This is a genomic window from Sphingobacterium sp. IITKGP-BTPF85 (assembly GCF_001006065.1).
Classification (GTDB): domain Bacteria; phylum Bacteroidota; class Bacteroidia; order Sphingobacteriales; family Sphingobacteriaceae; genus Sphingobacterium; species Sphingobacterium anhuiense.
Genome location: NZ_ASZT02000017.1, coordinates 1 through 57671, shown reverse-complemented (window position 1 = coordinate 57671; position 57671 = coordinate 1). Strand labels below are relative to the sequence as shown.

General features: G+C 34.1%; 65 protein-coding genes and 3 pseudogenes. 37 read left to right on the top strand and 31 right to left on the bottom strand.

The window, feature by feature from the left end:
• Positions 1–398: 398 nt before the first annotated feature.
• Both L950_RS05595 and L950_RS05590 read right to left on the bottom strand, forming a co-directional pair.
• Positions 399–785 (bottom strand): hypothetical protein, encoded by a 387-nt coding sequence (locus tag L950_RS05595; protein WP_156169544.1) that lies wholly within the window; start codon positions 783–785, stop codon positions 399–401.
• Positions 786–1839: 1054 nt separating this feature from the next.
• Positions 1840–4251, bottom strand: a complete 2412-nt coding sequence (locus tag L950_RS05590; RefSeq protein WP_021188362.1) for a TonB-dependent receptor — start codon at positions 4249–4251, stop codon at positions 1840–1842.
• Between the two features lie 101 nt (positions 4252–4352).
• On the opposite strand from L950_RS05590, the gene L950_RS05585 reads away from it, so the two are divergent.
• From L950_RS05585 to L950_RS05575, 3 genes are all read left to right on the top strand, one after another.
• On the top strand, positions 4353–4652 hold the full coding sequence (locus L950_RS05585) for a hypothetical protein (protein WP_021188361.1): 300 nt from the start codon (positions 4353–4355) through the stop codon (positions 4650–4652).
• Positions 4653–4815: 163 nt separating this feature from the next.
• Entirely contained in the window at positions 4816–5145 is a 330-nt protein-coding gene (locus L950_RS05580; protein ID WP_021188360.1) for a hypothetical protein, read from the top strand.
• Between the two features lie 8 nt (positions 5146–5153).
• Positions 5154–5441 (top strand): hypothetical protein, encoded by a 288-nt coding sequence (locus L950_RS05575; protein ID WP_156169542.1) that lies wholly within the window; start codon positions 5154–5156, stop codon positions 5439–5441.
• Between the two features lie 67 nt (positions 5442–5508).
• Here the strand turns inward: L950_RS05575 and L950_RS05570 are convergent, their stop codons facing one another.
• Positions 5509–5841, bottom strand: coding sequence for a winged helix-turn-helix transcriptional regulator (locus L950_RS05570; protein ID WP_021188358.1), 333 nt, complete (start codon positions 5839–5841; stop codon positions 5509–5511).
• A 119-nt stretch (positions 5842–5960) separates the two neighbouring features.
• Between L950_RS05570 and L950_RS37110 the strand changes: the two are divergent.
• The 4 genes and pseudogenes from L950_RS37110 (at position 5961) to L950_RS05560 (ending at position 8295) form a co-directional block, all read left to right on the top strand.
• Positions 5961–6475, top strand: a pseudogene (locus tag L950_RS37110) (MFS transporter).
• A gap of 169 nt (positions 6476–6644) precedes the next feature.
• Positions 6645–6929: a hypothetical protein gene (locus tag L950_RS25945; RefSeq protein ID WP_021188355.1), complete on the top strand. Its 285-nt coding sequence runs from the start codon at positions 6645–6647 to the stop codon at positions 6927–6929.
• Entirely contained in the window at positions 6851–7369 is a 519-nt protein-coding gene (locus tag L950_RS25940) for an MFS transporter (RefSeq protein WP_410528096.1), read from the top strand. The genes L950_RS25945 and L950_RS25940 overlap by 79 nt, the downstream gene beginning before the upstream one ends.
• Positions 7370–7470: 101 nt before the next feature.
• Positions 7471–8295, top strand: a complete 825-nt coding sequence (locus L950_RS05560; RefSeq protein WP_021188353.1) for a hypothetical protein — start codon at positions 7471–7473, stop codon at positions 8293–8295.
• Positions 8296–8508: 213 nt separating this feature from the next.
• On the opposite strand, the gene L950_RS05555 is transcribed toward L950_RS05560, so the two are convergent.
• Both L950_RS05555 and L950_RS05550 read right to left on the bottom strand, forming a co-directional pair.
• The gene (locus tag L950_RS05555; protein WP_021188352.1) at positions 8509–9762 is read right to left on the bottom strand and encodes an MFS transporter; all 1254 of its coding nucleotides are present in this window, start codon (positions 9760–9762) and stop codon (positions 8509–8511) included.
• A 70-nt stretch (positions 9763–9832) separates the two neighbouring features.
• The gene (locus L950_RS05550) at positions 9833–10699 is read right to left on the bottom strand and encodes an SGNH/GDSL hydrolase family protein (RefSeq protein ID WP_037524996.1); all 867 of its coding nucleotides are present in this window, start codon (positions 10697–10699) and stop codon (positions 9833–9835) included.
• A gap of 423 nt (positions 10700–11122) precedes the next feature.
• Here L950_RS05550 and L950_RS05545 point away from each other — a divergent pair, with 423 nt between their 5' ends.
• From L950_RS05545 to L950_RS05495, 12 genes are all read left to right on the top strand, one after another.
• Positions 11123–11500, top strand: coding sequence for a hypothetical protein (locus tag L950_RS05545; RefSeq protein WP_021188350.1), 378 nt, complete (start codon positions 11123–11125; stop codon positions 11498–11500).
• Positions 11501–11757: 257 nt separating this feature from the next.
• Complete coding sequence (xpt, locus tag L950_RS05540; RefSeq protein ID WP_231576899.1) at positions 11758–12201, top strand: xanthine phosphoribosyltransferase; 444 nt, start codon at positions 11758–11760, stop codon at positions 12199–12201.
• 56 nt (positions 12202–12257) lie between these two features.
• A complete protein-coding gene (locus L950_RS35045) occupies positions 12258–12392 on the top strand; it encodes a hypothetical protein (RefSeq protein WP_021188349.1) in 135 nt (44 codons plus the stop codon).
• Positions 12393–13084: 692 nt separating this feature from the next.
• Positions 13085–13372, top strand: a complete 288-nt coding sequence (locus L950_RS05535; RefSeq protein WP_021188348.1) for a hypothetical protein — start codon at positions 13085–13087, stop codon at positions 13370–13372.
• Positions 13373–13558: 186 nt separating this feature from the next.
• Complete coding sequence (locus L950_RS05530) at positions 13559–14686, top strand: NAD(P)/FAD-dependent oxidoreductase (RefSeq protein WP_021188346.1); 1128 nt, start codon at positions 13559–13561, stop codon at positions 14684–14686.
• Complete coding sequence (locus L950_RS05525; RefSeq protein ID WP_021188345.1) at positions 14683–15396, top strand: methyltransferase domain-containing protein; 714 nt, start codon at positions 14683–14685, stop codon at positions 15394–15396. The genes L950_RS05530 and L950_RS05525 overlap by 4 nt, the downstream gene beginning before the upstream one ends.
• On the top strand, positions 15393–16445 hold the full coding sequence (locus tag L950_RS05520) for a type III polyketide synthase (protein ID WP_021188344.1): 1053 nt from the start codon (positions 15393–15395) through the stop codon (positions 16443–16445). Before L950_RS05525 ends, L950_RS05520 begins: the two co-directional genes overlap by 4 nt.
• 170 nt (positions 16446–16615) lie before the next feature.
• The gene (locus L950_RS32075; protein ID WP_316930540.1) at positions 16616–16885 is read left to right on the top strand and encodes a hotdog fold domain-containing protein; all 270 of its coding nucleotides are present in this window, start codon (positions 16616–16618) and stop codon (positions 16883–16885) included.
• Positions 16882–18153, top strand: coding sequence for a beta-ketoacyl-[acyl-carrier-protein] synthase family protein (locus L950_RS05510; RefSeq protein WP_021188343.1), 1272 nt, complete (start codon positions 16882–16884; stop codon positions 18151–18153). Before L950_RS32075 ends, L950_RS05510 begins: the two co-directional genes overlap by 4 nt.
• Positions 18143–18412 (top strand): acyl carrier protein, encoded by a 270-nt coding sequence (locus tag L950_RS05505; RefSeq protein ID WP_021188342.1) that lies wholly within the window; start codon positions 18143–18145, stop codon positions 18410–18412. The genes L950_RS05510 and L950_RS05505 overlap by 11 nt, the downstream gene beginning before the upstream one ends.
• Positions 18409–18915 (top strand): 4'-phosphopantetheinyl transferase superfamily protein, encoded by a 507-nt coding sequence (locus L950_RS05500; RefSeq protein ID WP_021188341.1) that lies wholly within the window; start codon positions 18409–18411, stop codon positions 18913–18915. Before L950_RS05505 ends, L950_RS05500 begins: the two co-directional genes overlap by 4 nt.
• Before the next feature lie 79 nt (positions 18916–18994).
• On the top strand, positions 18995–19441 hold the full coding sequence (locus tag L950_RS05495) for a DUF1572 family protein (RefSeq protein WP_021188340.1): 447 nt from the start codon (positions 18995–18997) through the stop codon (positions 19439–19441).
• Positions 19442–20132: 691 nt separating this feature from the next.
• Here the strand turns inward: L950_RS05495 and L950_RS05490 are convergent.
• The 4 genes from L950_RS05490 to L950_RS32065 form a co-directional block, all read right to left on the bottom strand.
• Positions 20133–20663 carry a DUF1697 domain-containing protein gene (locus tag L950_RS05490; protein ID WP_021188339.1) on the bottom strand — a complete coding sequence of 177 codons (531 nt, stop codon included), beginning with the start codon at positions 20661–20663 and terminating at the stop codon, positions 20133–20135.
• A 76-nt stretch (positions 20664–20739) separates the two neighbouring features.
• Positions 20740–21237, bottom strand: coding sequence for a GNAT family N-acetyltransferase (locus tag L950_RS05485; protein ID WP_021188338.1), 498 nt, complete (start codon positions 21235–21237; stop codon positions 20740–20742).
• A gap of 21 nt (positions 21238–21258) precedes the next feature.
• Positions 21259–21528 carry an Lrp/AsnC family transcriptional regulator gene (locus L950_RS32070; RefSeq protein ID WP_231576897.1) on the bottom strand — a complete coding sequence of 90 codons (270 nt, stop codon included), beginning with the start codon at positions 21526–21528 and terminating at the stop codon, positions 21259–21261.
• Entirely contained in the window at positions 21462–21710 is a 249-nt protein-coding gene (locus L950_RS32065) for an Lrp/AsnC family transcriptional regulator (RefSeq protein ID WP_231576896.1), read from the bottom strand. The genes L950_RS32070 and L950_RS32065 overlap by 67 nt, the downstream gene beginning before the upstream one ends.
• Before the next feature lie 131 nt (positions 21711–21841).
• Here L950_RS32065 and L950_RS35040 point away from each other — a divergent pair, with 131 nt between their 5' ends.
• The 10 genes from L950_RS35040 (at position 21842) to L950_RS05445 (ending at position 28739) form a co-directional block, all read left to right on the top strand.
• Positions 21842–22501, top strand: coding sequence for an aminotransferase class III-fold pyridoxal phosphate-dependent enzyme (locus L950_RS35040; RefSeq protein ID WP_262507001.1), 660 nt, complete (start codon positions 21842–21844; stop codon positions 22499–22501).
• Positions 22402–22878 carry an aminotransferase class III-fold pyridoxal phosphate-dependent enzyme gene (locus L950_RS35035; protein WP_316930541.1) on the top strand — a complete coding sequence of 159 codons (477 nt, stop codon included), beginning with the start codon at positions 22402–22404 and terminating at the stop codon, positions 22876–22878. The genes L950_RS35040 and L950_RS35035 overlap by 100 nt, the downstream gene beginning before the upstream one ends.
• Complete coding sequence (locus L950_RS35030; RefSeq protein ID WP_262507000.1) at positions 22853–23107, top strand: aminotransferase class III-fold pyridoxal phosphate-dependent enzyme; 255 nt, start codon at positions 22853–22855, stop codon at positions 23105–23107. Before L950_RS35035 ends, L950_RS35030 begins: the two co-directional genes overlap by 26 nt.
• Before the next feature lie 36 nt (positions 23108–23143).
• A complete protein-coding gene (locus L950_RS29540) occupies positions 23144–23425 on the top strand; it encodes a hypothetical protein (RefSeq protein WP_197086267.1) in 282 nt (93 codons plus the stop codon).
• Positions 23404–24069 (top strand): arginase, encoded by a 666-nt coding sequence (locus L950_RS05470; RefSeq protein WP_197086270.1) that lies wholly within the window; start codon positions 23404–23406, stop codon positions 24067–24069. The genes L950_RS29540 and L950_RS05470 overlap by 22 nt, the downstream gene beginning before the upstream one ends.
• A 479-nt stretch (positions 24070–24548) precedes the next feature.
• The gene (locus L950_RS05465; protein ID WP_052764318.1) at positions 24549–25364 is read left to right on the top strand and encodes a sensor histidine kinase; all 816 of its coding nucleotides are present in this window, start codon (positions 24549–24551) and stop codon (positions 25362–25364) included.
• Positions 25354–26040 (top strand): LytR/AlgR family response regulator transcription factor, encoded by a 687-nt coding sequence (locus L950_RS05460; RefSeq protein WP_021188335.1) that lies wholly within the window; start codon positions 25354–25356, stop codon positions 26038–26040. The genes L950_RS05465 and L950_RS05460 overlap by 11 nt, the downstream gene beginning before the upstream one ends.
• Before the next feature lie 165 nt (positions 26041–26205).
• Complete coding sequence (locus tag L950_RS05455) at positions 26206–26421, top strand: hypothetical protein (RefSeq protein WP_156169540.1); 216 nt, start codon at positions 26206–26208, stop codon at positions 26419–26421.
• Positions 26422–26651: 230 nt separating this feature from the next.
• Positions 26652–26861, top strand: coding sequence for a hypothetical protein (locus L950_RS05450; RefSeq protein ID WP_021188333.1), 210 nt, complete (start codon positions 26652–26654; stop codon positions 26859–26861).
• A gap of 141 nt (positions 26862–27002) precedes the next feature.
• Positions 27003–28739 carry an outer membrane beta-barrel family protein gene (locus L950_RS05445; protein WP_021188332.1) on the top strand — a complete coding sequence of 579 codons (1737 nt, stop codon included), beginning with the start codon at positions 27003–27005 and terminating at the stop codon, positions 28737–28739.
• 123 nt (positions 28740–28862) lie between these two features.
• On the opposite strand, the gene L950_RS05440 is transcribed toward L950_RS05445, so the two are convergent.
• Positions 28863–29495 carry a hypothetical protein gene (locus tag L950_RS05440; RefSeq protein ID WP_021188331.1) on the bottom strand — a complete coding sequence of 211 codons (633 nt, stop codon included), beginning with the start codon at positions 29493–29495 and terminating at the stop codon, positions 28863–28865.
• A 958-nt stretch (positions 29496–30453) separates the two neighbouring features.
• On the opposite strand from L950_RS05440, the gene L950_RS05425 reads away from it, so the two are divergent.
• The 3 genes from L950_RS05425 to L950_RS05420 all read left to right on the top strand — a co-directional run bounded on the left by L950_RS05425 (position 30454) and on the right by L950_RS05420 (position 31878).
• A complete protein-coding gene (locus L950_RS05425) occupies positions 30454–30990 on the top strand; it encodes a YfiT family bacillithiol transferase (protein ID WP_021188328.1) in 537 nt (178 codons plus the stop codon).
• Between the two features lie 88 nt (positions 30991–31078).
• Positions 31079–31348: a hypothetical protein gene (locus tag L950_RS32060; protein ID WP_231576895.1), complete on the top strand. Its 270-nt coding sequence runs from the start codon at positions 31079–31081 to the stop codon at positions 31346–31348.
• A gap of 5 nt (positions 31349–31353) precedes the next feature.
• Positions 31354–31878 carry a hypothetical protein gene (locus L950_RS05420; protein WP_231576894.1) on the top strand — a complete coding sequence of 175 codons (525 nt, stop codon included), beginning with the start codon at positions 31354–31356 and terminating at the stop codon, positions 31876–31878.
• Positions 31879–31942: 64 nt separating this feature from the next.
• On the opposite strand, the gene L950_RS05415 is transcribed toward L950_RS05420, so the two are convergent.
• The 16 genes and pseudogenes from L950_RS05415 to L950_RS05350 form a co-directional block, all read right to left on the bottom strand.
• On the bottom strand, positions 31943–32269 hold the full coding sequence (locus L950_RS05415) for an ArsC/Spx/MgsR family protein (RefSeq protein ID WP_231576893.1): 327 nt from the start codon (positions 32267–32269) through the stop codon (positions 31943–31945).
• A 34-nt stretch (positions 32270–32303) separates the two neighbouring features.
• Positions 32304–32477 (bottom strand): YceI family protein, encoded by a 174-nt coding sequence (locus tag L950_RS37105; protein ID WP_410528095.1) that lies wholly within the window; start codon positions 32475–32477, stop codon positions 32304–32306.
• Positions 32435–32845 (bottom strand): YceI family protein, encoded by a 411-nt coding sequence (locus L950_RS05410; protein ID WP_231576892.1) that lies wholly within the window; start codon positions 32843–32845, stop codon positions 32435–32437. Before L950_RS05410 ends, L950_RS37105 begins: the two co-directional genes overlap by 43 nt.
• A 111-nt stretch (positions 32846–32956) precedes the next feature.
• Positions 32957–34642 carry a GAF domain-containing protein gene (locus tag L950_RS05405; protein WP_156169538.1) on the bottom strand — a complete coding sequence of 562 codons (1686 nt, stop codon included), beginning with the start codon at positions 34640–34642 and terminating at the stop codon, positions 32957–32959.
• 101 nt (positions 34643–34743) lie between these two features.
• Positions 34744–35295 carry a hypothetical protein gene (locus L950_RS25935; RefSeq protein WP_052764316.1) on the bottom strand — a complete coding sequence of 184 codons (552 nt, stop codon included), beginning with the start codon at positions 35293–35295 and terminating at the stop codon, positions 34744–34746.
• A gap of 74 nt (positions 35296–35369) precedes the next feature.
• Positions 35370–36479, bottom strand: a complete 1110-nt coding sequence (locus tag L950_RS05400) for a metallophosphoesterase (RefSeq protein ID WP_084825382.1) — start codon at positions 36477–36479, stop codon at positions 35370–35372.
• A 3-nt stretch (positions 36480–36482) separates the two neighbouring features.
• Positions 36483–37124 carry a hypothetical protein gene (locus L950_RS05395; RefSeq protein ID WP_021188325.1) on the bottom strand — a complete coding sequence of 214 codons (642 nt, stop codon included), beginning with the start codon at positions 37122–37124 and terminating at the stop codon, positions 36483–36485.
• 233 nt (positions 37125–37357) lie between these two features.
• A complete protein-coding gene (ppk1, locus tag L950_RS05390) occupies positions 37358–39406 on the bottom strand; it encodes a polyphosphate kinase 1 (RefSeq protein ID WP_231576891.1) in 2049 nt (682 codons plus the stop codon).
• A 3-nt stretch (positions 39407–39409) separates the two neighbouring features.
• Positions 39410–40431: pseudogene (locus L950_RS05385) on the bottom strand (Pycsar system effector family protein).
• A gap of 392 nt (positions 40432–40823) precedes the next feature.
• Entirely contained in the window at positions 40824–42041 is a 1218-nt protein-coding gene (locus tag L950_RS05380) for a hypothetical protein (RefSeq protein WP_021188324.1), read from the bottom strand.
• 11 nt (positions 42042–42052) lie between these two features.
• The gene (locus L950_RS35025) at positions 42053–42289 is read right to left on the bottom strand and encodes a RagB/SusD family nutrient uptake outer membrane protein (RefSeq protein ID WP_021188323.1); all 237 of its coding nucleotides are present in this window, start codon (positions 42287–42289) and stop codon (positions 42053–42055) included.
• The gene (locus L950_RS05370) at positions 42277–43506 is read right to left on the bottom strand and encodes a RagB/SusD family nutrient uptake outer membrane protein (protein ID WP_021188322.1); all 1230 of its coding nucleotides are present in this window, start codon (positions 43504–43506) and stop codon (positions 42277–42279) included. The genes L950_RS35025 and L950_RS05370 overlap by 13 nt, the downstream gene beginning before the upstream one ends.
• A gap of 10 nt (positions 43507–43516) precedes the next feature.
• On the bottom strand, positions 43517–46645 hold the full coding sequence (locus L950_RS05365; protein WP_021188321.1) for a SusC/RagA family TonB-linked outer membrane protein: 3129 nt from the start codon (positions 46643–46645) through the stop codon (positions 43517–43519).
• Between the two features lie 179 nt (positions 46646–46824).
• A complete protein-coding gene (locus L950_RS25930) occupies positions 46825–47247 on the bottom strand; it encodes a hypothetical protein (RefSeq protein ID WP_021188320.1) in 423 nt (140 codons plus the stop codon).
• A 93-nt stretch (positions 47248–47340) separates the two neighbouring features.
• Positions 47341–47715 carry a DUF1304 domain-containing protein gene (locus L950_RS05355; RefSeq protein ID WP_021188319.1) on the bottom strand — a complete coding sequence of 125 codons (375 nt, stop codon included), beginning with the start codon at positions 47713–47715 and terminating at the stop codon, positions 47341–47343.
• Positions 47716–47793: 78 nt separating this feature from the next.
• Positions 47794–48636, bottom strand: coding sequence for a universal stress protein (locus L950_RS05350; RefSeq protein WP_021188318.1), 843 nt, complete (start codon positions 48634–48636; stop codon positions 47794–47796).
• 391 nt (positions 48637–49027) lie between these two features.
• On the opposite strand from L950_RS05350, the gene L950_RS05345 reads away from it, so the two are divergent.
• Entirely contained in the window at positions 49028–49702 is a 675-nt protein-coding gene (locus L950_RS05345) for a hypothetical protein (RefSeq protein ID WP_021188317.1), read from the top strand.
• A gap of 155 nt (positions 49703–49857) precedes the next feature.
• On the opposite strand, the gene L950_RS05340 is transcribed toward L950_RS05345, so the two are convergent.
• From L950_RS05340 to L950_RS32045, 4 genes are read right to left on the bottom strand one after another with little or no spacing between them, the layout of a single operon-like run.
• Positions 49858–51273 (bottom strand): Gfo/Idh/MocA family oxidoreductase, encoded by a 1416-nt coding sequence (locus L950_RS05340; protein WP_031287222.1) that lies wholly within the window; start codon positions 51271–51273, stop codon positions 49858–49860.
• A gap of 11 nt (positions 51274–51284) precedes the next feature.
• The gene (locus L950_RS32050; RefSeq protein ID WP_262506999.1) at positions 51285–51650 is read right to left on the bottom strand and encodes a DUF1080 domain-containing protein; all 366 of its coding nucleotides are present in this window, start codon (positions 51648–51650) and stop codon (positions 51285–51287) included.
• Between the two features lie 35 nt (positions 51651–51685).
• Positions 51686–51820, bottom strand: coding sequence for a family 16 glycoside hydrolase (locus L950_RS35020; protein ID WP_021188315.1), 135 nt, complete (start codon positions 51818–51820; stop codon positions 51686–51688).
• Between the two features lie 14 nt (positions 51821–51834).
• Positions 51835–52674, bottom strand: a complete 840-nt coding sequence (locus L950_RS32045; RefSeq protein ID WP_231576888.1) for a DUF1080 domain-containing protein — start codon at positions 52672–52674, stop codon at positions 51835–51837.
• 685 nt (positions 52675–53359) lie between these two features.
• Here L950_RS32045 and L950_RS37100 point away from each other — a divergent pair.
• Positions 53360–55298 (top strand): annotated as a pseudogene (locus L950_RS37100) (oleate hydratase).
• A gap of 90 nt (positions 55299–55388) precedes the next feature.
• Here L950_RS37100 and L950_RS05325 read toward each other — a convergent pair.
• The gene (locus tag L950_RS05325; RefSeq protein ID WP_021188314.1) at positions 55389–56189 is read right to left on the bottom strand and encodes a helix-turn-helix domain-containing protein; all 801 of its coding nucleotides are present in this window, start codon (positions 56187–56189) and stop codon (positions 55389–55391) included.
• 68 nt (positions 56190–56257) lie between these two features.
• On the opposite strand from L950_RS05325, the gene L950_RS32025 reads away from it, so the two are divergent.
• The 3 genes from L950_RS32025 to L950_RS32015 are packed head-to-tail and all read left to right on the top strand — an operon-like array spanning position 56258 to position 57395.
• Entirely contained in the window at positions 56258–56470 is a 213-nt protein-coding gene (locus L950_RS32025; protein ID WP_231576884.1) for a hypothetical protein, read from the top strand.
• Complete coding sequence (locus L950_RS32020; protein WP_231576883.1) at positions 56440–56847, top strand: NAD(P)H-dependent oxidoreductase; 408 nt, start codon at positions 56440–56442, stop codon at positions 56845–56847. The genes L950_RS32025 and L950_RS32020 overlap by 31 nt, the downstream gene beginning before the upstream one ends.
• The gene (locus L950_RS32015; protein ID WP_231576882.1) at positions 56781–57395 is read left to right on the top strand and encodes a RidA family protein; all 615 of its coding nucleotides are present in this window, start codon (positions 56781–56783) and stop codon (positions 57393–57395) included. The genes L950_RS32020 and L950_RS32015 overlap by 67 nt, the downstream gene beginning before the upstream one ends.
• Positions 57396–57671 lie beyond the last annotated feature (276 nt).

The window sequence follows — 57671 nt, the reverse complement described above, 5'->3', positions numbered from 1 at the left end:
AATTGTCAATTCGGAAAAATTTGCATGTAAAATATAGAATAAACAAAAAAGCCCGAATTATCTTCGGGCTTTTAATATAATGATTTGATAGAATCCTTTATATCTGGGCACGAAGAACCATGACCGCATCTTTTGCAGTAATGTTAATGGATGTTATAGTAACTATAGACATTTTTGTGTTCTCCGTTTAAAGGGTTATTATTATTTATCGTGACAAATATATTATTTATTTTGAATTAAGTAAAAATTATTTTAAAAAAAATAATACGGCAATGCCTTCTTCTTCAAAATATTCTAAAAAAGTGCTTGATATACACTATTACAATTTATATTTTAATAGAAAAAATGCTAAAATCACTTTCCGAAATTTTTCACTAAATAGATTTATTACAAATTGATCAATTAATGTCTAAAGTCTGATATGCTTTTGCAAGATTGACTAGCTCTGGTAAAGCTCTGAAAGTAAAATAAGCGATATCATCATCTTGTCTTTCCCGAAGAAGTTTGGTATAAGCATTGACACTTGCATTAATATGTTCCAAAAATAACTTGTTCCACTTACTTTCGGACTCATCACTGTAATATAAAAAAGATTTCTCTCCTGCTTTCCAGATCTGCTCAAACTGATTTTGATCTAGATCAATGGTTTTACCCTTGATAATGTCGACCAATATCGGTTGTGTATTTTTATAATAATTTCTGATCTGTTTGCATAATACAAGTATATCCTTATTCTTACTGTGTTTTTCCATCAACTGTGTCATCACCAGCCCCTCAGTTCTCATAAAAACAATGTCTCGCAGTATATGCTCATCTTTATAATCCTGCGAAATAACAGCCGAACTTTGAAAAAGTAAAAATATAGTTATGATAATTGAGTATGTTTTTGAATGTGCTTGCATACGATTTGAATTAATGATAAATATTGGGTTGTCACTATTTTACTATAATGGAAGCAATAAATGTGCTTTCTTTTGACAATTATCATTAAAACAGGTATTTATAATAATAAATAAAGAGTTTACCACCTTTAAATGTATTTTTACTTAGAAAATTTTTTAAAGTCCAATTTACAAGTCTACTACACGACATCAAGACCAAGCTACAATTCTATTATCTTCCTATATTTTCATCATTATATGTAATTATCCTAGATTTAATAATTTCTATAAAATTCATGAACATAAATTCATTAATAAACGAATACTAAAATATATAGCAACTGCATTGCGGTTAATAAAGACAAATTTACAACTCAATTTAATACTAATTATTTTAGTTTTATTTCATTTTTCAAATTAAATTTAGAAGGATTTTTGCATCCAAAAATTAAACTAATTTATTTAGTATTCGGAATCTCATTTTCTCTCACAAATGAGATTAAAAGAGAAATTAAAATAGCTAACATTTTTAGTTTAATTGATAAACTAACTTATTTTCAATAAATTATAATCACAAATACTTGTGTTTTATTTTTAAGTCATGTTATTAAAAGCACTATGAATCCCTTTAAAATTTATATTTAAAATATGTATAATAAGAAGATTTGCCAATGTTATTTTGAACAAAAAAATATGTGGTCGAAAGACAAGTTCATCCATTTAATTTAGATACTTTGCCAGTACTTCACCTATCACCATCTACTCCGCTATAAAAATATTTTACCCTCTGATGCAAGTAAATTCCATTTGAAAAATTTAAAGTCCTTTTTTTTCAACTTCAACACAGGTCACAGGAAAGCTTATAATTATATTTTCGATGTTTTTGTCGTAAACATAACAAGTAGCGTCAGAGGGTTTAAAACAATATAATATCGTAATCAAAAAAAATCAACCTAGACTATAACTGTATTTTGATACCTAATGAAATATTACGCCCCGGAAGCGGCGCGAGGTATTTCAACAATGAGTTTTGAGGGCGTGCTTCTACATTTAGCAAATTATGACCCGATAAGTAATATGTAAAAACATACTCCCTAATTTTAAAAGAATAACCAACTTGTGCGGCGAGTAATGAATAAGATGGCATCGCTGGCTCAAGATTTATATTTTTCCCAAGGTAGCGTTGCTTTAAATAATGATCAAAAGTTGTATTCCAGTAAAAACTGTTCAAAGTCATCGTAGTAGATACGCCATATCTACTTGTTGGCAAATTAGGCATATAGTCACCCTCCGCCCAAGTACGCATTTTATCATCAGCAGTATTTTTATTTTTGACAAGATCTGCAAAAGTATTTAACTCAAAACTATGTTTATCTTTCCATTTAAAATTATAGGAAGCTTCCAATTCCCATCCTTTGATTTCTGTATCAGAAGCACGCCACTCTTTCACCAGAAAACCGCCAGAACGAGATATACCGGTGTGACCGAGGTAAATATAATTATCATAATTGCTACTGAAGTATGTTGCTGCCAGATGGAATCCACCTAAATTTAATCCCGTACCAAGCTCATAAGATCTTGCCGTTTCTTTACTCAAACGATCATCTCCATTTTCCTCTACCAAAATTGCAAAATGGTCATTTCCCGCATACAGTTCGTTGACCTCTGGAGCACGCTCAGCATGAGAATATGACGCCTGAACATAAGCAATATTTAATAGATGATAACGAATATCACCAGAAAACTGATTCAGATCAAAATCTCTTGGTGTCAATTTTCCACCGGCCATGCCTCTACTGGGTGTGTAACTGTTATCAGAAAGAACACGTCTTGCCACCCAGTCATGACGATAACCGAAATTGACTGTAAATAAATTATGTTCATATTTCTGCAATACAAAAGCTCCCAATTCTCTACTTAGATTGTTGGGAAGATATTTCTGTTCCCCTACCCCATCCATCCGTATAAATGAAAAATCTAAACCACTTATAGCTGTCCAATCTTTACTGAACTGATGAAGTAGTTCTGATCTTGTCGTATGTCTACGTGTATTAAATTTGTTCACCTGATAAATACCGACAAGTTCACGATCATCAGCAAATTGCATCGAATAATTAAATTTTATTTCCGTGATTTGTGAAAAAGATGGTTTAATAGCGCTTTCCATTGATAGGATATGTGACCAAGCACGGGTATTGACGGGTTCATATATTGGAGCTGGCAAAACAACATCATGACTATGTTTTGGTTTTGCCGCTTGTGCAAATCCTGGCACACCATAATAACCTTCTAGAGCCCGGTAACCAATTCCCACGCTGTAGTTTTCTTTAATAAAGCTACTCCCAACATTAACCGAGCGGCTTTCAGCATGACTATTAGGCATAATTCCACGAGTAACCGGAACATAATCTGTTATACCGTGAATAACTTGTGTGTAAAGGGCTGTTGCTGGGTCCTGTCCAGCAATGTATTGGTCATTAGTAGGATTAGGAACCTGCTTACCACCAATAAACGAGTATTGCTGAAAAGTATAAAGATCGGCCTCGGACAATCCCCAATCGGGGTCATTCATATGGTCTTTTACAAATTGACTAATATACGGATATAAGGACAGGTTGCGGATAGTTTCCCTATCCACGTGTACCTGTGCCATTGCTTCTGTCAAGTGATCGATAGTCGAGTCGTACGCAATAGGAGCTTTTGTATTTGCGGGAATCTTCAGGTTTTTATGACTCTGATTCATTCCTCCTATATTCCACACCCAGTGTTTCCCAAGATTGCCGGCAATTTGTAAGGCCTGGCGATTACCATTATTTGTTCCAATTTCAACAATTGCTCTTCCTGACGATTTTTTTGAAAGTAATGATTGTGGAACGGTATTATCCTTGAGATCAACAGCTCCACCTATTGCCTTGCCACCATATCGTACACTTGCAGAACCTTTATAAATATCAATACCACTTAAATTATCCATATCCAGATTGACATTCAAATTAGGACTCATCCCAGAAAGGTCATGCATGGAAATTCCATTGCTAAGTATTTTTACTCTATTACCGCTTAAGCTCCGAATCATAACGCTTCCAGAATTTGGTCCAAAAGAAGCATTTTGCACACCAGAAATATGACTGAGACTCGCACTCAAAGTTTGTGTCTGGATCTGATCTAGCTTTTGTCTATTAATTTCTACGCGACGAATATTGTTTGTTTTTATGCCTATAACCTGTGCACTTGGAAGTTTTATATTTTTCAAAGTGTCGAGAGGTGTCCTACTTTGTCCAGAACTTTCTTCACACAACAGTAATAAAGCGACGAAAAGCGGATAAGCAATAGTTTTATTTGAAGTCATCATACCTTGTTTTACATACATTTTGTTGCAAAGGTATAAAACAATATCATTAATGCAACAAGATTGCATTTGCAACAAACAATTATTACCTTCAACAAAATTTATCAATCAAAATGAATTACATGAACAGATTTCTTGCCCTAACCGCTTTCGCGGCATTATTGCTTTCCGTTGTAACCTCTTGTAAAAAACAAATTGAGGAGCCCGTGGAAACAATTCATTTCCAGCTCCCTCAAAACCTGAATCTTGTGTATGGCGAAACTTACAAAATCAATCTACCTGAAAATTTAAAGAATTTAGACGCATTATCGCTAAGTTTAGATTTTTCCCAAACGCCAAATCTAGCAATAGGCTCAGCTAGCAGACTTCACGACAAACTCATTGCCGGCATTACTGTTGATGCTGAAAAAATCAGATTATAATCAACACGACCCTTCTTTACCCCAGTGGCGCACCATCAATTTCCGGTCTACGCATTCCAGACAACTATAATATTACGGTTATAGCAAAGTCATCAGATGATGCACAGATTGGAAAAGAAGTTTAAATTTTAAAATCGCTCCAGGTAAAATCGCTATAAAAGGATTGGAAAAAAAAGATGAACTACCATATTCCTATATGCTCTATAGCGATAAGGGCGCAAGTTTCGAACTTGACGCTCTGGCTACACCAACGGCAGGGACTAATTGGTACATGCCAACGGCTTCTGGGAATGAGAACATGGTAAAGATCGAAGGATCGCGTATCCTGATCAGTAATTCGGCGGGTGATCCAGCACAAAAGGAAGAACATGCATACGACCTCACTCCTATTTTGCAAAAAATGGCTTTCAGATCGCGTCAACTGTATTTAGAGTTGTATTTATTCCACATATCAAGTTTTTCTATGGAACATATTATCCAGATCTTAATCTGACTTTAAACTTGAACCTTATCCACATAGCAGTGTCTAACGGTTATCGTTCTGCTTCACCGACGCTATATCCCGAAAAATATAAAGCAAGTTTTACACTTGTATCCGTAGCTAAAGATGGAAATAGATATGACAATACTGCGGGTACATTTTCGGTCAATACCGATACAGGTGCAGTTTTAGTACAGAAAAGCGAGTCATTGCAAGCTGGAAGTTATAAGATTTTAGTTAAAGCCCATACAACTACAGATTTGGAGTTTACCACGGATCTTACTTTGGTTATGTCAGCTGGAGAGTAAACTGAAAACCCATACTATATTATTGGCAAAAATAACATTCCAAGCAGGTAACCCCTCGGTTACCTGCTTATCTCATTTTATAGGCATCCCACCATTCATCAAGCATATCGATAACTGGCAGAAGCGTTTTTCCCATTTCACTCAATTTATATTCCACTCGAGGTGGCGATTCCATGTACACTTGTCTGCAGATAATCCCATCACGTTCCAGCTCGCGCAATTGTAACGTTAATGTCGTCTGTGCCATATCTTCCATATCTCTTCGTAACTCACCGAAACGTTTTGGACACTGCTGTGCAATGGTCTTAATCAGTAATGCTTTCCATTTCCCCCCAATAATCTTGAAAATGCCGTTGACATCGCAACAGCTTTCCGAATTTTTGATTTTTTTTTCTTCCATAAAACCTTTATACTGAGCATTAGTACATAAAACGATACTAAGTATGCTTCTTATAACTACTTGATAACGACAATTAACACGCTTAAATTTGATGGATAAAATTACTAAAAACTATCCATATGCGTTTCCAAATTACTGATCTGCTCAAAGTTTCCGTGCTCTCTGCCGGAATATTTTTATTTGTGACAGATCTGTTCATTATTAATGTTTCTTTACCCTCCATGCAGCAATCACTGCAACTCAGCACCAGCGAAACTCAGTGGATCATTATTCTCTACGTCATCGGTTATGCCAGTCTACTTATAAGTTCTGGAAATGCAGGGAATTACTATGGCAGAAAAAAATGTACCTCATAGGCATGTTGGGGTTCACGATTTCCTCGGTCATCTGCGGTGTTTCCGAACATATATATATCCTGCTTTTTGGCAGACTTTTGCAGGGTGTCAGCTCAGGACTGATGGTTCCACAAGGTATTGCTCTGATAACTTCGCTCTTTAAGCAACAAGAAAAAAGAACGCTAGCACTTGGTATTTATGGAAGTATAGCTGGTATAGCATCCGTACTCGGGCAATTGTTGGGCGGTATCCTGCCCGATCAATCCTGGATCAATGAAAGCTGGAGGTTGATTTTTTAGTCAATATTCCTGTCGGTATCGTTGCCCTTATATCGGTATATAGTCTTATTCCCCGCATCGAACCTGATGTCAACGCAAAAATTAGTTACCTACCTATGTTCCAATTATTTGGTTTATTGATCGGTTTGGTTTGCCCTTTAATTCTGGGTCCAGAATTGCATTGGCCATTATGGAGCATACTACTTTTAATAGGTTCTCTTTTACTTTTATTTATATTCCTGAAGCAACAAAAAAACGCGAACAGAATAGTCTTTTATCTCTGATCAATTTCTCATTATTCGACAATAAAATCTTTAATTTAGGTTTGGCAGCGGCATTTGCTTATTACATGGTACAGGATGCGTATTTCATTATCAACTCCAATTACCTCCAGCTATACAAAAACTTTACACCTACTATGACCGGTGTTGCATTTGTTTATCAGGCATCGGCTATGTCATTGCCAGTATTGTAGTCAGCAAACTTGTACAAAGAAATGGAAAATCAGTCATTTTATATGGGTTAACCATTATGATCAGTGGTTTAATCGCACATCTATACGTTTATAATCAACCCGCAGTTTTCATCCATCAGGTACATGTCCTATTTTTCTATTATGGCCTAGGGTGTGGTACCGTACTACCTTCCCTTATGACAATGGCAATAAAAGATATCAAGACAGATTTGATCGGTACTGCGTCCGGGATTTACCTCACCATTCAGCAACTTTCTATCTGTATGGGTATAGCACTGGTAGTGGGTATTTATTTTCACGATCAGAATAGTGTATTTTTAAGCATGGAAAATCTGAATCATGCTTACGGTATTTCTTCTGTTATTTCTATTATATTATTGGTAGTTGCTGGTCTTTTTATAACACTTTTACCTATTCGAAAAACAGGAACTGTAAAATGAAGAAGTTATCTTCAATAACTATACAGAATAAATTAATACTTCATAATCTACATTTTTTTATTTATTTTCAACATTTGAACCATCTTAAAACAAAAGTAATTATGAAAAAATCACTCAGTCTAGCACTAGCATCACTATTAGGGCTATCTGTTCAGGCCCAACACAAACTTGATAAAATATGGGAAACAGATAGTATCATCAATCTGCCTGAATCCGTACTACCGGATACCAAAGCAGGTATTTTATATGTGTCAATCATGGGTAACAGTTCAGATCAGAAAGATAGTATCGGCGGTATCGGTAAGTTGGATATGAATGGTAAGGTTATCGATCTGGAGTGGATTAATGGTCTTAATGCACCAAAAGGACTTGCCAAGCATGGCAACACGCTTTATGCCGCAGATATAACCGATGTTGTTATTATCGATATACCCTCAAGCAAAGTGCTTCATAAAATTCCAATAACCGGATCTGCATTCTTAAATGATATCACTGTAAGTGACAAGGGTGTAGTCTATGTCTCAGATACCAGAACTAAAAAAATTCACAAGATCATCAATAATAAAGCTGAGCTGTATCTTGAGAATATAGACGGTGTCAACGGATTGAAGGCAATAGGAAAAGATCTATATATCGCCGGAGGAAATAAACAGTTACTTAAAGCTAATGAAAAAAAGGAGCTAACGACAATTGCAGACCTACCCTGTGGCGGTGACGGTATCGAACCGATCGGCAATGGAGATTTTATATACTCATGCTGGGGTGGCTATATCTATTACGTACATGCAAATGGAAAATCAGAATTACTTTTAGATAGCACAGGAGAAAAGAAAAACACAGCAGATATCGGTTACGATCCTATTAAGAAAATCATCTATGTCCCTACCTTTTTCAAAAAGAGTGTTGCTGCTTATCAACTAAAATAACATAATTTAATTACACCTTTTTTAATAATACTATAGTTGTTTGCAACTACTTTAAACAACTATAGTTTCTTTTTTTTGATCAATAAAATAATTTTGCCTAGATAAAATATATGAAAAATACATCCAATAAAGATCTATCGTCGATTTAAGTTCTTTATAAAAAAAATACGCTATAAGTGCACAAGCTGCACTAGATATGTTAAGTTTTACAATTTATAACGATGACTTCGTGACTTTTCTTTGTCCAGTTTCGTTAAGAAAAAACGTTAATATAATAGCTAGTATTATACCCCCTATCCAGAATAATCCAGTTGACTGGAAATGAGATGATTTGTTTATTCCTAAAGACAGCGTTTGTCCGAAAAACTTACTAAATATAGGATTTAACAGCGTAGTTACACCAAAAGTTATAAAGTTCATCGCTCCGGTAGCGCTACCTTTAACCTCATCAGGATTAGACTCTTTAATAACTGAATAAGGAATCATTGCAGCTCCGGAAGCAACACCAAATATAAAATTAGTAGTATATACAGATATCAGATCTGGAAGAAAAAGAATCTGGCCAATTGCTAAAATCATAACCAGAGCACCTACTAAAAGAACTGGCTTGCGCACACCAATTTTATCCGTTATATAACCCAAAAGTGGACAACCCAGCACCCATCCCATAGGAATCATGGCACTTGCGATTGTTGCTGCATGAAAACTAAAATCTTTATCCTGCTGAAAAAAGGCAACACCCCATGTCATGGCAAATATGGTTGTAGGAGCAAACAATAACCCTGATATCAAACCACATAACCAGGACTGAGGATTAGAGAAAACAACCTTGTAGGGCCATAAAATACCTTTTGAATCTGTGGTTTTCACAGCTTGGTTTTTATCTTCATTTTTCGGTATGATAAGTAATAAGCCAAAAGCCACTAGAATAGTGATCAAACCAGCCCCTAACCAAAAATGGTTAATTTTTAATCCTTGTTCAACCCATGGGCCAACAACAAACTGCCCCGCAGAGCCGGCAAGCATACCTACACATTGTGTAAATCCTATGGCTGTAGCCAATGACTTTGCAGAAAACCCTTTCGAAGCGAGGTACACACATCCAGGAAAGGCAAATGCACAGCCTGCGCCTTGTAATAACCGACCGGTATTGCCAGCGAAAGAACTAGAAAGTACAAAAAGCAGGCAGCCAATACCTAAAATCAATGTACCTGTAAACAAAGAATATTTTGCTCCAAATTTATCAAGAGCAAGACCCGCCAGTAAACTAACAATAGAATAGGTATAATAGTAAGTGCCTATAATAGTAATGAGATTAACCGGTGTTACGTTAAATTGCTCAGCCAGTTGGAGTAGCATGACTGCAGGAGATGAACGGATTACATAATCTAAAAAATAGAATAAAAGTCCAAATACCCATGCTATAACATATAATCTGGTGGTTGACGCTACTTTGCTTAGTCCCATTTTACTATTTTTACCTATATCAAAGTTAAGAAATTTTAAGGCGCAGTATTCTATTAATTATATTAAATAATTAATGATGTGCAATCAATGATGAAATTTGTTTTTCTAAATGCTTATTTTGCTGATTAGCCTGTTCCATGGTCAAGCCAGAGGGAATGCCAGGTCTTTTATGCTTAGTATAACGCAGCAAGGCTAGTTTCATTAGTTCTTGTTTCTTAAGAACAGTCTCATACAACTTGGGTAAATAAGTATGGTTAGCAACGTACTCATCCCACTTGATCACTTGCGGAAATGTAGGATTAAGATAGGAAATAATTGACCTGGCCATTAACCAGTGTCCTTCCTGCTCTGGATGTATACCATCCGGAGCCAGCTTATACGTTGGATCAATCCGTGTCATGGATTCTAAGTATTTTTTCATGGGAAAATGAAGATCTATAACTTCCCACTTTTCATTCTTCCGCTGTTCTAATAGCCAAGTTGAATATCGATCCAATACTTGATTATATCCGTCAAGACCAAGATCTGGATCATCATGAACGGGCGGTGTAATCAATACAATCCGTTTTACACCACTTTTAAGCACCTCCGTATATAAGTTTTCTATACCGTCCTGATAAGCTTTGAAACGCACACTGTCAAAAGGGAGATAAATACCATCATTCATTCCGTAACATGCAAAAACAACATCAGGTTTGATCTTCTGCAATACACTTTCCAACCGATCGAATAAACATGGTCTTGCAAATTCACCGTTCGCATGATTGTCCTCACTAAGCCCAGAAACAGTCTCACTTGGAAGCCCAAGATTGATTATTGCAGTACCTTTTATAAAATGACTACTTAGAAGAACACTTTCTATCATCGCGACATATCGACCATCATAGGTGATGCTATTTCCAAGAAATAAAATCTTTTCGGCTCGATTCAAATGCAAGAGAGAATTAGATTTTTGTTGCGCAACTAAAATCGAACAAAAAAACTAATAATTATTAAAAGAGTATAATTTTTCATAAGTGGTATATTTATCAGGGAACTTTGCAAGTTAAAAATTTTTGCTATTTTCAAATTAAAATTATGATGTTTATATAATTTAACGAATATGATCTGATAATTCTATCTCCAGAGACTAAATATAATGTATTGGCTGGTAATAAATAAACTATTTTTGATTAAAATCCTCTAATTTTTGAAGTTAAAAAAACAATAGTAATCACCATTTAGTACTTTTGAAAAGTTTGATGGAATTAACCAAATGAGCTTTTGCTCTTAAAAATATCCTCGGTTTAGACCAGGGCTTAAAACAGAAAAATTTAATGTTGATTTTGCGATTGTCAAATCGCATATTTAACTTACTATTATGAACAAGGAAATTCAGGATTATATTATTACCTACTATCTGGATCTGATGTCGCCCGAAGAGAAGCTTGCATATAAACATGCTCATTCCACGCTAAAACTAGATGGCAGTGAAAATTTAGAGAAAATGCAACGAATATACCTGAAGACCGGATGGCTTACAAAGGATCAAACCGTATTGGGTCTTCTTAACAATGGTTTAGAAAAATTCAATGAAAATACGGCAACCCGCATATTGCGAGACCATCACCTGGATATCGTTTTCAATTATTGTCCAAAATGCCACAAGCTAGCCCGGACACCAACAGCAAAGCAATGCCGTTTTTGTTTTCACGACTGGCATAAAGAAAATAACAATATAACTGACTGTGATTTATAACTAAACACGTAAATTAAGATGCTTTGCAAAAAAAGCACCGCTACATTTGAAGCATTCTTGAAACAACATGAAGTCCCAATATTTCAGATATCTCCACTGAGACTAATAATTAATTTCCAGCTATTTTTATAAAAGGACATATGCATTATTAAATTTTAATGCAATTAAAGAAGATGAAATATTACTTATAGCAATTCTAAAAATGAGTTCTATTTAAATAGTATCTGTAAAAAAGAGAGCTAAAACAGAAAACAAAGATGAATCTAAAAGTGGCTTTGTTTTCATTTTGTTCAACTATCTTTGCTTTGCATTATTATTTTAACATGAAATTACTAAAAGACCGAATCTTAAAGGATGGTAAAAGCTTTGAAGGCGGAATATTAAAAGTTGATAGTTTTATAAACCATCAGATGGACCCTATTCTTATGAAATCTATAGGTGTAGAGTTTGTCCGTCGCTTTGGGCATCTACCAATGAATAAAATTATAACGATTGAAGCAAGTGGCATTGCTCCTGCAATAATGCTTGGATATTTATTAGAACTTCCCGTGGTATTTGTCAAAAAAGCTGTTCCGAAAACAATGAATAATATGTTAACGGCCTCGGTTTATTCTTACACCAAAGATAAAACATATGATATATGTGTAAGTACTGACTTCTTAACTAAAACTGACCAGGTAGTTTTATCGACGATTTCTTAGCCAACGGAAATGCTTCTATTGGAGTTTATGAACTGGTAAAGAAAGCTGGAGCCACCATGCTGGGTATGGGATTTATTATTGAAAAATCTTTTCAAAAGGGAAATGAGCGCCTACAGGAATTAAATATTCAAATAGAATCTCTCGCACGTATTAAAACATTAGGTGATAATCTTATCGAGTTTGAAGACTAAAAATTACTTCAATCTAATTTAATCTTCTGGCATAACGCTATAACATCCGGTTATGGGGATCAACATTCATCATTAATACTAAGAGGCTTTAGTTTTAACACTATCGCCTCATTTTTAAGCTTGTGAAAATCATTTTAGTCCTTCTTCTCATGAAGCGGAAATTCATTACATCTTTGTTTTAAACAATCAAAGTATTTCTAGTCATACTTAATATTAAAATCCTAAATTGTTTATATGATACTTTCAAAGCTTATCATATGTATACTTTTATCCAATATTTTACATTTCTGTAAATCAATATCAAAATAAATTATTGTAAATTGTACAAACCGGTTTTGATATCTCCTGATTCTAGTCTATCAATAATTTACAAATAAATACGTCTTTTTAAATGAAACAAAATCCCCTTCAAAATTGTTGATAAGACGTAAACTCCTATAATCTGCATTTTTATTAAATGGCTTATATGATGATGATTACAGATGGCAAAAGAGCGATTTTATGCTGAAAGATAAGAGATCTGTATAATAATTATGAAGTAATTTGTCATGAAATCAGGTTATAATAGATCGTAACCAGTAATTAAACGATATGAATATGATAGAAAAAACAAAAATTGGTATCTGGATGGACCATTCATTTGCCAACTTGATGGATTATTCAACAAATCCTATGCAGACTAAAACTATTGAATGCAACTTACCCATGAGGATAAGGAAGAGGCACTAAAACGTAGTGAAAGTGTCATGCATAATAAAAAACAGAATGAGCTATCCGAATATTATAAAGAAATAGCTAAAATAATCAAACAGTATGATGAAGTACTCATTTTTGGTCCAACTGATGCAAAAATTGAGCTATACAATACTATTAAAGATGGTCTAGCATATGCTAAAATTAAAATCGGAATAAAACCTGCTGATAAAATGACCGAAAATCAGCAATACGCTTTTGTACGAACATATTTCACCACTAATTAATATTGAACAGATTCTTAAAACATCTGAGGGGAGACAAAACTTGATCAGCACTGAACTCCCCCTCTTGTATGATGTCTAAAAGGTAAATAAAATCAATATCAGTTCCTTTCATCGTCCTTAAAAACTTTCACCTATTCACTAAACACTCAAAAATTTATGATATTCCTGTTTTATAGCTAAATATATATGAAGAAAAATGCTGATGTTATTATTATTGGTGGTGGCCTTGCAGGTTTAACAGCTGCATTACATTTAACAAAAAAAGGATTAAATGTCACGTTAATTGAAAAATATAGTTATCCTCGTCATAAAGTCTGCGGGGAATATCTTTCAAAAGAAATATTACCTTATTTGAATTGGTTGAACTCAGACATTTTACAAGTATATCCAACAAATATTAACACACTTATATTTACACATCAAAATGGTAAAACTGCAAAAGCAGACTTACCGTTGGGAGGCCTTGGCATCAGTAGGTATTCGCTGGATAATTCTCTATATCTACAAGCAGTAAAAATGGGATGTACCGTTATTAAAGCTACAGTAACAAATGTAACATTTAATGAAAATGCATTCACAGTGATGACCGAAAATCAGATTTTAATAGCAGAAATCGTATTGGGAGCATTCGGGAAACGATCGAACGTGGATCAGGTACTAAAACGTAATTTTATGAATAAAACTGCCCCGTGGCTAGCCGTAAAAGGACATTATTCCGGAGAATTTCCTGATGATGTAGTAGCACTACATAACTTTAAGGGTGGTTATTGTGGTATTACAAAAGTTGAAGACAATATTATAAATATGTGCTACCTAGCTGATTTAAAATCATTTAAAAAGCACAAGAATATTACAGAATTTGAGCAAAATATTCTTTACAAGAATAAACACATCAAATACTTTTTTGAAAATAGCACATTACTTTTTGATAAACCACTTACAATAAGTCAAATATCATTTGATAAAAAACCGATCATCGAAAACCATATATTAATGATCGGTGATACTGCCGGCCTTATCCATCCCCTCTGTGGCAATGGCATGGCCATGGCTATGCACAGTGCTAAAATTTCGTCAGAGCTAATCGTCGACTATTACACAGGTAAAATCGTATCCCGAAAATTATTAGAAAAAAAATTCACACAACAATGGAAACAAAATTTCGAAAAGAGACTCTTAATCGGAAACCTATTATCGAAAGCACTTCAACATCAAACCATCACAACAGTATTGATCAGGATCGCAACGATGTTCCCCTCTCTTCTTCCTTTGATAATAAAGCAAACACACGGTAAAGCAATAACAATCAAATGAGAATAAATACCGATAATAGGACAGAAAAAACCGAATTAATGGATGATTTTTCACTCCAAGGTGAAGAATTACGAGAAGCTCTAGATAAAATTGCACGCATCAATCAATTTCTTGGAGGCAATAGTACTACACTTAATGGCGTAAAGCAATTATTAACACAGGTTGATCGATCTAAACATATCACTGTCGCAGATATAGGTTGCGGTAACGGTGATATGTTACGTATGTTAGCCGAATACGGTATTAAGAACAATATTAACTTTAAAATGATCGGTATAGATGCAAATGAATATACGATCAACTATGCTCGAAAATTATCAACAAGCTACGCTAATATTGACTATGTATGCACTGATATATTTGAAGAAAATTTCAAGACATTAAAATATGATATTGCACTTTGCACCTTAACTATTCATCATTTTACTAATGAAAAAATAATAGATTTAATCACTATCTTTAGTCATAATGCCTCTGTAGGAATAGTTATAAACGATTTACAGCGCAGCAAATTTGCTTATAGACTTTACCAAATGGTATGTTTTGTTTTTAGATTAAACAGGATGTTGCAAGAAGATGGATGTACATCGATATTGAGAGGATTTAAAAGAAATGAACTGCAAAGTTTTGCAAGAAAACTAAATTTAAAGAATTATACCATCCAATGGAAATGGGCCTTTCGTTACCAATGGATTATACCTAAAATATGAGTGTAAAGATCGTAACTGTTGCAAAACAACTACCGAAATATTCAAGCGATACAGTTGAAATACTTCCTATGCTAGATACTTGGCTTTATGGACAAGAAACACGTTTTATAAAAAAAGTAAAAAAAATATTTGAAGGTGCGGCAGTAAATACACGGTATTCAATTATGGATCCTATTGAAGTATTTACAGCAACTTCTTTTGAAGATAAAAATAACATTTACAGCCGTGAAGTTATTATCCTTGGTGAACAAGTGCTTGAGAAAGCACTTAAAAAAGCGGGATGGGATCCAAGCACCTTAGACTATATTATTACTGTAAGTTGCACCGGTATTATCATCCCTTCTTTAGATGCGTATCTTATAAATAAACTGAAACTACGACAGGATATCGTCAGATTGCCAGTTACAGAGATGGGCTGTGTAGCAGGAGTATCGGGTTTGTTATATGCCAAAAACTTCCTCAAAGGCAATCCTAACAAACGAGCCGCAGTAATAGCGATTGAAGCTCCGACTGCTACATTTCAACTGGATGATTTTTCAATGTCAAATATTGTAAGCGCGGCTATTTTTGGTGATGGGGCAGCTTGTTGTCTACTTTCTTCTTATGAAGAAGATTATGGTCCCACCATACTTGATGAACAGATGTATCACTTCTTTAATACGGAGCATATTATGGGATTTAAACTGACCAATAGTGGTTTGAAAATGATACTTGGCACTGAAGTTCCGGATACCATAGCACAACATTTTGGTGATATTATACATCCATTCTTAAAGAAAAATAATTTAGAGATCAGAGACATAGACCATATGATATTTCATCCCGGAGGAAAAAAAATCGTAATGACGGTCGAAAAACTATTTTCAGAGTGGGGTAAAAATATTGATCACACAAAAGAAATATTATTGCAATATGGCAATATGTCAAGTGCAACTGTTCTTTATGTCCTAGAGTGCGTCATGGATAAAAATCCCATACAGGGAGAATTAGGGTTGATGTTAAGTTTTGGTCCAGGATTTTCTGCCCAAGGGCTTTTATTAAAATGGTAATGTACAATGAACGTAAAAGATATTATAGCAAAATTACCCTATAGTAAACCATTTTTATTCGTCGATGAGTTGCTTCATATTGATGAAAATGGAAGTATGGGTACATATACCTTCGATGAAATCTAGATTTCTATAAGGGACATTTTAAAGAAAAACCGGTTACTCCTGGAGTGATTTTAACAGAAACTATGGCGCAGATAGGTCTTGTTTGTCTCGGCATTTACCTTCTTAATAATGAGCTAAAAAATACTTCAATTGCATTTACATCTGTCGAAATGCAGTTTTTAAAACCTGTATATCCAAATGAAAAAGTTACTGTAATTTCTCAAAAAATATATTTTAGATTCGGCAAACTCAAGTGTAACATCAGTATGAAAAACGAAGCCGAACAGATTGTTAGTCAAGGTATATTTTCAGGAATGTTAACCACTGAGCTATGAACCGAGTTGTAATAACGGGATTAGGGGTCGTTGCTCCAAATGGAGTTGGCGTACCTGCTTTTACCGATGCTATTAAAAATGGTATATCTGGAATACGCCAGGATGAACAATTACAGCAATTGCAGTTTTCTTGTCAGATAGCAGGAAAACCCCAAATTACAGATGAAATAAAGTCAGCGTATTTTACCGATCTTGAACTTAGAGGTTTTAACAGTAGCGGAATACTATATGGCGTCATTGCAGGTGTTGAAGCTTGGAAAAATGCCGGACTTCCGATAGAAAATAATAATGAGCCTGATTGGGACAGTGGAACTATATTTGGATCAGGAACATCAGGCATTGATAAATTGCGCGAAAGTATCTATAAAATTGATGATTTGCAGACGCGTAAACTTGGTAGCAGTGTTGTTGCTCAAACTATGAATAGTGGTATAAGTGCATATCTGGGCGGAAAATTAGGACTAGGAAATCAGGTAACCACGAATTCTTCTGCATGCGCAACAGGGACCGAAGCAATCATAATGGCCTATGACCGTATAAGATCAGGAAAAGCAAAACGCATATTAGCCGGCAGCACTTCAGATAGCGGCCCCTACATTTGGGCTGGATTTGATGCTTTAAGAGTTTGCAGTTCTAAATATAATGACAATCCTGAAGCAGGCTCCCGTCCTATGAGTGCAACAGCAGCAGGATTTGTACCTGCATCCGGTGCAGGAGCACTAATTATTGAGGACTTAGAAAGTGCGCTAAAACGAGGGGCAAATGTTTACGCAGAAATTCTAGGTGGTAGTGTAAACTGTGGGGGACAGCGGGGAAATGGTACGATGACTGCTCCAAATAGCAAAGCTGTTCAAAGATGCATTATTGATGCTCTCAAAAACGCAGCTATTTCAGCAAATGATATTGACGCAATCAACGGTCATCTTACAGCAACTGCTAAAGATAGTATTGAAATAGAGAACTGGACAAAGGCATTGGGCAGAAGTCATGTTGATTTTCCCTACGTCAATTCATTAAAGAGCTTGATAGGACATTGCCTCAGTGCTGCAGGAAGCATTGAAAGTGTAGCTACAGTGCTGCAACTTCATCATGGGTTTTTATTTGGAAATACAAATTGCGATGATCTACATCCAGAAATAGCAACTCATATTGATGCCTCAAAAATACCGACAAAATCTTTTAACATTAATTTAAATGTAATAGCCAAAGCTAGCTTTGGATTTGGTGATGTGAATGCTTGTGTAATATTTAAAAAATTTGAAATTTAATCTTATGAATAAAGAAATGTTGATAGGTAAGTTAAAGGAAATCATAAAACCTTATACCACGAATTTAGAAGCATACGAAAACCTAAATGAAGACACCGATTTTATTAATGATCTTAACATCAATTCTGCAAATCTGGTAGATATTGTACTCGATATTGAACAAATATTTGATGTTGTCATCGATAATACTGATATGGAACGTATGTTAAACGTGAGAACAGCCGTCGAAATTATAGAAATCAAATTAGCGCAGAAGTGATTGGTAATGATATCATAGATATACAGAAATCCCGTCAAGAAAGTAATTGGAAACGACATGGGTTTCTGGAAAAACTATTTACAGAAGAAGAACAGTGCTTTATAGCCAATAGTTCTGATCCAGAAATTATAGTATGGCTGATGTGGAGCATGAAAGAAGCTGCGTACAAAATCCTAAATAGACAGACAAAAAAAAGAGAATTCATTCCTAAGAAACTGATTTGTAAAATATTATCACAAACCTGTTTTAGTGCAACTGGTCAAGTATTTTATATCGGAAATATCTATCATACAAGAACTTTTTTAGCTGATGATTTTATCCATACTATTGCTGTTAATGACTTAGAAGATCTAGATCTCGTAGTGGAAATAGACAAAAAAGAAATGCTAAAAGATATAAATGGAATACCTTGGTTATGTATTACAAACTCAAATCAATATAAAGCAGCTTCAAATAGCAACCATGGTCGCTTTGAAAAGACAGTGACAATTAAAAGTAAATAATTCTAAATCAGGATCAGTTTAATTGCGAAAGTTGCTGAAACCATTTTTAGACAAGGAAAAACTTTAATGATAATTAAATATGCTCACTAATACATTAGTATCCCTTTTTGAAAGAGATCTTAAAAAATTAATAACTGAAATAGAACTTTATGAAAATGAATCCAATATTTGGCGGATTGAGAAAAAGATCTTGAATTCAGCGGGAAATTTAACCCTCCATTTAATTGGTAACTTAAACACTTATATAGGTAAAGAGATCGGGAAAACTAACTATGTAAGAAATAGAGATCTTGAATTTTTAGAAAAAAATGTTCCGAGAAAAGATCTAATTACGAAAATAGAAGATACAATTGAAACTATTAGACTTGCACTAAGCCAAATAGCAGATGAAGAATTAGATAGCGAATATCCCATTTTAGTGTTTTCGAAAAAGACTTCAACAGAGTTTTTTTTAATTCACCTGACAACCCATCTCGCTTATCATCTCGGACAAATAAATTATCATAGACGTTTAATCGAAAGCTAAAAAAAATTAAATAAGTTGAATTTCAATATCAAAAATCCCAAATAAAAATTAGCAATTTAATAACAGAAAGACCAAAAATAAAAATCCGGCTAACTGTTGCTGATTATTTTCCTGCAAGGTTAAGTTGGATACTTTTAGTCACAATAGGTTTGATTCTAATAACTTGTAAAAGTTTGGGAGAGGCAGATGAATATGACAACTTGATTAATATTATCAAATTAGGGTAATTTTAGAATATTAAAAAAAGCCATTCTTAAAAAGAATGGCTTTACTATTTATGTAAATAAAGGTAGATTTATTTCAATTTCCAGATCGATCCCATCATAATCCAACATTCTTAATATAATTTAAAACGAGGTCGAATTACGCTCCTTCTAAACACTGTAAATGCGCAGGTTGTTTAATAGCAAAAATGGGACCAAAGAAGCTATCTATTAAAAAATAATTATTGTTTTGCATAAAAATGTTTCAGTAAAGCTTACAAATAAAAAACGCAGTAATTTATCGTATTAGATTATCGGAGGAATAATTGTTTTTACCGGAATGTGTTTAAGTCTAAAATATATAAAAATTGACTACTATTCTTTAAAGTTAATAATCTCTTTTCTATTAACCTTGTAAGTCATACTGTTATTATTATAACTTATAAGGCCATTACAAGGGATTTCCTTTCAAATAGTTCTTAACCACATTACGAATTCATCTTCTTTAGAACCTTTTCAAAAGTATTAATATTTCTACTTGTAAATTGATCTCTAAGTGTCTTTTTACCCAAAATCTTTCCAAATGCTGAATCAAGCGTGTTTCCTTTAGGGACCTGCCAGTAGAAAATATGATTAACTATTTCTGCGCTCTCATTGGTATTTTGTGTCGCGTCCTGAAATTCAGCCATTAAAACTGTTTCTATTCCAGTATCTCCGACAAATGCATAGATATGAAAATCCGTAGTCTTTTCAAAAGGAACACTTTCCCAATATAATACCGTATCACGCTCCGACTTTATAAATAAAACAGCGTCGTAAGAAAAATAAGCTGACATGGACTTTTCCAAAATTAACTTTAATTCGATCTCGTTTTTATCTGATGAAAAAACAATATTACCAGATGCGATTATGGACCTAACATCCTGCATTCCTGCATCCCTAAAAACCTGACATACATCAGTCATCTTCATGTTGGTTCCTTTGACATTTACACCCCTCAGAAAAGCACAGTACTTCATAATTCTTAAAAAATTAGATTAAAATTAAGTCAAAATACATACGATATATCATTATACGTTTATTTACAAATAGGACTCATTCATCAACTTGCAATTTCTTCAATATTAATTTCTCAGTTGGTAAATCATCTTCAATCCCAATAAAATAACTTTCAAATCCAAATTTTTCAAGTAATTTTTTAGAAGCCATATTTTCTGGATCAATAATTCCAATAACCGCTAAATCAGGATATAAATTATGCGCTACATCTAGTAATTTTCGACAGATTAAAGATCCTATTCCATTTCTCCAAAAATTCTTTTTTATAATATAACCTATTTCAAGAATGCTCTCATCGTGCTTATATCGCTCCAACTTGCAATCTCCAACAAATTCATTTTCATCAGTAAGAACCTTAAAATATCCTAATTCACGTTCCTTACTATTGATTTCAAGAATACGATCGAACTTTGCTCTAGCCTGATTTTCATTCAATCCATTTCCAGAAATATATTTCATTAAATCATCTTCACAAACAAGTGTTTTGAAGGAGTTAAAATCTTCCGGTCCATACTTCTGTAAGTTTATTTTCATTATCTTCTATAATAAAGTGATTTATAAAACAATATTACGTCTAAAAGCACAACCCAGCTCGATAATAGTCTCCGTTTTGGCAATACCTGCAATACTGTCTATTTTCTCATACAATAATTGTCTCATATGCTCATGATCTTTAGCGATGATCTTTAAATATAGCGTATAGTTTCCAGTAATATAGTAACATTCTGTTACCTCAGGAATTTTATGAAGCTCCTCAATTATTCTTTTTGAATCATGATCTTTTTCAAGAGATATTCCAGTAAAAGCTCCCCAATCGTAACCCAATTTTTTTCGTCCAAAACAGGCTTAATTCCCGTAAGAATACCTTGATCCATAAGGCGTGTAATACGCTGATGGACCATTGTATTGGAAACTCCTAGCTCTGTAGCTATAGCAGAATACGCCATGCGTCCGTCTGCTTCGAGCTGTTTCAAAATCTGTATATCAAAATCATCCAAATGATTCATGGTTATTTTTAATTATTAAGTTTAGAGTTAAATTAAATTTAATAAGCTACTAATTGAGTGAATTTAAATCCAAATTGGGCTATTAAAATTAAATATCGTACATTTATTTCATAATTCCAATTACAAATAATATGGCAGACTTAACAAATTTAGCAAAAAGCAATGCATTCATTGCAAAGGAAAATAAATATGGTGCCCACAATTATCATCCCTTACCTGTGGTTTTAGCAAAAGGAAAAGGAGTATATGTCTGGGATGTTGAAGAAAACCGATACTTTGATTTTCTTTCGGCATACTCAGCGGTAAACCAGGGACATTGTCATCCAAGGATTATTAAAGCCTTAACCCAACAAGCTGAAAAGCTTACCTTAACTTCAAGAGCATTTTATAGTGATAAATTAGGTGATTTTGAAGAGTATCTTTGTAATCTGTTTGGTTATGATAAAGCTTTAATTATGAATTCCGGTGTTGAAGCCGTAGAAACAGCCATGAAGTTATGCCGTAAATGGGCTTACTTAGTTAAAGGGCTTCCTGCAAATCAAGCCAAAATAGTCTTCGCAAGTGGTAACTTCCATGGTAGAACAATATCCGTAATTTCTGCTTCAAATGATGATTCGGCAAGAAAAGATTTTGGACCTTTCTTAGATGGGGTTACACAAGTGCCTTATAACGACGTTCAAGCATTTGAAGAATTAATAAAAATGATACGAACATTGCTGGATTTATTGTTGAACCCATTCAGGGCGAAGCTGGAATTATCGTTCCAAGTGATGATTATCTATCTCGTATAAAAGCACTTTGCAAAGACTACAATGTATTATTTATAGTCGATGAAATTCAAACTGGTATTGCAAGAACAGGAAATATGCTAGCCTCTTTTGATATTAGAGATACCAATTCAAATACAAAGCCTGATGTTTTAATTTTAGGAAAAGCACTTTCTGGAGGTGTACTTCCGGTTTCTGCTGTTCTAGCAGACGATTCTATTATGCTGACTATAAAAGCTGGAGAACATGGTTCAACATATGGAGGTAATCCCCTAGCCTGTGCAGTATCTATGGAAGCTCTTCAAGTGATCATAGATGAGGATTTAGCATTAAATGCTAAAAAATGGGTAAAATATTCAGAGAAGGCCTTCAAGAATGATGATAAGATGTCCCATAATTAAAGAAGTCAGAGGAAAAGGATTATTAAATGCAATTGTAATAGATAGCAAAGAAGAAGATAATACTGCTTGGGAAATTTGTCTAAAATTTAAGGAAAATGGATTATTAGCCAAACCTACTCATGGTAATAAAATTAGATTAGCTCCCCCATTAGTAATAACAGAAGATCAAATTACGGAAAGTCTATCAATTATAGAAAAATCACTTCATCAATTTGCACAAAAAATATGAATAGATCGATTAAATTAATTAAAAATAGATCGGATATTGGAGCAGGTACGCGGTTCCGACCTAGGGATTGACGCTATCGAAATTGCTGCAATTAATAAAGGAAGTCAATACTTCAATAACTATAATTTTATAGATATACAAACGCGCAATAACACAGTTTATGATCCGCTTGTTAATCCATTTGGTAAGAGAATAAAGCAGGTCTTACAGCAGTGCAAATTATTGGCAATAGCTGTTGAAGATAGCTTACTAGAAGAACAGTTTCCCCTGGTTTTTCAGGAGACCATTCATCTGCAATTGGTACCATTAGTGGTATAAAGTCGGCATATCCAGAAAAAACATTAGGAGTAATATGGATAGATGCCCATGCTGATTTACATTCACCCTATACCACACCTTCTGGTAATTTACATGGAATGCCTTTAGCGGCGGTATTAGGGACGGACAATTTAGAAAATCAAATTAATAATGTTGATGCAGAAACCAAACAATATTGGAATAAATTAAAAACAATAGGAACTTCCCAAGCTAAAATAATAGCAGAACACCTGATCTACTTTGGTGTTCGCGATACCGAATTACCAGAAGAAAATCTAATTGCGGAACTGAATATAAAAAAATACCAAGTAGAGCAATTACGTGATATGGGAATAAAATCCTGTGTTCAGAGCGCCCTTCAGCAATTGGAAGGATGTGACCATATTTATGTTTCATTTGACGTTGACAGTATGGACAGCGAGCTAATTTCTAACGGTACTGGTACACCAGTACCCAAAGGATTTAATCAAACAGAAATAACATCATTGCTTCAAGAAATTATTGCATCTAATAAAGTGGTTTGCTTAGAATTTGTAGAGGTAAATCCCCTTTTAGACAGTCAAGGGAATAGAATGGCAGAGGTTGCGTTCGAAATTTTAGACCAAGTGACAGCATCTATTGAAACTTTAAAATCAGTATCATAATTTCGATATGATTTCTTGGAATTGAACAATTGAAAATAAGAATTATTAGTTTCTAATTTCAATTGTTCAATTATTGTTATGCAGAGAATTCGCAACCATTTAACCCAATATACAATGATTCAGCATGTAACATTCTAATTAAAAATTTGTAACATTGTTACTATAAGTATTTAAGAACAAAATAAAATGGTAAGATAAATTTAAACTGATCTACTATTTGTCATATACCTTAAATATATTGGTTAAAAAAATGTTATGATCGGCAAATTTTTCAGAAAATTCTATTTAGACATAGTCATCTGGACCATTTTATTGTTACTTCCCTTTATCACCTATCTCTATCAACCAGATAAGATTTCGGAGTTTAAGCCCTACTCTGCTCTATCTCATCTAGCCAATATTATATTTTTGGCAACAAATTTTTATTTACACTGCTATTATGTCGCACCAAAATACTTCTTTACACGCAGAAGTTTCTGGTGCTTTTAATTGCATGTGCTTTCTTATCCTATGTCGCGCTAAACTATGCTATTGTATACTTTAATCCTAATGGAGAATTGGCACATTTCACAAAAGAAAATATACTTTTCGTGCGACTAGTGATCGGTCCTGGAATTATATATTCACTTTGTTTAATTACGTCATCCATGATTTTTCTATATGGAGAACAGGCCAGGCAAAAAGAATTAAATAAGCAGATTGCTTTGGAGAAAACAAAAGCAGAATTAACAATTCTAAAACTTCAGATCAGTCCACATTTCCTATTCAACACCCTTAACAATATCCGCTGGTTGATCCGTAAACAATCACCAGATTCTGAAGACACGATCGTCAAATTATCCGAAATATTGCGGTACATTCTCTATGAAGTTGATGGTGCAAAAGTAGAGCTCTTTAAGGAAATCGAGCATATGCAGAATTTTATTGCCTTACAAACACTCCGTCTTCCGATAGCTGGAAATGTGGATCTCGAAATTGAATCTAATCTAAAAAATAGATTGATACCACCTTTACTATTTATTCATTTTGTAGAGAATGCATTCAAATATGGTGTAGACAGTAAAAACAGTCCAAAAATCAAGTTTCAATTCGCACAGATTCCAGGCGGTATAATTTTTAAGTCCAGCAATAAAATACTACAGCATACAGAACTTCGAACAAGTGAAGGAATCGGATTAACCAATGTTCAGCGTCGCTTGCAACTGTTATATCCAAATCGTCATGATCTTTCCATTACAAAAACGGATGACGGTTATTTCCAGGTACTACTCAAATTGATGACCGATGAAAATTAAATGCTTACTTATAGATGACGAACCATTTGCTTTAAACATCTTAGAAGACGATTTATTAAGCTTTGACAAGGTTGAAATACTGCACAAGTTTAACTCGCCAATCGATGTCGTCGATTACTTGAGAGATCATGAAGTCGATCTGATTTTCTTGGATATACAAATGCCGGAAAAATTAGGAACACAATTTATCCGCGAACTTACTAATCCACCTTTATTTATATTCACTACGGCATATCATCAATATGCTGTGGAGGGTTTTGAATTGAATGCAGTGGATTATCTATTGAAACCAATTGCAAAAGAAAGATTGACTAGCGCTATTCGAAAGGTTGAAGACATTATGCTTTTACGAGCAAATCAAAATAATATAGTAGATCACATCGTCGTCAATGTTGAGTATAAAAAGATTAAAATATTTATCAATGAAATAAGTTACATAGAAGGATTAAAAGATTATGTTAAAATCTATATGGTAAATCGGAATGCTCCACTTCTTACTCGTAGTAACCTAAGAGGTATGGAAAAAATTCTGCCAGTAAAAGATTTTTTAAGAATCCATAATTCATATATAGTAAACAAAAATAGAATTCAGCACGTCGCTCTAACGAAATTAACACTTCCTGAGATTGCACTGCCAGTAGGCAAAAAATATGTTGGAAATATCGAAATTTTCTAAATTAAATTCTCTTGTCGATACTAATATTTGTTTCAATAACTTCATTCGTCTACACATTTACGCTGTCTGTCTACAGATCATTGTGTAGATTAAAAATCCTTCTCAAATTTGTCGTATATCAGACCTCTATTAAAAAGGGATAAACAAATCGATAAAAAAAGAATAATGAAAAGATATATATCAACGCTTATTGTAGCAACTGCAATATCAACTGTGCATGCTCAAAATACCGCTGAAAATTCACCTACAAACGTAAATAAGTCTGAAGGTACAATCTTTGGTCAAATTATAGACAGTCAAGGAAAACCTATTTCAAAGGCTTCGATTAATCTCTTTCAGGTTATCAAAGATCAAAAAACAATCAGGAAAGAGAAATATTAATAAGAAGTACAAGTTCGCTGGAAAATGGAAATTTTAACTTTTCAGCTATTTCTAATACCAATAATTGGAAATTAAAAATCAGCTCAATAGGTTACGTAACGCTCGAGCTAAATGTTGATCATAGTGATGATAAAAAAGTCTTAAACAAAAATATAGGAACTATTGCACTTAAAAATGACAATCAACAACTTGCAGAAGTAACTGTCACAGGTCGAAAGGCTTTATTGGAAATGGATATTGATAAAAAAGTATTCAATGTGGACAAAAACATCGTAGCAACTGGCGGTACTGCTATCGATGTACTTCGTAATATGCCATCTGTACAAGTAGATATCGATGGAAATGTCAAGCTCAGAAATGCTGCACCAACCATTTTTGTAGATGGAAAGCCTACAACACTTTCACCAGATCAGATCCCCGCAGATGTCATCGAAAAATAGAGATCATCACAAACCCTTCTGCAAAGTACGATGCCTCAGGAAGCATGGCTGGAATTTTAAATATAATCCTTAAAAAAATAAGAAAACAGGATATAATGGTATGGTTACCTAGGTGGGGATCGATTTGGCGGAACTAATTTTATGGGAAGCCTCAATGCACGTCAAAACAAATTAAACCTGTCATTTACAGGAATGAATATGCGAATGCGTACGAATACTGAAGGAGATAGTCATAGAACGAGTAATATAAATAACATAAATTCAACTGTAGATCAAGATATTGAAGGAAAAACAAAAGGTATGATCACTTTTGGAAGACTTGGTTTAGATTATGATTTCAGTCCACGAACTTCATTATCAATTGCCGGAGTTTTGGTTGAAGGGAAATTTCGTCCAAATGAAGAAACCCTAATATCAACACAATCTGAAGGAAAAACCTCATTAAGCAATCGAATTTCGGAATCCGAACGAAGCTTTAAACCAAGAGGTTTACAGGCCGGAATAGTGCAGAAATTTAAAACAGAAGGTGAGGAATTAACTGTTGACTTTAATTATTTCGGAGGTAATAATAATTCAAACGGTCTTTACACCACAAATTATCTCAATGATATAAACCAGATAACAGGCACAAAAAAACAACAGAACATCGGTTCTGGAAATAATAAATTTATTACTATCCAAACGGACTATGTTAAGCCTTTCAAAAATGGAATGAAATTGGAGACCGGTCTTCGTGCCCAAATTAATAAATTAAAAAATCTCAACGATAATTCAATACAAGATATTGGTGAAGAAGACTTTAAAAATATTTCTTCAGCATCCGCTAATTACGATAGTAAAAATAGCGTTTATGCCGCTTACGTTTCACTCGGAGGAAATTTTAAAGATTGGGTATCCTATAAAGTAGGTCTACGTGCTGAAAACTCAACTTATAATGGAGAACTTTTAAATACTAATGAAAAATTTAAGAACAATTATCCATTAAGCCTATTTCCATCTGTGTTTTTAAGTAAAAAACTGACCGAAAAAGATCAAATCCAGATGAGTGTCACGCGTCGCGTGAATCGTCCTAATTTTTTTCAAACGATACCTGTTATCGATTATACAGACAGTTTAAATATTACGAAAGGTAATGCCGATCTTGTTCCTGAATTCACGACTTCTGGCGAGATTTCGTATAGTAGAACACATGGAAAAGGCACTTTTTTAGCTTCAGTTTATTATAAATCTACCAATAATTTGATTACCAGATTTTTGACTCAGGAATTAAATCCGGTAACAGGCAAGATGGATTTTATAAATACCTATATTAATGCCAATTCTAGTAAAAACTATGGTGCAGAATTTACATATACCAATAATCTTAAAAAATGGTGGGATTTAACCGCAGACCTTAATTTCTATAATTCAAAAATAGAAGTTGACGACAGTACCCCGTCTGAAGCAATGTGGACAGTATTTGGAAAATTGAACAACACCTTTAATGTTAAAAACAATTGGAATCTTCAAGTCGCATTTGAATATCAAGGCAAAACAAATATGCCTGTCACACAAGGTCAGTCATTTGGTCCTCCAATGAATCAAGCACAAAGCTCATCCCAAGGATACATCAAACCTTTTTATGGTGTCGATCTAGCTCTCAAAAAGAGTTTCTTAAAAAATCAAGCTGCCTCAGTAACTTTAGCTGTGAATGATATTTTCAGAAGCCGAGGTAATACAATTGTATCTTCAGGAGAAGGGTTTACACAATCTTATTATCGACTTTCAAATCCTCAACTAATCAAATTGAACTTATCTTATCGCTTTGGAAAAATGGATATGAATATGTCTAAGAAAAACAAAAATCAAAATTCGATGGAAGGAATGCAGATGCAGTAATCTACCCGTACAATAACAAATAGAGGGGTGTATATAGATCTTAATCTATATACACCCCTTTACTTTATTTTAATCTAATTGATTTAACTTACAAAAATGAAGAAGTTGATTAAGATACTAACATTAAAATAGGGACCTTGGCATTAACTGCCAATTTTTTGAGGCACTTTTTTGAAAAAACGAATCGATAAATCCAAGTTTACGGGGTACAGTGATCAATATATGAATATTATGTTCTTGAACATATACATTTAGTTTCTCAACAAAATCTTCACCTTCCAAATAAGAGTAAGTCGGTTCAAGACTATCTAAACTTGCATGCAAAAAAGATTGTTCCTCAATTAAATCAGCTGCCTTATGCTTCCCTTGAACACTTACATTTACAACATACCATCTTAAAGATAACAATTCTTGTAAATGAAATATTGTTTTCACGGGCAATCGTTCATCTAAATGCATTAGATCCACTGCAAGGATCACATTTTTAAAGATATGTACTTTATCCATATCTGGCACCAATAAAAGGTTATACAGATGTCCCTGTATCAGCTCATTGGTAATAGTACCAATACTATTTTTACCATTATCATCATTTCCTCTCATGCCAGCAATAACTAGGTCAACATGCCCCTCTTCGGAAATTCGCTCCATGCCATCTAAAACAGTAAAACTATCATGTCTTGTATGGACGTTTGTAGCTGGTGAAACATTTAATAATTCCTGTTTCAAAAGAAGCATTTTTGAGTCTACTGCCACAATATCTGTTTCATCTACAAGAATTGGTGGCGGTATAAACTCGCCGACATAGTAAAATCCTCCATTTAGATACCCTAAGGAGTGGTATATGATGACTTTTTTATAGCTGTTTGCTTAGCAAGGGTCAAGAGTTGATCGAAAGCATGTCTAGCAGGAACAGAAAAATCGGTTAAAAAAACAATTGTTTCCATGATCGTGATTTCTTGTAATGTATACTCGATTACTAAACAACCGAATCTTATTTTTAGTTTAAAAATTAAGAAAATAATACACATTAATCTAAATGCATAAATAAATATTCCGAATAAACTAGAAATGTCCTATGACCGATTACGCAAGTTGTTTCATATTTATAATTAGTTTTTCGAACCGAAATTTGCTAATTTTAATTTTTTCGGTTTTCAATTATTGGTCTGTTCCCATAGTTTATAGTAAAATACGTTGAAAACCTGGCAATTGTCTTTAATAATTATATAAAACTTATGTACATATATAATATCCACTGGATCCTTAAATTTATTTTTAATTTAGCTATAATCATCCTGATCAGTAGATTCTTCTATGCTCCTTTTGATGATAAGTTAGCTGATACAAACCTTGTTTACATATTACCATGTATTGGATTAATCAGTAGCTATTTATATCTCTCAGCTTGGTTTGGTTGGAAAAAGAGCTTTTACATCATACTTTATTTAGTAGCATACCTGATCTTCATGGGATATTTTTTGCTAAATCATCTATTGCCAAAATGGGTTGATAATACAATAATAATCTTAACTGTATCTGTAATCGGTTATTTTTGCTATCGCATTATTAATCGTATTATTAAAACAATGATTTATCGCTGTAAAGGAATTAAGAGCCGTATTAATACATACGTAATTAGAAATAAAAGAAATAAGTGATCTTTCAGGAAGCTGGAGAATGACGTTAAAAACATAAGAACTTATACATAGATATGAAATCTAATATCGATAAACTGAAGTTTCCAATTGGTAAATTTATTGCGCCAAATACAATAGATAATGGAACGATAACAAAATGGATTGGAATTATACAATCTTTCCCAGATCTTCTAAAAAAAGAAGTTCAAGAATTATCGGAAGAAGCATTACAAAAAACCTATAGACCTAATGGTTGGTCAATAAGACAAATAATACATCATTGTGCTGACAGCCACATGAATAGTTTAATCAGATTTAAACTAGCTTTGACAGAAGATATACCCGTTATAAAACCATATGCTGAAGATCTTTGGGCAGAACTTATTGACTCAAAAGAACTTGCTATTAATTCTTCTATAAATATGCTAGAAGCTCTACATTACCGCTGGGTAGTTTTACTACAAAATATGACACCTTCGGATATGGCCAGACAATTTAGACATCCTGATTCGAACGAACTCATTAATATTAAAACAAATATTGGACTGTACGCTTGGCATTGTGAGCATCATCTTGCACATATTAAAATCGCAAAAATGAATAAGGAATAGTCAATTTAAAATATTATGAAGGTAAAAAGTTTTTTATAAAAATAAGCTAGCATTTTTTTGTAAAATTGCATTAAATTAAAAAGGTAAATTGAGATATTTTTTCCATATCGCCTATCAGGGTCAGAATTATAATGGTTGGCAAAGACAACCTGATGTAGAAAGCGTACAAGAAGTTTTGGAAAATACACTCCATAAAGTATTAAAAGTACCAACCACCATATTTGGTTGTGGCCGTACAGATGCTCAAGTCCACGCTAGTCAGTACTTTTTTCATGCGGATATTGAGAAAGAATATGATTTCGACTTATTATTTCGACTCAATAAGCTCTTCCTGATAACATCGCCATTTACGATATAATAAAAATGGAAGGTAAGCCGCATGCTCGTTTTGATGCAGTGCATAGAGAATATGATTACTTTATTCACACGTACAAAGATCCTTTCTTAAGCAATCAAAGCTCATTATACTTATATCCCAAATTAAATTTAGACAAAATGAGTGAAGCTGCAAAATTGCTCTTAAAATATAAGGATTTTCGTCCCTTTTGCACACATCCTGATAAAAATGAACATACAATCTGCCACGTAACAGCTGCAGGAATATTTGTCAATACAAAAGGTGATAGAATTCGGTTTAATATTTCCAGTAATAGATTTTTAGGTAAGATGATCAGAATTCTAACCGGTAAACTTTTAAAAATAGGTAATGGGGAACTAAGTATTGATGAATTTGAAAATCATTTAATTACATTAGAACTTCCCAAAATATTGAGACCGGCCCATCCAATAGGTTTGTATCTATCCAAAGTTAACTATCCATACCTAAATCTTCCACCACGCACTGATTTTTTAACACCTTCCCAAAGTTCCGACTGGATTTCTATTTAGATACCCAATATTAAAAAAAATAAAGTATGCAATCCTATCTAGATACTTTTCATAACAAATAATGTTAACTTTCTGATATTAGTGTTATTACTTTATCAATCGGTCGACCGATAACGGCCTTACCATCTTTTAAAACAATAGGACGCTCAATTAGAATAGGATACTCCAACATAACGGAGATCCATTCTTGATCCGAAAGAACAAGATTTTTAAACTTTTCTTGAAAAATTGATTCATTACGTCGTATCAGCTCAAGAGGTTTTAATTGAAGTAAAGTGACCAGCTCAAGCAATTCATCTTTACTAGGAACATCTTGAAGATACTCCCGTATTGATAAATCTACATCTTTCGATTTCAATAAATCTAATACAGCACAGCTTTTACTACACAATTTGTTATGATATATCTTTATCATGATCCAAAATCTAGAGTATTATATCTTTTTTAATCACTTGAACTTCAGCACTAATTCGTACTTCATCACTAACCACAATATTACCAGCTTCTGTAACAGCATCCCATGTTAAACCAAATTCCTTACGACTAAGTTGCCCGCTTAAAGAAAAGCCTGCTTTTGTTTGGCCATAACTATCGACCACAATCCCGCCAAACAAAACTTTAATGTAATAGCTTTGGTAATATTTCCTATTGTCAAATTTCCGGTTAGTTGCGCTTCATCCCCGATTCCTACATATTTAACACCAGTAAATTCTAAATAACGGTAGGCTTCAGCATTAAAAAAATCAGCTGACTTCAAATGTTCGTCTCTTTGTGTATCATTGGTATTGATAGAATTTATCTCCGCTTTAAATGCTATATTCTTAGCGGTATTAAAATCATTAGAAGTAGTTTCAAGATCAAGTGTGAACTTCCCAAAATAACCTGTTATCGTTGTAATCATTAAGTGTTTCACTTTAAAAGCGACTTCACTATGACTTGGGTCTATTGACCATTTGTATGTTGCCATAAACTGTTATTTTAATTAATTAGGTAGATATCTAATAATTGCAAAAATAAGGATTACTAAAAATCTAAAAATTGATTTAGATCATTTGTTTGATACGTTTAGTATGCTACTTTAGGCTAAATTAATTCCTATTCTCAACGCTTGCAATCCTTTAACACCCTGTAATTCTTCCAATTCCAATTCTTCTAGATCATCTAATAAAGATCCGCTCTTTTGTAGATATTGAATATATCCTAAATATTCCTTTTCCTCGCGCTTTGTAAAATAGACAATAGCAATTTTACCCGGCTGAGTAAGGCGTTCGTTCGAACCTTTAATAGTCACTTTATCGATTCTCTTTTTTATAATCTGATAGCGAATATTATAAGCTCCCTCTACATCAAATCGGTGTTCATCTGTTCTAAAATTAATATCGATCAACGTAGCATTAACAAAAATAAGCTGCGTTGTTAGTAAACGTTTCTCCATTTGATCCAACAGACTATGTGTAATTTTTGCAATCGCCGCCATTGACGTCAATTGCCAAAGTCGGATATTTTTTAAGTATATCTCATTGAACTTTTTGTCTGGAGCGATAGATTGGCCTATGTAAATATCATATTCAATACCATCTGATCTAAATTTTTCAAAATAACAAGGGTAAGAATTTTGCAATTCCTTTTCAAATAACTCCAGATAACCACTTATTCCACTATTAATTAAACGTATCGATTTTTCTAAAACATTACGATTTTTATAAACAACCCCATTTAAAGGATGGATAGCATTTTCATATGCGGCAATAATCGGATGAGATTCTTTTAAATTCTCCTTAAAATAAGTGAGAACTTCAGCCACATTTTGATTAAAAAAGTCATTAAGCTGAATCTGCATACTATCCATTAATTCTTCATTAATTTCCTGTAACCATCTTCGGCAGTTGAAAATCATTTCATCAAGAATAACAATACTATTTAAGTGTTTCAATTGAATTAAGACATTCTCCAATAATTCTAATTGAACAATCATGTCCTGAAAAGCCGCCTTATTTCTTTCAATAGTTGAATTTCGAATATCGATGGCACCGTACAACGGATATATTTGTTCAAATTTAATATCACCAACAATAGGTTTAGGTTTATCTTGTTCTATTCTTTGTAAATATTCCCAAGCCTCTTGATTAAACTTCCACTGTACTGCTGATTGAAGAGATGTAAATTTTTCCTTTATAACCTCGTTTATTTTTGTCTGAAACTCAACAATTTCATCTTTTAGCAACTGTGCTAGTAAGGTACTTGCACTAAATATTCGAGCCAAAATCTGTTCATCAAGAACTGCATCTGTTTTTGTAAAGACTTCGATAACACCTACGATCTCTTTATTATGGGCTATGGGAATCAATGCATAGTTGACGATGCCCAGATCTTTCAGTCGTTCCCAAAGGAACGACATAGTTTTATCTTCAATAGGAAAATCTTTACTAAAAACAAGAATTTGGGGTTGCTTAATAAATTCATCCAGCAACTCTTGAATACGTTGCTCATTTCCTTTATTAATTTTTAATAAATCCAATAAAGCTGACGTTTTCTTTTCTTTAAAATCAAATACGACTTTGTTATTCAACTTAAAAAAAGGTAAAAGAGAAAATTCAATAGCAGGATTTCCTGCTAATGTTCTTAAAGCCATAATCACGTGTCCATAAGAATCTGCTTCATCAATTCCCCTTATAATGATATTTTTTATATTTTCAAGCGCCTGTTGCTCAGTAATATCAGTAACTGTTAAAATAGAAAAACCATCCATTTTGATTTTATTCAATGGAATCAAAGTTTTTATTATCTCAAAATTTAATGTTTTTGAAAACTCATCAATTACTTTTATCCGATCAAAAACAGGTAAATTTCCGATTACTTTTACATCTACAAAAGTATGATCGATATTGATCCGGTAATACTTTGTAGTCCAGTCAATGCATCGATAAAGGAATGAATTATCTCAAAATGCTTTGCAGATTTTATCCCATATAACCTTTCTAATATAAATGAATACAACATCTGGATTTTCTCAGAAAACCCAACAGAATCATGTGCTAAAGCAAGTTGATTATCACATCTATACTGTTCAAGTAAAGCATAGAATTTATCTGTTCCAAAACATATTTTTTGTCCTAAAGGAAAGCCCAATGCCCAATAAGTGTCCTCATCATCTTGTAATACTGGATTTAAAGATGCATGAATTAATCTAAATTCGTTTTCAAATTGGTGAATATTGTGCTTATCCAAAGGACCATATTTTGCAAATGCTTGATTAAAATCCTTTAATACACTAGCTAAAAAGTTCTTTTTAATTGATATTTCATTTTCACCTTTTCTTTTCAGATAATTCAAAAATGGGTCAAAAGAAAGGTGGGTTTCAATTTCAGGAAATTGATCTTCCTCCTCATTTATTATAGTAAATAATGCTGATTGCATATTAAAAAAATTAAATTACTAACACGACCCATCACATTTAAGATGGGAATGTTATGCAGAGTAGATTCAGTTCGTTATTTATTTGTGATTTCTGTTTTATAAGGTATCCGGTATGCATAATCTGCCTTAATACCCTTATTATCGTAAGTATAATAAGTAATCTGAGTACTTCTATCCAATAATAGATCCACAGTAACAAAACCCTGCATTGAATTTTTATAAAGTAAGTTACTATTACTTTTTATAGATGAGCTTTTTGCTCCAGAACCGCTAACAATTTGATATTGATCTCTTTTTTTTATAAACTGTAAGCCGTGATCGTGACCAGATATGTAAACATAATTCGGAACTCCCTCAAATACCGCATTTACTTGTAGTTTTAAACGTTTGTAATCCGAATGATTCATATCTTCAGGATTTGAAAACACTGTTGATCTCATTAATGGATACAATGATCCAATTACAGGTAATGGAAGGTAAAAATTTTTATTCAATATTGTAAGTGGAAAAATATGGTCCTTCCACGAATAGTAACCCGCATGAACACCGTATGAATAGAAAGGATGATGTGAAGCAACCAAAATTGTTTTATTCTTATTCTTATGAACCAATTCCTTCAGTTTTTCTATAACTTTAACTTCAGAATCACAGCCACATCTAATATTAGTATCGATCTTTTCATGAGGAAAAAGCCACCATTCACTATCATAGGCAATAATAACCAGATGATCTGAAATAGGAATTTCTACCGGATCAGGACAGCCATTTTTAGGAACTAATTGCAAAAGTGAATCTTGTTGTGCATCCAGAAAATTTCCTTGAGCTCTGATCTTTGCTAGTCCCTGTTTCCCCATCTTATCCCAATCATGATTGCCGGGTATAAAATATACCGGTGCATCAGCGGCTCGCATAGGTTCATACTGTGACCTTAAGATCGATGCTGTTTCCAATTCTTCCTTACTACCGGGTAGCCCCATACCACTGGGGTAGATATTATCCCCCAAAAACATAACAGTTGTCTTCCCTTTTAAAACCAGTGCGGCGGCAAGTGGAATAATCGTTTCCTGTTTAAAATTAATCTCACCGGCATCACCAATAAAAATAACTCGGTTTACTACACTATCTTGTGCAAATACCCCAGTCATTAAAAATGAAAGAAGTGTAACACATAAAAATTTCAACATCTTTTAATTCAATTTAAATTTTAATAATGTTGCTTTATTTGCTTTATCTCCACCCTCATTACCAATATATAAACTGCCCGAATCATCAAATGCAATAGCTTCAGGCTGATTAAAAAGTGACGGATCTAATGGAAATGCGCCAACCACCTCCCATTTTTCATTTGCAACAACTAACATTTTATTAATCGAGGACAAAATATACCACTCGTTTGTCCGCTTGTTTTTAGTCAAAGCTGATGGCCGAAACTGTTTTCCTTTTAAACTACTAATTAAGTCAATTTGTTTCTCATCAATTTTAAATTCCCCTTTTTTGAAAAAATCACCCTCTTTAGAAAGTCCCAATACATAACCAGTAACTTTGCTAGACGATTTATCAACAGCACATTTCTTACATATAATATACAATAAACTGTCTGATTGAGAGGCCGCTAGTGATTCATATTCAGCTTTAGGAATCAGGTCTTTTCCTACTTTAACATTTGTAGCTTCCCTTTGAAGTATATCACTGTAAGGAAACGAATAGACTGTACCTTTACTTTCTAGCACTACAATATATCCATTACTGATGGCAATTCCCTCGTAGTCACCTTTCTTTGCAAACTTGATCTGCTGGTACTGGTGTTCACCTGGCGCAAAATAATACACCAGACCATTTTCATCCTCGTTTGCAAAGATATGTTTGGAGCTTTCTGCAGGAATGCTATTCCAGATAGTTCATGAAGAGCATCTGGTAAAAATAATTTTTCTCCTTTATTGAAATCATAGCCCTTTGGACTCCTATAAACTTGAGTAGTTTGTGCACATGCTGTCAAGAAAAATAGACTAGCAATAGGCATACATATCAATAATAATTTTCTACCATTCATTTCCTTACTCATTTAGTTGTTTACAATAATCATAAATACACTCTTGGGCGCGAATACCTTTATCAACAGATCTTTCGATGGAATCCATATGTTCATCCAGAACTTCAGCAGACGTATCGTCTTCCAATTGTATAGCAATAATTGTTTGAATCTCCTTTTTAATCGTCTATTAACAATCGGAAAACAAACTTCTATCCTATTGTATATATTACGGTGCATCCAGTCTGCCGATCCTAAATACACCTGTTCTTGACCATTATTGTTAAATATAAAAACTCTACTATGTTCTAAGTATCTATCTACAATACGTCTAACGCTAATATTTTCACTTAGACCGGCAACACCCGGTATTAGACGACAGATACTCCTGACTATTAATTGAATTACCACTCCAGCTTGACTTGCCTCATACAACTTTTGGATCATGCCCTTTTCTTCTAAATTATTGACCTTAATAATAATCCATGCTGGCAATCCCATCTTTGCAGATGCAATTTCCTGATCGATGAGCTGCATAAAACCTGCTGCCAAATTATATTGTGACACCAGTAAATACTTGAAATGGGTACTATAATAGGAAGTTTGATCTCGTCTTTTTTTTAACACATTAAACACCTCCATTACTTCTTGTAAGATTTCTTGCTGAGCAGTCAATAAAACATGATCAGCATACCTATGGGCTGTTTTTTCATTCAGATTGCCCGTAGAAAGTAAACCAAAATACTGGACGGCATTACCTTGTTTTGTTTTTACTAAAGCAATTTTAGCATGCACTTTTAAATTTGGAATACTATATAGTACATTTACACCTGCTGCTTTTAATTTCTTTGCCCAATAAATATTATTTTCCTCATCAAATCTCGCTTTTAATTCCACGAAAACAGTTACTTTTTTTCCATTTTTGACTGCATTTAATACTGCATGTAGAATTTTAGAATCACTAGCTACCCGATACATGGATATATATATTTCTTCCACATCTCGACGAACCGCTGCCTCATTAAAAAATCTAAGCACCACATCATAAGACTCGTAGGGAGTATTAACGAGGATGTCTTCAACACTAATTTCATCTAACAAAGATAAAAATGAAGATTTAAACCGATAAGGTATTGGAGGTTGAGGTCTATATTTCCACTCTTTTTTATCAATCGGAAAAGAAAAAAAATCTTTTAGATTATGATAGTTACCTCCTTTTATACAACTAGATTTGCGAAGTTTAAACAACTTAATCAATGCACTTAAAAGATCATCTGGAAGGTCTGGCTGATAGAGTAAACGTGTTGCTAGCCCAAAATCTCTTTTTCTGATCTGCTTTTCAATTTTCAGAAGCAACGAGCCTTCAAATTCATTATTTAACTCCAACTCTGCATCACGAGTCACCTTAAATGAATACATACCTGTAATGAAGTGATCTTTGAAAATATCTGGAAAGTTTTGCCTAATAATATCGTCAATAAAAACAATATAATTTTTATCTTCAGTGGCAACATAATAGAATCTGGGAACTTGATCCGACGGAATAGAAATCATTCCCAACTTATCAAGTTCCCCTTCTTTGAAAGTAAAAACAAAATAAAGTTGATTGTTTTTTGGAAAAAAAGTGACATCTTCGATAATAGATATTTCTAAGTATGATGCAATCTGTTCATAAAAATAATCTTTAGTTTGGTTAACAATAGTATCGGGGATTGTTTCATTATAGATGAAATGAATGTTAGCTGATTTTAAAGCAGGAATGATTTCACTTACCAAGATACTTCCAAAAAGAGATAACTGTTTTTTTATGCGTAACTTGACCTGTTTATAAATTTTAACGTCTTGCGAGTCATTATCTATGTTTTCCTGATGTTTAATCTTTTTCAAAGCAAGCAGTACGGGCATTCTAACCCGATAAAATTCGTCCAGATTTGAAGAGAAAATTGCTAAAAAATTAATGCTCTCTAATAGCGGAACTTGTTTTTTACCTGCTTCTCTCAAAATACGCGCATTAAACGATAACCAGCTCAAATCACGATTATAAAGACGTGTACTCACTTCTTCACTTTCAATGTTTAGCATACATTAGGAATTAATCAATACAACAATAATAAACGCACATACGGATACAATCAACCCGTACATAAAAATATTATAAGCTAATCGAAGTAATTTGAACTTTCTGCCCAACACAACACCCTGAGAATAGACATCTTTTATTAAAGTACTATACAGATAATCACGCTCTTCCATCATAAGTTTCATTCCGCTATTATAACTCTCTAGATTCATTCTGTAAAAGTTACCAAAAAACAACAAATTGACCTTTTTACTTTTCAAATCTTCATCGGTGTATTTTCCGTCCGGACAGATGGTCGCGTTGCCAAAATAGCAATCACCATAGTTGCTAAACTAGTAAATAATAAAATTGATGTAGGAAATATTAAATGAGCATTATTGTCTAATTTACGTAATAGGAGAGCAATAACAACAGATAATATTATCGAATTAACAGTGATTAGGATATTGGATTTATTATCAGCCATATCACTTAAACGCTGATTATTAGTCGAGGTGATGCGAAACATTGTCTCAATCCCTCTTTCAGGTCTCCCGTTCTTTTTTTCTTGATCAGCAGTTCCAGAATTTTCTTTTTGTTTCAAAACCGTCATATTCTGCTGCTTTTTATTTTCTAGTAAATTACGACCATAATCCGTATGATAATGATGATCTTCCATTAATTTAATCGTATTTTTTCGCCACTCATCTTTACTCACTACATATCCACAAGCTTTCGCTTCTTGACGCATCAATTTATTGCGAGCATCAAAGCGATCGCTGCCTAAGTGAAATAAATCAGCATCACAAACAATTTCTTCCAATAGATTCTTTGGTGATTGCGGTAATTTTGTCGCTAATATACAGCCAGACACAGACTGAATAAAACTATCATCAACATCTTTTGAATGAAGGAAATCTGAAGCAATGGCCGCACTCCTCTCTTCATGACTATCTTTGCCATGAACACAATAACCAAGATCATGAAAATAGGCTGATAACGTTACAATTGCGGTGTCGCGCTCTTCAAGATTATAATAACTTGCCATTTTCTGAACTGCATCCACAACCTCCTGCGTATGTGCATCATTATGGAAGCTGAATTTTGAAAGGTCATGTTCATCCATATACTTATGTACAAATTTGGCCGTTTCCTTTATCAATTGAGAGTAGTCCATAAAATATAAATTAGTTTGGGTTGATCGTAATCAATACTGATTCAATATACATTACTATTATTTAAAGATAAGAATTAAATAATATCTTCTTAAGATCCATCCAAACAAAGATCATTTATTTTTGGCAGATATGGATGAAAATAATCATCCTAAAAGATACGATAAATAATAATATTACATTTTTCAAAAAAAGCTGAATACATTTTTGTATCCGGCTTTTTTTATCATTATTTATAAATTAAGGTTACATATAGCATTTTCTATTATTTAAACTGATTTATAGGTTTTGATACTGTTCTCAGTTTCGTAACATTATTTTGTAATTCCACCCATGCAAAATATACCTGATCTCCTACAAGCTCCATCTGAGGAAAACCACTCTTTCGACTAGATGAAAGTTGTGTAACTTTTCTCAACGGACCGGTTGTACCATCTTTATTAACGAGCATCGCATATAGATAAGTTAAATCACCTTCAGTTTGCATCCAGCTTACTATCGCTTGGTCAGTATCAACAAGGGCTACATCAACACGCCCAAGTACACCCTTGTTACTGATCAATATAGGATCCATAAACTGCTCTCCACCATTACCTGAAAACACCAGTTGCACACGAGGAGTTTCATCTGATGCAGTAAACCATGCAACCGCTAAAGTATTACCAAAAGCAGCTGATTTTGGTCCATTTACAGGACAACCCTGGATAAACCAATTATCGGCATGAATAGGAACCGGTTTAGTCCACCCATTTCCCACCTTTCTTACAATAACAATATCACGTATATTATCAGAAGTACAGTCTCTATACAGTACCACCGGCCCATTTGCTGTTAGGCTAGTAGTCGTTTGACAGCAAGTACATGCACTGTCATCAACAATAGTTTCATCTTTTATTTCACCCTGAGCTGTTACTTCCGCAACCCTTACACTCATTGTTCCACTATGATGTCCATGAGCATCAGTAACCATATTTCGACCATCTAACCAAGTAACCAAAAAACTACTGTCACGATAAGGAATCATAGATACAAATCCATGTTCAGTAGCCGTATGGTCACTGTGCAACAATTTATAATGAGTAGATCCTTGATGATCAGAAACATTAAATTTAATATCATAAGCCATCTTACCTGTGGTTGAGAGTTGTAGATAATGACTCAATATCTTCCCTTTATGCATAGCAATCATAGGATAATCGGCCCAATTCACAAACCAGTTTTTACCAGAAGCTAGTAGTACCTGTGGTTGCCATTTCCCGTTTTGAAGTTTACTGTACCGTAAGCTAGGATTCGAGTTAGATACTGTATCTACCCAAGATAAATATAATTGCCCCGCATAAGACGTTAGATGTGGCAGAACAGCATTTGATCCTTCTTCAAATGGAATTTCCTGAAAATCAGTTTCCTTTTTCAGCTTATTATCACATGCAGACAACAATAGTATCATATATAGCAATCCAATTATTTTAATTGTATTTTTCATAAGAATAACTTTTAGTAACCAATAGTTTGTTTCATTCCACTAGCGCTAATTTCATTAGCCGGAATCGGATAGATCATTTTTACAGATATAGCTGGTATATTCAAATTTTTACTATTAAGTCCAGTATTGATATGATCAGTTAGCTTCCTTTCTAAAGCCGTTCCAGTTCTGATCAAATCATAGATTTCATGTCCCTCTAGAGCTAATTCTTTCCGTCTCTCCTTTGCAATTCTATTTAATAACCCCACACCACTTCAGTAGCCCTATCCCGTTGAAAATCGCCAGTTCTTCGTTTAATCAACATATTTAAATAACGAAGTGCCGCTTCTTCTCCTCCTGTGGCCCCATTTGCACAAGCCTCAGCAGCAATTAACACAATCTCTGAAAGCCTGATGACAGGAATGTTATGAATACTTAAGCCAGACCCACCACTTCTATTGATGTATTTCACAAAAGCATTCTTCGTCCCTTCCTTATCAGTCAATAGTAGATTAGCACGTGGATCTGCAACATATTCCTTCAGTAAATCACTAAAAGTCTGTGTCGCTAAAATATCTCCCTGTCCCCCTGCTCTAAAATCAAATTGTGCACCTAAACCATTACTCCCCGGCGAGTTATCATTTGTGACACTGAGCTCAAATATTGATTCAGAAGTATAATCTGAAAAAACATAATTCGTCAATCCCATCAGTTTTTCTTCAGGTATAACTTCCATTACTTTTTGAGCATAATGAAGTGCCATCTGCCAATTCTCTTGATACAAATATACTCTTGCCATAAGCGCCTGTACTCCAACTTTAGTAATATACTTGGAACTCCCTGCTGCGGGAACACTCTCCTTTAGCAAAGTTTCAGCCATCAGTAAATCCATCAAGATCTGATTGTATGTCTGTGCCAGGGTTCCTCTTTCAATAACCACCTCATTTGGTGTAAGCTTTAATGGAATCCCCTGTGAGTTTCCTTTATCCTTTATCCATGGATATGCAAATGTTCTGGAAAGATCAAAATAGACCATTCCACGTAATGCTAAAGATTCAGCTTTAATTTGTGCACGAAGTGCATCATCACCAATAGCACGATCAATATTAGCCAAAATTAGATTGAGGTTGCCGATTACTTTATAACATTGCAACCATAATATCGACGCACTACCGTTGTTATTACCACTTTCTTCATAACGATATTCGATCTGTTCATAATTTCTTGGATTGTATATGGTTTGTACGAATCTAAAATCTGCACTTTTTACGGCAGATCGCTTATATAGCACTCTTCCCAAATAATTACCATTTGAAATTTCATTATATGATCCCGCGAGCAAGCGTTTTAACTTGTCTACCGAATTGATCACCAGTTCCTCTGATATGACATGATCCGGCTTTTGATTTAATAAGTCCTTCTGACACCCCATAAGGATTGTCAAAATCAGCATAAAAGCTCCACTTATATAGTATTTATTTCTCATGTAAGATATCTTATAATTTGAATTGAACGCCTATTAAAACACTTCTCGAAGTTGGCGTTTGAAATAAATTGACTCCATTAGTAATTGCTTCAGGATCAAAATCGTCTAATTTTGTCCATAAAAGCAGATTATCGCCTTGAATAAAACAGGTAGCACCTTGCAAAAACCTAAATTTATCCAAATGATAGCTCAACCGTATATTTCTAACCTTTAAATAATCGGCATTATATAGATGTCTGGTAGACACATCATTTGAAAAAGTATTATTACCATTAATGCGTATTGGTACTTTTGAATCTGGATTAAGTGGGGTCCAAGGGTTCAATTGAGCTTTTGTGCTTGTAAACTGTGGTAAAAAACCATCATCATCACGTTTAAATGCAGTCCAATCATAAGCTTTGCCTCCAATTCCATAATTTAACAATACATCAAGACTAAATTTTTTGAAATTAAATTGATTTAAAAAACCTCCTTGAACCTTTTGTACAGCGTTTCCGAAAATTCCAAATCCGGCCTCCTCTGCATTTGTCGTCAGCTCGCCTGTTCTTCTTCCATCTTTAAGAACATGGTAGCTTGCCAAACCATTTTCATGGTTTACTCCAGCATAATCTCTTAGATAAAATGAATTTAAGCTTTCGCCAACTTTAGTAATAAGGGGATTTTGACCGTTGGATGAACTATAGGTCGGAATAAGATCAGATGGTAACTTAGTAATTTCATTATGGAGGATGGTCCCATTAATACGTGTATCCCACTTCAAGTCCTTATGGTCAATTACTCTGTATTTCATACTAAATTCCCAACCCCAATTCTTCATTTCGCCATAATTTTGCAATTGGCTAGTGAATCCTGTAGTTGAAGAAACTGGTATATTTAACAATAAATTGCTCGTTTTTTTATTAAAATAATCTAATGTAATATCTAAAGTATTAAACAATCGCGCATCTAAACCCAGATCAATATTTTTACTTAGCTCCCAAGATAAATTTGGATTAGCTAACTGTCCATAAGACAATCCCGATTCCGAAGCATAAGCCTTACCTGCCGTCGTGAAAAAACCTAAAGAAGCATAAGAAGCTGGCGGAAGATTTCCGTTAGTCCCCATACTTCCTCTAAGTTTTAAAAGATTAATTTTATTATGATTAATAAAATTCTCATCAGAGATTAACCATGCTCCCGAAACCGACCAAAAATTACCCCAACGGGAATCTTTTCCAAATCGCGATGAGCCATCACTTCGTATACTTCCAGAAATAAAATATTTATTGGATAAATTATAATTCAAACGACTGAAATAAGAAATCAAAGCATAGTTATCCGATTGACCATTCCATGACCACAATGTTCCAATACTGCTCGAAGACAATAATTCATTATCCAAAATATCATATCCTGAATTATTAATGGACTTCATTTTGGATTCCTCTGCCTCAAATCCAGCAAGAATATCAAAAGAATGCTTATTTATCCTATTTTGATAAGACAATATATTAGAAGTCATTAATTGAGAGCGCTGTCCCTGAGCAACATAAAGCGCCCCATTCCATTGTCCTCCTCCAGCTCCAAATACTTTATTATCATATAAAGTCTCTTCCAGACTTTGATGATCAATACCTAAAGTTGATTTAAATTTAATTGAATAAGGTAATACTAATTCTGCAAAGGCTGCCCCCCTTAACCGCAAATCTTTATTTTCATATTTCCCCACTTCAATCACTCCGATAGGGTTAGCATTTTTTTCAATGAGATTTGGTAGGTCTGCTATTCCCTGATAACCGTTTTTATCATATATAGGAGCTGCCTGCGGCAAGACCCTAGCCATAAATAAAGGATTTAATCCGCCAACGTATTCTGAATCATACTGTCCGCTATTACGGTCTGATTGAGCGACAGATAAATTTGCTCCTAAGTTTAACCATGATTTAGCCCTATTCTCCATATTCAACCTACCGGATTTTCGTTCGAGGTCAGATTTGATAATCGTACCATTTTGTTTTAGATATTCACCCGATGCGTAAAAAAGAGTCGACTCATTCCCACCACTTGCTGCAATAGAATACTGTTGTGTAGTTCCTGTTCTGTAAATGGCATCTAACCAGTTTGAATTCGCATCATCATGACCATAAACGGAAGAATAATCTTTTTGAGCCAAAGATTGATAATGTTGTAACAACTGTGAATCGTTATAAATACGGGTATAATCCGATCCTTCATTATTTTGAATATATTGATTCACCTGACCAACTTGCCAAAGCTGTTTAAAGTCCTGATTTGAAATAGTCTTCTCTTTAGTTAGATTAGAAAGTATTCCGCCTTGCGAAAGTACACTGAGAATAGTTTCCCCCTTACGTCCTTTTTTTGTCGTGATTAAGATAACACCATTTGCAGCTCTTGAACCATACAGAGAAGCAGCGGCCGCATCTTTCAAAACAGTAATACTTTCAATATCATTTGAATTGATAGATGTCAGTGGATTAATTTGATTAACGGCACCGTTACCTCCTATTTTTGAATTGTTATCACTGTTCATAACAACTCCATCCAATACATAAAGAGGTTCTCTAATTCCATTAATCGAACCCATCCCCCTAATCTGAACACTCGACTTACCACCAGGTTGACCGGTAGTATAAACATGAAGGCCTGTCACATTTCCCTGCAATGAATTCTCAAAACTTGCCGCTGATGTTTTCGTTAAGTTATCCGCTTTTATCTCCTGTAACGAGCCCGTGAAATTACGCTTATTGGCACTGCCGTATGCAGTCACCACAACTTCATCAATAATACTCGACTCCTCTTCTAGCGTAACCAAGACTTTATGCCCTGCATTAACTTGGATAAGCTTATTTTTAAAACCAACTGCAGAAAATTGCAATGTGGCAGTATTATTATTAGTTTTTAATGAAAATTGACCGTACTGGTTCGTTTGATTGCTATTAACTGTTCCCGCCTCGACTACAGTCACATGAGCAATTGGCTTACCCTTAGCATCCTCAACGGCCCCAGTAATCGTAATCTGTTTAAATAAAATCTGGTCTGGATATACTCCTGCAAATAGCGTCCGACTATTGATCAATTGCAATGTAATGATCAAGCCGAGCACATAACCTAGTCCCATAGGACTTTTAGATAGTGGCATAATGACATAAAATACTTGTTTGGCTCACATGACAGTCGCTTACATTATAGTTCATATAATGCAACAAAAAACTTCATAATCGGAACCATCCAATTGTTAAAACTGATGTAAAATAAGGCCTGTAGCCATAGGATACTGAATTGAAGTTCTCTAAAACTTCAATTCAGAAACAAAATATTTTATGTAAACTGGGGAGGACGAAAAGGATTTCCTAGATATATTTTATGATAATAAACTGGGATATAAGCAACTTTAATAGATTTTTGTATAATAGGACTTAAGAAACAATGTTGAATTTCTTTGATCCAATCAACTTGAACCATTGCATTATCAACCGGAAGGCGATCAGATTGTTCCTTTTTCTTGGATTCTGCGATTTTCTTAGCCAAAAAACAAGTACCATCACAATGCAACATCGGTTTATCTTTGTTCACACAAAAATACTCCTTGATATAGTCGACATTCGCCAAATAAAAAAGCGTAGGAACAAACGGTTTCATTAGAAAGACCATAGTCATTGTCATAATAAAAATTCGTCCTAGATTCATTCTTTGTTGTAAGTCAATTTGGGCAAAAATAGCTTTTATAAATATCCAAAACAAAGATTATCTATTAAAAATAAATAGCAAATACTAAAGTGAATATTCACACAAATAAATACAACAAAATATATAACAGTTAATTATAAAACTTTTCTAACTTAATAATAGAAGTATAATTCCAATCAAAGCTGGTAATGCTTGCTTAAAAAAAATACCTTTTTCTGCTGTTGCACCCCCATAAATACCCGCTATAAAAACACAACTTAGAAAAAACAAAGCTATATTATGTTGCCATAAAGAGTCTCCTATTAAAAGCGACCAAAAAAGACCAGCAGATAAGAAGCCGTTGTAGAGGCCTTGATTTGCGGCTAGAACTTTGGTATCCTTAAATAAGTGTTTAGGTAAAGATCTAAATGTTTCCTTACCCTTGGTTTCCCATGCAAACATCTCTAACCATAAAATATAAAGATGTTCTACAGCAACAATACCAATCACAATTTTTGCTGTAATTCCAATAATTCCTTCCATGTAAGTAATATAAAAATGAATTTAATCAATATTTTTTAATAAGAGGTTTATCAATAATATATAGTAAGAAATTAACACTTACCTTTTATGCATCAGTAATAATGGAATACTGGTATTTAATGTTAACTTTTTTGTTTCGCTTTTATGAAATAAATTTTCTAAAAAACCTCTTTTAAGAGGTACTGCAACAATGAGCCCAACTTGTTTAGACTGTGCAAATTGTAGTAAAACCGGCACGGTATCTTTACTTTTTAAATAGTGAAACTCAGGATTGAGATCATCGATAAGCTCATGTAAAACGGTCTGCTCCTGTACTAAAGATACCGCATCCATATCATTTTCCTCACCAACATTGACTACAAAAAGATGTGCGTTTAGATCACGTACAAACTCTTTTAGCTTCTTATCAGGAAGAATTTGAACAATATTTTTTAGGTCGCAAGCCAGCATTACATTATCCATACGATATGATTTCGAGTTTGAAGGAACAAGCAGAAGATCTAAACTATGGTTTTTCATTAAATGGGCAGGTATTTTTCCAACACTGTTTTTACCCCCATCATCACTTCCATTTATACCTAATACGACAAGATCAATATTCTTCTCCTGTACGATTTCATGAACAGCCTCAACAACAGGTTTAGAGTCAATCAGAACATCGATCTCGACATCTTGCAATACTTCTAATAATTCATTGCGTAATTTTTGAAGTGTGGCAATTGAATTTTCAAATAATTGATGTTCATCACCTAAAATAGGAATTTTAATCCCATCAGGCACCAATGTGTCAATACCTTGGGGGCCAAATGAATGATAAATCAATATCCGTTGTATACCAAGCTGTAATCCATTTTCTTTGATATAACCTATTGTTTGCTCTGTAGCGGAAGAAAAATCGGTGAGAATAAGAATAGACTTCATAATCAAATCATTTAATTGATAGCTACATATTCATTTTACTAGAAAATAATTGACCAACAAATCAATATTTTCCACATTAAATATCCACACAACAATTATGCCTGTATAATGAACCTAAACAATATAACACAGTAAAAATGACAACGATTATATTAAAATAAATCATCGAATCGAGTACTGGCTTTCATTGATTATAATACTAATTTTCATTAAATTAGTAATGAACTAATCTATGAGCAAGATCAATGGATTAATATTGGTCCTTATAAAAATTTAGGGAATATACTTCAAATCAGAAAAGAGCATGTTCGACATCTCATTAAATCATTAATGAACGATCATAAATGAATTCAAAACTATACGTACACTCAATAAACGAAACCACTACAAAATGACTAATTCCAAAATTAAAGTGATCATCACCGGCGCAAGTGGAATGGTCGGAGAAGGTGTCCTACAGGAATGCATTGCTGATGATAAAGTTCAAAGTATTCTTGTCATTGGTAGAAAACCTTGTGGATATTCGGGAGGGAAAATTAAGGAAATCCTGCACAGCGACTTTAGTACTATCTCCGTTATTTCTGATCAATTAAAAGAATATGACGCATGTTTTTTCTGTGCCGGAATTTCATCTTTAGGCATAAATGAAGATCAATTTACCAAGATTACTTATGATCTAACCTTAGGTTTTGCAAAAACCTTTGCTGAGGTCAATCCCAATAGCATATTTTGCTACATATCTGGAGCGGGTACGGATAGCAGTGAAAAAGGGAAACAAATGTGGGCAAGAGTAAAAGGAAAAACAGAAAATGATCTTTTGAAACTTCCTTTTAAATCTGTTTACAATTTCAGACCAGCATTTATGAAACCCAATAAAGGGGCTAAAAATGTAAAAGGATTTTACAGAGTAATTAACGCTATTTTTCCATTATTGAGAGCATTCAATAAAAACTATTTTTTAACGTTACAAGAGGTAGGAAAAGCGATGATAAATATTACTGTTAACGGATATCCATCACATACTATAGAAGTTAAGGATATCGCAATTCTTGCTAATAATAAATAAGGAGAATCCAATTTCCCTTAGTTCCTATTAAAAAATATTATTCACTAAATATGCACCACATAATTATTTTACATATTTATCCCCTATAATCCAATAGAGCAATTTGCGATTGCTCTATTGGTATTATTCGACAACAACTATCTTTCAAACTAAGGCTACATGAGATAATACTCCTCCCACCCTTTTGCAGGTGGAGGGCCGGCCAATAAAGCATTAGCAAAAATGTCATTGACAATTTCGTTCTTTTCAGAATCAAAAATAAGCTTTGTATTTAAACGCTGTGCAATAACACCTAAACAAAAAACTTGACTCAATGGCCCGGCTATTTCAAACGGCGATCTTGTTTTTTCTTCACCTTTACATCCCTTTAAGAAATTAGCAAAATGGTCTGATGGCGAATTTGGTACCACAGGTAACTTTGACTGCAGTTCTTGCGCTTTAGATTCTGGAATGATTTGTAACGTACTTCCATGTGAACCGCCTTTAAATAGAAGATCTTTACTATAGATAATTTTACCTGGGTTCAATTTTGCTGGTTCAAGCTTCCCTGTACTTGGTGCAGGAATATTTGGATCTAATCCTGAAACACCATAACCTTCAGGTATCGGAGGAAGATTGTTCAATCCATCGTACCAATTAATATCTACTGCAGGCATTCTCCTTCTTTTTGGAAAATGAAACTTAAGTGTAGAAGACATCGGAAAGAAATATGAATTATGTCCTTCCAGATTAACGGCTGTAATTTCAGTAGGTAAACCCAGATTAAGAAATTCATGAGCAGTATCCAATATATGTGCTCCCCAATCACCAAGTGCGCCCATGCCAAAATCATACCAGCATCGCCATTGCCCATTGACGAAATCTTTATTATAGTCATGCCCCATAGTCTGCATCTGCCACAGATCCCAATCCAATGTCTGAGGAACAGCTGTAGCAGCTGGAAACCTTTTCATATGCACATCCCAACCATGCCATCTACGAGGCATATTCATGTGTGCATCAATACGCGTCACATCCTTAATAATTCCAGCATCTTTCCATGCTTTAAATTGAAAATAATTAGCTTCCGAATGTCCCTGATTACCCATCTGCGTGACTAGCTTGGGGGATTTCTTTGCTTTATTTGTCATCAATTCAACTTCAAGAAAAGTTCTTGCCATAGGTTTTTCTACGTAGACATGCTTCCCAAGATCTAAAGCTAACATTGTAACCGCGAAATGGGAAAAATCAGGTGTTCCAATACTTACAGCATCAATCTGATTAGACATTTTATCAAACATAATTCTGAAATCCTTAAATCGGGGTACATCAGGAAACATCGAAAGAATCTCCTGTGTATGTTTAGCGCCCAGATCAACATCGCAAAGGGCAACAATATTACATAAACCGGTCTTATACAACGATTTGATGATTTCTCCAGCTCTGTTTCCCAAACCTACGCAAGCTAAATTAACACGTTCATTAGGCTTCGCCAAATTAATGTTTCCAAATACACTATTTGCCATTAATACAGCTCCACCCGCTAACGCAGATTTTTTCATAAAACTTCTACGCGATAAATAATGATTCATACTTTTATAATTTAGTTACTAGCATTGATTTTAATACTTCGGAATGATACTTGATCGCCATGATCCTGCAATAGAATATAACCTTCATTAGCCTCTCCAAAATTCACCCAATCCTTATATTTGCTTTTTGCAACCAAGTCCTTAAATTCTTTAGAACCTCGTTCATAGCTCAACATTTTAACACCATTCAAATAGTGTTCAACTTTATTATCGGCAGTCACTACAACACGACCTCTATTCCACTCACCAATTGGTCTGCGAGCACGTCCATCTTGATTTGATCTCATCAAATCATACAGTGAAGCCAATGTACGATTGCCATCTCTACCTAACTTTGCGTCTGGATGCAACTTATCGTCCAACACCTGATACTCCAAGCCTATAGCAGATCCTTTTGTCTTCTCTTTGAGTGTTACAAATATTTAACGCCGCTATTAGCTCCCGGACTGAGTTTAAATTCAAATGATAGATCAAAAACCTTATATTTATCTTTTGTCACAATATCACCACCATTAGTGGACTCACCACCATTGGACTTCAAAACCATTAATTGCCCATCTTTTACTTCCCAACCCTTTTCCGGAATTTTGCCCCATTAACACTACGCCACCCATTGCTGCTCTTTCCGTCAAATAGCAATTTAACTCCATTTTTTTTCTCAGAAGCAACTACGTCGTTAGGTTTTAGATTTACGATGTAAATATCTCTAGGAAAAGCACGAGATTTTAAATTAGAAGTTTGGATCTTGATATTTTTAAAGTAAACCTTCTTTCCATCTAATTTCTCAGGTATACTATGTACTTGTAGACCTATAAATCCAGATCGGTCAATTGTATCCACGACATAGGAGACCGGAATATCATTTACCCAGGTACGTAACTCATCTCCAATAGCTTCAATGCGGATATGATTATATTCTTCTTGCTTATAAGCCTTCTTTGCATTTTCATTTAGATCCAGCGGATAAAGCCAACTACGACGTGCCTCATCATATATTCCACCAGTCCATGATCTTGAAGTAGGATCAATTTCAACCTGACGACCATACACCCGGCCAAGTCCGCCATTCGCAGTAGGGTCTAAATGACTCCGTGTCTGAATACCCGAATTTGTTTGGTCTCCCTCAAGTTTCACATCTAGCTCTAATATAAAATCACCGTATTCCTTATCGGTGATTAAAAATGAATTAGGTGTCCCTTTAGTCATCCGTCCAACAATAGCATCCCCTTCTACAGAATAGGGTGCCTTGCCTCCTACAGATTTCCAGCCATTTAATGTTTTCCCATCAAATAGACTCATCCACCCTTTTTCTGTATCTGTATTCATCTGAGCATATGAGAATACGCCATTACTTAACATTGCACCGATAAAGACTGCTTTGACAATTGCATTTTTTTTCATTGGAATTATATTTTTAAACAAGATGAATCACGTATAAAGCATGAATTGATCTATAATAGTTTCACCTACATAATTAGTTATTGAGCACAAGGCTCATTTTATTCATATTTAATCAATATGATCAGGACAATCACTATATGTTTTCACATAAATTGCAATGATAAATGCTTTAGTAAAAACAATAATTAAAGAATATATGAAATTAACTCATAAATATGATTATTGATCAAGAAATAATATAAAACGGTTTACAATTGAAAACATACATCATGGTAATTTTTCAATCAGTTGGTTTATCATTTTATTAAAATTAAAACAATAGTATCAATTACATATCTAAAAATCCACCAAAACAAATTAATTATTTACGAAAACGTTTGAATATGTCACTTATAACACATACTTACATTTCATATGCTACACTAAAAAAACAAATTAGCGCATTTAAATAACCGCAAAAAGATGAATTTACATTAATTAACAATTATTTTAAACAAAAATCTATTAATTACTGTTATGGAATCAGTAGCGATAGTGAAAAAATATTTCATTAAGTAAGGTACTTAAAAAGCATCAATTAACATATTAAGCGAACCAGATTAGCTTAGATTTTAGAATGGAAAAATAATTTTAAAAAGAATGCTCATTATTTAGTAAAAATTAGAAATAAGAAAAAATCAGTATCATGAAAGAAATCACCTCAAAATTTGAAAAAGTACTTAATGCATCTAGTTCTTATGGTAATGTAAATCACGAACCCGATTCAGGCAAAGAACAACAGCGAAATACTCCTCAGAAATCAATGCCATTTTCCGATCAAATTGGTAATTATCAACGCAATAAAGGTATTCCCCCAAAATCGTATCAAAATAGTAAAGTGTATATTATTGGAAGTGGTATTGCAGGTATGTCGGCCGCTTACTATTTCATAAGAGATGGACATATTCCTGCAGAAAACATAGTCTTTCTAGAGCAACTTCACATTGATGGCGGTTCCCTGGACGGATCTGGGAATGCTACAGAAGGCTATGTGATTCGGGGAGGACGAGAAATGGATATGACCTACGAAAATTTGTGGGACATATTTCAAGATATTCCTGCTCTTGAAATGCCTGAACCTTATTCAGTTCTTGATGAATACCGTTTGATCAATGATAATGACTCCAACTTTTCCAAAGCACGGTTGATCCATAACAATGGAGAAATTAAGGACTTCAGCAAATTTGGATTAGCAAAATTAGACCAGCTTGCTATCATTAAACTTTTATTAAAGAAAAAAGAAGATTTAGACAATATCACGATATCGGATTACTTTAGTGAATCATTTTTGAGCAGTAATTTCTGGACTTTTTGGCGAACCATGTTTGCTTTCGAAAACTGGCATAGTTTATTGGAGCTAAAACTATACATGCATCGCTTTCTACATGCTATTGATGGGCTAAATGACCTATCTTCGCTTGTATTTCCAAAATATAACCAGTACGACACCTTCGTTACACCATTACGCCGTGTATTACAGAAAAAGGGCGTTAATATCAGATTAAATGTATTAGTTAGTGATCTACATATTCACAGCAATACGGAAGGGAAAACCGTCGAAAGTATCATTACTGAACAAGATGGAAAGGAAGTAATCATTCCAGTAGGAAGGAAGATTTTGTGATCGTTACTACAGGCTCTATGACCGAAGATACGTTTTATGGCGACAATAAAACAGCACCCATTATTGAAATCGATAACAGTACAAGTGGACAAAGTGCCGGATGGAAATTATGGAAAAATCTCGCTGCTAAGTCGGAAGTATTTGGAAAACCAGAGAAATTTTGTAGTAATATTGAAAAGTCATCGTGGGAATCAGCTACATTAACTTGTAAACCTTCTGCTTTAATTGATAAACTGAAGGAATATTCGGTAAACGATCCATATTCTGGAAAAACAGTTACTGGAGGTATAATTACGATTACAGATTCCAATTGGTTGATGAGTTTTACCTGCAATAGGCAACCCCATTTCCCTGGACAACCTGACGATGTACTCGTTCTATGGTATATGCATTGTTTATGGATAAACAAGGTAACTACATCAAAAAAACAATGCCAGCATGTACAGGAGATGAAATTTTGAGCGAATTATGTTTTCATCTAGGTATTGTGGATCAATTGGATGATGTGATTAAAAACACCATAGTAAGAACCTCATTCATGCCATACATTACCTCCATGTTTATGCCTCGCGCCAAAGGAGACCGCCCAAGAGTAGTCCCAAATGGTTGCAAAAATTTAGGCCTTGTGGGGCAATTTATTGAAACAAATAATGATGTCGTGTTCACCATGGAAAGTTCGGTGAGAACAGCACGAATCGCAGTATATGAATTACTGAACCTGAATAAACAAGTTCCAGATATTAATCCTTTACAATATGATATCCGCCACCTCTTGAAAGCGGCTAAAACTTTGAACGACGATAAGCCTTTCGTTGGAGAAGGTCTATTAAGAAAGGTGTTAAAAGGTTCATACTTTGAACATATTTTACCAATAGGAAGTAACGAAAATGATGATCATGAATCTTTTGTGCAAGAACAGATCACCAAGTTTAAAGACTGGATAAAAGGTATAAAAGGCTAATCAGCAACATGAAATCCAATGTAATTACAACAGTTACATTGGATTTTTTATTTTAATCATCGCAAACGATACAGTTAAAAAGAGATTTTCTTAATATTTCCTATTTGGATGATTTCGCATAATGGAATAATAAGACGCTGTAAAAGCAGCTAAATTTTTATATCCAACCATAAAACCAATTTCACTTAAAGTATGTTGTTTCGTATCGATGAGCTCAATACTCTTGAGCACCCGAATAAGTTGTATGTATTTTTTTAAGGTTATTCCTGTTTCCTTTTTAAACAAACGCTGCAGTGTACGGATTGACAATGTGGACTGCGCGGCAAGTTCTTCAATTTTAAGGTTTATAGTATAGTGATTATTTATATAATTGCAAACAGACAACAAACGTTGATCTCCAGGTACAGGTATTTGTAAGTAATTGCTCTCTTTGCAAAAATTAGGCAGGCTAATCTGCAATGCTTTTAAGAATATAGCCTGCTCTTCATCCTCAGTAAGAAGTTTATTCCATTTTGATGCGTACCGAAGCATCTCTATTAAAACAGCCGGTGCAGGAAATACATGAATGTCCTGAAAAAAACTGTTTTCTAAATCAGATTTAAATAAGACGACCATAAGTTTCACCTGTGAAGCTTCCGAAACAACACGATGTTTGAGACCCGAAGGAATCCAGATAACATGATTTTTAGGAACAAGGTATATATTACGATCCAGATGAAAATACTGGTACCCCTCTTCTACAAAAGTTAATTGACTTCGCGCATGAAGATGCTCATGTTCATCATGTTGCCAATTATCTTCATACCAAACATACATATCCTTTGGAATAAGATCTACATAGATTCCTTTACCTTGTTCCGTAAGTCCGCATTTCGATCTGTCGTTTTGCATGTTGTTTTTGGCAAATTTAATAAAAATGACTTACCTAATTTTGCAAGTGAACATAATAATTAAGATCTATGATTAACTTACGTAATATATTAATCGCATTAATATCAATATTTTCAATTGTAGCACACGCACAACAAAAAAAAGCGCGTGTACTTGTACTCATACATTCCGACAATGGAAGCACTTATGAGCTCGCTAAAGAATTTGCAAAAGGACTAGAAGTTCCAATCAAGCAGAAGCAATTATCAAAATGGTTAAAAAAAATGAGCATGCAAAATTAAAAGAAATTCCTGTTGCTACCCCAAATGAACTTTCATCATATGATGGAATAGCTTTTGGTTCACCCATTTATTTTGGGAACATGAGTACTGCTATGAGCGAATTTTTATCAATGACTGTCGATCTTTGGACAAAACATGGTTTGGAAGGTATGCCTGCTACCGTTTTCATGTCTGCAGGTAGCGGCGCGGGTAAAGAACTAGCCATTCAATCCATTTGGAATAGCCTCGCTGTACATGGGATGATACTCGTTTCAAATGGCATTCGTGGTAATGAAAAAATTGACGTCAAATTCCACAAGGTAACACGGTATTGGGTACAACAAGTCTTTCCTCTGCAAAAAATGTCGAAAGACCAAGCGAAAGTGAGCGCTATTTAATTAAGCTCCAAGGTGAAAATTTTGCCAAAATTGCACTTGCCTTAAAAGGCACCTTCTTTAAGAGCACTGTTCCTTTGTTAGAAAATAAAACAACAGTTGCATCAACATTAAAACAAAAAAAGATTACACTACCAGAAGTTCCCCAACCAGCAGGTAATTACAAACCTTACATTCGTACAGGTAATTTAATCTTCATCAACCAGGTAGCGTTAAAAGACGGAAAGATTCTTAACCCTGGAAAATTAGGAAAAGAACTCAACGAACAACAAGTAAAAGAAGCGACCAGAACAACAATGCTGAATGTGATAGCTGTGCTAAACGAAGCTGTTGGCGGAAATCTCGAACAGGTTAAACGCTGTGTTCAGTTAACTGGAATATTCAATACACCCGAAGGTTATACCAAGCATGCTGACTTAATGAACGTAGCCTCTGATCTTACAGTTGATGTTTTCGGAGAAAAAGGAAAGCATGCCCGCGCAACATTTGGTGCATCTTCCATTCCTGTAAATTCTGCTGTTGAAATTCAAGCTATCTTTGAAATTGACTAAAAAAATTAAGCTTCATTGTTCATCAGCTAAAAACTTCCATTTGGTCCTAGAGCTTATAGAAATCTGGTGGATCCCTATCTTTTTCAATTGAATCCCATTATCCTTGCCCTGTTAAAGGAAAAAATAAAATATATTTGCCACAGATCACCAAATGATGTTACTAAAGCGAAAATAAGCAGGTACATCAGAAATTTATTTAGAAATGGAAATAAGAAACAGCACAGCTCATGATATTGAGGATATCTTCAAAGTTTACGAACAGGCCTCAGCATATAA

Excerpts from the sequence above, each read along its gene's own strand:
- L950_RS05595 (WP_156169544.1), bottom strand. The coding sequence starts at position 785 with ATGAGAACTGAGGGGCTGGTGATGACACAGTTGATGGAAAAACACAGT.
- L950_RS05590 (WP_021188362.1), bottom strand. The coding sequence starts at position 4,251 with ATGTATGTAAAACAAGGTATGATGACTTCAAATAAAACTATTGCTTAT.
- L950_RS05585 (WP_021188361.1), top strand. The coding sequence starts at position 4,353 with ATGAACAGATTTCTTGCCCTAACCGCTTTCGCGGCATTATTGCTTTCC.
- L950_RS05570 (WP_021188358.1), bottom strand. The coding sequence starts at position 5,841 with ATGGAAGAAAAAAAAATCAAAAATTCGGAAAGCTGTTGCGATGTCAAC.
- L950_RS25945 (WP_021188355.1), top strand. The coding sequence starts at position 6,645 with ATGGAGCATACTACTTTTAATAGGTTCTCTTTTACTTTTATTTATATT.
- L950_RS05560 (WP_021188353.1), top strand. The coding sequence starts at position 7,471 with ATGAAAAAATCACTCAGTCTAGCACTAGCATCACTATTAGGGCTATCT.
- L950_RS05555 (WP_021188352.1), bottom strand. The coding sequence starts at position 9,762 with ATGGGACTAAGCAAAGTAGCGTCAACCACCAGATTATATGTTATAGCA.
- L950_RS05545 (WP_021188350.1), top strand. The coding sequence starts at position 11,123 with ATGAACAAGGAAATTCAGGATTATATTATTACCTACTATCTGGATCTG.
- xpt (WP_231576899.1), top strand. The coding sequence starts at position 11,758 with ATGAATCTAAAAGTGGCTTTGTTTTCATTTTGTTCAACTATCTTTGCT.
- L950_RS35045 (WP_021188349.1), top strand. The coding sequence starts at position 12,258 with ATGCTGGGTATGGGATTTATTATTGAAAAATCTTTTCAAAAGGGAAAT.
- L950_RS05535 (WP_021188348.1), top strand. The coding sequence starts at position 13,085 with ATGCAACTTACCCATGAGGATAAGGAAGAGGCACTAAAACGTAGTGAA.
- L950_RS05530 (WP_021188346.1), top strand. The coding sequence starts at position 13,559 with ATGAAGAAAAATGCTGATGTTATTATTATTGGTGGTGGCCTTGCAGGT.
- L950_RS05525 (WP_021188345.1), top strand. The coding sequence starts at position 14,683 with ATGAGAATAAATACCGATAATAGGACAGAAAAAACCGAATTAATGGAT.
- L950_RS05520 (WP_021188344.1), top strand. The coding sequence starts at position 15,393 with ATGAGTGTAAAGATCGTAACTGTTGCAAAACAACTACCGAAATATTCA.
- L950_RS05510 (WP_021188343.1), top strand. The coding sequence starts at position 16,882 with ATGAACCGAGTTGTAATAACGGGATTAGGGGTCGTTGCTCCAAATGGA.
- L950_RS05495 (WP_021188340.1), top strand. The coding sequence starts at position 18,995 with ATGCTCACTAATACATTAGTATCCCTTTTTGAAAGAGATCTTAAAAAA.
- L950_RS05490 (WP_021188339.1), bottom strand. The coding sequence starts at position 20,663 with ATGAAGTACTGTGCTTTTCTGAGGGGTGTAAATGTCAAAGGAACCAAC.
- L950_RS05485 (WP_021188338.1), bottom strand. The coding sequence starts at position 21,237 with ATGAAAATAAACTTACAGAAGTATGGACCGGAAGATTTTAACTCCTTC.
- L950_RS32065 (WP_231576896.1), bottom strand. The coding sequence starts at position 21,710 with ATGAATCATTTGGATGATTTTGATATACAGATTTTGAAACAGCTCGAA.
- L950_RS35040 (WP_262507001.1), top strand. The coding sequence starts at position 21,842 with ATGGCAGACTTAACAAATTTAGCAAAAAGCAATGCATTCATTGCAAAG.
- L950_RS35030 (WP_262507000.1), top strand. The coding sequence starts at position 22,853 with ATGATGATAAGATGTCCCATAATTAAAGAAGTCAGAGGAAAAGGATTA.
- L950_RS05460 (WP_021188335.1), top strand. The coding sequence starts at position 25,354 with ATGAAAATTAAATGCTTACTTATAGATGACGAACCATTTGCTTTAAAC.
- L950_RS05455 (WP_156169540.1), top strand. The coding sequence starts at position 26,206 with ATGAAAAGATATATATCAACGCTTATTGTAGCAACTGCAATATCAACT.
- L950_RS05450 (WP_021188333.1), top strand. The coding sequence starts at position 26,652 with ATGGATATTGATAAAAAAGTATTCAATGTGGACAAAAACATCGTAGCA.
- L950_RS05445 (WP_021188332.1), top strand. The coding sequence starts at position 27,003 with ATGGGAAGCCTCAATGCACGTCAAAACAAATTAAACCTGTCATTTACA.
- L950_RS05425 (WP_021188328.1), top strand. The coding sequence starts at position 30,454 with ATGAAATCTAATATCGATAAACTGAAGTTTCCAATTGGTAAATTTATT.
- L950_RS05420 (WP_231576894.1), top strand. The coding sequence starts at position 31,354 with ATGGAAGGTAAGCCGCATGCTCGTTTTGATGCAGTGCATAGAGAATAT.
- L950_RS05410 (WP_231576892.1), bottom strand. The coding sequence starts at position 32,845 with ATGGCAACATACAAATGGTCAATAGACCCAAGTCATAGTGAAGTCGCT.
- L950_RS25935 (WP_052764316.1), bottom strand. The coding sequence starts at position 35,295 with ATGCAATCAGCATTATTTACTATAATAAATGAGGAGGAAGATCAATTT.
- L950_RS05400 (WP_084825382.1), bottom strand. The coding sequence starts at position 36,479 with ATGTTGAAATTTTTATGTGTTACACTTCTTTCATTTTTAATGACTGGG.
- ppk1 (WP_231576891.1), bottom strand. The coding sequence starts at position 39,406 with ATGCTAAACATTGAAAGTGAAGAAGTGAGTACACGTCTTTATAATCGT.
- L950_RS05380 (WP_021188324.1), bottom strand. The coding sequence starts at position 42,041 with ATGAAAAATACAATTAAAATAATTGGATTGCTATATATGATACTATTG.
- L950_RS05370 (WP_021188322.1), bottom strand. The coding sequence starts at position 43,506 with ATGAGAAATAAATACTATATAAGTGGAGCTTTTATGCTGATTTTGACA.
- L950_RS05365 (WP_021188321.1), bottom strand. The coding sequence starts at position 46,645 with ATGCCACTATCTAAAAGTCCTATGGGACTAGGTTATGTGCTCGGCTTG.
- L950_RS05355 (WP_021188319.1), bottom strand. The coding sequence starts at position 47,715 with ATGGAAGGAATTATTGGAATTACAGCAAAAATTGTGATTGGTATTGTT.
- L950_RS05350 (WP_021188318.1), bottom strand. The coding sequence starts at position 48,636 with ATGAAGTCTATTCTTATTCTCACCGATTTTTCTTCCGCTACAGAGCAA.
- L950_RS05345 (WP_021188317.1), top strand. The coding sequence starts at position 49,028 with ATGACTAATTCCAAAATTAAAGTGATCATCACCGGCGCAAGTGGAATG.
- L950_RS05340 (WP_031287222.1), bottom strand. The coding sequence starts at position 51,273 with ATGAATCATTATTTATCGCGTAGAAGTTTTATGAAAAAATCTGCGTTA.
- L950_RS35020 (WP_021188315.1), bottom strand. The coding sequence starts at position 51,820 with ATGGTTTTGAAGTCCAATGGTGGTGAGTCCACTAATGGTGGTGATATT.
- L950_RS32045 (WP_231576888.1), bottom strand. The coding sequence starts at position 52,674 with ATGAAAAAAAATGCAATTGTCAAAGCAGTCTTTATCGGTGCAATGTTA.
- L950_RS05325 (WP_021188314.1), bottom strand. The coding sequence starts at position 56,189 with ATGCAAAACGACAGATCGAAATGCGGACTTACGGAACAAGGTAAAGGA.
- L950_RS32025 (WP_231576884.1), top strand. The coding sequence starts at position 56,258 with ATGATTAACTTACGTAATATATTAATCGCATTAATATCAATATTTTCA.
- L950_RS32020 (WP_231576883.1), top strand. The coding sequence starts at position 56,440 with ATGGTTAAAAAAAATGAGCATGCAAAATTAAAAGAAATTCCTGTTGCT.